This window comes from Geobacter sp. SVR (assembly GCF_016865365.1).
Lineage (GTDB): Bacteria > Desulfobacterota > Desulfuromonadia > Geobacterales > Pseudopelobacteraceae > Pelotalea.
In genome coordinates, this window is sequence record NZ_AP024469.1 from 1,136,367 (window position 1) to 1,194,037 (window position 57,671).

The following is a 57,671-nucleotide window of genomic DNA, read 5'->3' on the forward strand; positions in this document are numbered from 1 at the left end:
TATTGTCCAATTTTGGCTTGTTATATTTTTGAGCAATCTCTCGATTGTTATTAAATAAATATTTAAAGTATTCAACAGCATATTCTACAGATTTATTAGTCGCAGCCTTTGAAGCTTCTGATACTAACGCTGGAATAACTCTAGAAAGTACAGATGCATCAGCACTTGTAGCTAAAACGAAGGTACATAAGATCATAATTAATGTTTTGTTAAACATATAAGCTCCAAACTATGTTTATTCAACTACAAAACAACCAAAGATATCGAGTCATTACTACGTCACTTTGCGAACTCCAATCTGCCCAGCAGAAGACATGCCCTGACCTGAAAACACTCGTTCTGAATCAGCCATGGCAGCAAGCCTTCGAAACTCAATTAGTTGTCTGTCCCCTTATTGCTTCCCCGACCTGTTGTCAATGGCTACTTTCGTTTCCTTTAAGTAACTCGATCAACAGGAAACCCAAGCCAAAAATGGAAAACATTCCTCCACCTAGGTAATTCCGGGGACACCATACTTATTTACTTGAATTAAGTATGGTGTCCCCAGAACTCCACTGCCCTTCTGCAACGGGCATGGCTTTGACCCGTTTTAAGCCGTGTTGGGATTTCAGCTCTTTCCAGTTTTGAAATTTATAGTCACAGCCCCTATGGTTAGCTTGGTCCGACCCTAAAGTCCCATTGTTAACTTTAAAAGGGAATATTATTTAGCATTGATTCACGTATGTATAACAACTCTGGGAATTTATACAGTTTTTTTTCAAATACGTTAGATGGTTTTATTGGTTTGCTCACACGATGGTATGTGACAATATGATCAGTCCCTTCCTGGATCGGATATTTATGTCCAGAAGAATAATTTTTTGATATTAAATCAAAAGAAGTTTGTGGGACTGCGATTGCCATAAGATTATCATATTCTAAAATTATTGAATCATAATTAAATAGACTGAGTTGATGGTTGTAGATAATGTTGTTTTTTACATACAAGGTATAGAGATATATCAAAGCAAGCCCGAGGTCAGTAGAGTAGTTAAAGTCGGGTTTTTCGAGTATAAGCCGGCTAGTGAATGATTTTACATATTGCTCAGATAATTTAAGTTTCAATAATCGGTTTACAATCAGTTCGAAAAAATAGGCACTTGGTGTGGATGATATAGCTACGGCAATGGCAAGCTCGTTTGGAAGCTTCATAAGCGCCGACTCGGACTCAGGAATTTTAGGGAGCCGGATCAGGTGATCGGCGGCAAGATATTCTTGTATCGACTTATGCGCAAACTCGAAACTCTGATAGCCAGCCTGCAACAACAACCCTGTATGAGATTCTAGTTCAGCTACTACTTGAGTTCCTTCGTTATGTTTTAATCCGTAGTCTGGAGCTAATTCATTATACGCAATACTGATATCATTAGTAGAAAAGACAGATCCATATGAATTTAATGTCAAAAAATAGGATAAACCAGCCAAAAAATCGCATTTCCTATCTCTTTCAAAATTACCATATTTTGAAGTTCTTTTAACAGAACGTTGTTGATCCCACTCCTCTAATAGCAGATTAATTATCTTTTTATAGACAGTCTTTGGTTTCTCTGGAATGTTACCTTCTCGCTCATATATGGCACACAAATGTGCTAACGTTAGAGGTCGTATACTAGTGTCAACATATGGTGACAACCTTATCTGCGATAAGAAATCAAGTGCAATTATTTCATCAAGAAACCATTTTTCTGAAAAGGCCTGTATTTGATCATCAGACATAGGGCAAATCTCAAATACAGTGGCGCCATTGATTGAGTACCCAAAATCTGCGGTTCTAGAGGTTACAACCATAGTTGCAATTTGTAAGTGTTCCGACAGGTACCTTATATCTTCCACCACTTGGTCTCTAATATTGTTAGTTAACTCGTCAAAACCGTCAAGAATTAGTAGAACTTTAAGTGAATCTAGTACATTGACAAGATGCTTCCTATGATTCCATATGAGAGTGGATTTACTGCCTGTGAAGCTGTCATGGTCTACATGAAGGCCCAAGATCCGGTAAATGGCATCTATCACAGGGCCGCGTGACTCATCTTTGTATCCGTTAAGACTCCTAAGTTTTAGTAATACCGGGAAAGAAAAACGATCATACTGAAAATATTCATCGAAGAACATCTTATTACAGATCTGTTTCATTGATGTTGTTTTGCCAGCTCCAGGTTGCCCTAGAATCACAAAATGATGTTCAGTATCATTGAATATTTCGAGTAGTGGAATTTTGTCTATTTTAGTAGCAGCAGAGGTTATTAACCGACGTGGATACACAAACAGATCTAGTTCAATGAAAACCTGATCTGTTCTTTTTGCAGATTTTAAATCATTAAATATTATTTCTCTAGCCCATGTGCATACACCTGATAAATGTTGTGAAATTGATTGTTCAATATCTTCTGGTGATGAAAGTAGCTTAGCTCCAATTTCTTTCAAAATTTTTATGGATACTTTTAATGCGGAAGAAACCAAGTTCTTTATAAGCAATTCTTTAATCATGCATTCGCTCCCGGATAGGTTAGTTCGCAGGTGAATCTGCCTTCTGAGGGATGTAACAAAAAGAAAAGACGTCACCCAGACCGGCGTAGAGACTCAATGGGGTCAGGCCGTGATAGTTTGATAATTGGCTGCTCAAGTTATCAAGGCCTGACCCCGCTACCTCTCCAATACGTTACACGGCACTAAAAACCGGGCGTGAATACGGACTGCGAGCGGCCTGTGTTGTAATTAGTCTGGGAATAGGGATCGATATACGGACTTAATTTATTTCCGCCCGCATTCGCATTGTTGGCTGTCCCTCTACCACGCTTCTTTTTATCAGACTTGGGAGTTTTTGTTTTTTGAGCTGCTTGTTGGGATGCTTCCCGGGGCTTGTCCGTCTCTCCGGAGCTTGCCGCTGCTGTTCTGGCCCCGACAGGTTCCGCGGTTCTAGCCTTGACAGTCTCTGCTGTTCTGGCTTCGACAGTCTCTGCTGTCCTTGCCTTGACAGGCTCTGCTGTTCTGGCTTGGACAGGTTCTGCAGTTCTAGCCTTGACAGACTCTGTTGTCCTAGCTTTGACAGGCTCAGCTGTTCTGGGCTTGACCGCTTCTGCTGTTCTGGCTTCGATAGGCTCTGCGGTTCGGGCCTTGATAGGCTCGACCGGCCTGGAATAGATCGGTTCCACCTGTTTGGCGCTGTAAGGCTGAATCCCATCCGCTCCAGCCTTACCGGCAATCGTGAGCATGCCCGTTACCATAAGCGAGAGGATGATTGTTTCCTTGATCCAGCCTGTCGTTCTCTCAATCATCGCGTTCCTCCTCCTGTTTTTTTTTGCATGAGATCAATCCGGCTCAGCCCCCCTTGGGGCTCCCTCTCGCTTCAATTGCCCTAGAAACTCATCCACATCCTTTTCCCATTGAGCAGGGTCGGCTTTGGAGAAAAACGCATGACCGTCCTCGCCGAATGCCGGTTTAAGGATGTATTTCGAGTTCTTTGCATATTCTGTAAACTTTGAGTACATCTGTTTTGAAATGGCCGGAGGGAAGAATCGGTCATTTTCCGTGTAGATCCAGAGACTGGGAACTATAAAGCTTTCGCCGAAATATCCCATGGCGGCAATCAGCCCGTCCGAATCGCACAACGTCCTCTGGGGGGTGAAGCCCCGCCCGCCGGCAAAGTTGATTACCCCAACGATCCCCGGCAGGTTTTTTGCGCCAGTGGCGATTGATACGGTACCTCCGGTGGATTGCCCCATAACGATGATTCTGTCTTTCCGTATATACGACTGGAGTTTCATAAACTCGATGGTCTTTTCCACATCCAGGGAATCTTCCTGTATGGTCTGATACCAGTGGGCGTTTTGGCAGCCATCGCTATTGATCAACCGCCCTTCCGACTTTCCGTATCCCTTACGCATGGGAATCACGACGACATAGCCGCGATCGACAAAAAACTTACTCTGCTTGCTCCAGACATAGGTGGTTTTCCGGCCATCTACCCCAACTGCTGTCCCGTGGTTCAACACCACCAGCGGGAACGGTCCCTTACCTTCCGGCCGATGCACCGTAGCCTCCAGATAGACCGTCGAGTCGCTGAATATGCCTTTTTCGATAGTCGGGATTTTAACGGATTCATGTGCGTACAGGCATGAGCACCGCAGCAGTACACCTATTACTCCGAGCAGTATTCGGCTCATATGATCCTTTTACTCGTGAACTCAACTCGTTAATCACAGGTTAGACCGGGCCGACAGTGTCATACCGGCAGTGTGCGCCCGACCTGGAGTTCGGGAAAAATACCACGTATCGGATAAAAATTACATAGCGTTTATGAAGCGTGTCTATGACAGTAATTTTATGGCGGGGGGCAAAGAGAGAAGAAGGCTTCAGGTGGATCAGACTTCAGCGGAATGTAACAAAAGAAATGACGTCACTCAGACCGGTGCTGGGGAGAAAGGCCCTGCTCGCGGACCTGCGCGAGGATCAGGCTGCCGGCCCCCAGCAGTATCAGGATACTGAGTACCCCGTAGCGCGAATGCCCGAAGTGCTGGCCGATGGCGCCGACCAGAAACGGACCGGAGATGGCCGCGAACTTGCCGGAGATGTTGTAGAAGCCGAAGAATTCGGCCGAGCGTTCCGCCGGAATCAGCCGTCCGAAGAAGCTGCGGCTCAAGGCCTGGATGCCCCCCATGGAGCTGGCCTCCAGCACCGAGAGCAGCCAGAACACACTGGTTCGGGCCGACGCCGACGGCAGCGCCGGCAGCCAGAAGGCGATCAGAGTGATCAGGCCATAGATGGCGATGCCCCCCTGCAGGAGCGGCTTGACCGCGAAACAGGTCGTCAGTCTCCCCCATAACAGGGAGCAGGGAAAGGCGATGACCTGGATCAGTAGGATGGCCAGGATCAGCGTGGTGGTGCCCAGGCCGATATCGATCCCGTAGGCCACGGCCATGGTGGTGACGGTATCGACGCCGTCGATGAAAAAGAAGAAGGCCAGCAGGAACAGAAAGGCGTCGCGGCGCTCCCGCAGGCGGCGCAGGGTGGCGGCGAGACGTTGCAGACCCTCACGGAATGGACGGGGGGAGGGTGGGCAGAAGTGGATCTGCTTGACGTGGCGCAGCAGGGGCAGCGAGAACAGCAGCCACCACAGGGCCACGATGACGAAACCGAACCGGGCAGCCGCAACCGGGATGGCGGTCTGTTCGGCGGGTGACCGCAGCCCCAGATCAGGGCGATGACGGCCAGGAAGGGGAGCACGCTACCGATGTAGCCCCAGGCGAAGCCGGCGGTGGAGACCCGGTGCATATCGGCGGGTAGGGCGACGTCGGTCAGGAAGGCGTCGTAGAAGATATTGGCTCCGGCCCAGCCGGTGCGGGCGATGACGAACATGACCAGGCAGAAAAGCCAGGTTCCGGGGCCGCTGAAGCAGAGCCCTATCGTTGCCAGGAGGCCCAGCGACAGGAACAGGGCGAACAGCCGTTTCTTCCAGCCCCGGTAGTCTGCCAGCACTCCCATGGTGGGGGCCAGGATCACCAGCAGCAGCGAAGAGAGGGAGTTGGCATAGCCCCACCAGGCGGTGGAAACCTCCGGCGGCAGCCCGCGCCCGGCCACCTCCTTGAAAAAGATCGGCAGGACGGCGGTCACGACCACCAGCCCGAAGGCGGAATTGGCGACATCGTAGAGAATCCAGCTTTTCTCGGACCGTGTCACATGGGTCACCCTGGCTCAGGGAGTTGCACTAGTTTTGGCGGTGGCGGACTGTCAACCCTTTCAGGAAGTTTCGCAGCAACTGATCGCCGCAAACCTTGTAATTCTTGTGGCTCCGGTCCCGGAACAGAGCGCTCAGCTCTGACTTCGACACGTTGAAGCCCCCCTGTTTCAGGATGGCCAGCATGTCCTCGTCCTTCAGCTCCAAGGCGATGCGCAGCTTCCTCAAAATGAGGTTGTTCGTCAGGGCCCCGGTCGCTCTGGTTGTCTGCGAGGGTCCTGTTTCCCGGGGGCCTCGCCGGGAAACGATCAGGCCATCCAGAAACAGGCCCAGCACTTCCGGACTGCATGGCTGAAAGCCCGCTTCGTCATCTTTTTTCAGCAGGTCGAGCAGCGTCGGCTGGTCGATCTCGTGTCCGGCCAGTTCAAAGATCGCTTTCATGCCCGGATTGCTGATGTCCAAGGCATAGCGTATCCGGCGCAGGATGTCGTTATTGGTCACCGTTTACTCCTGAGAGTGATTGTACCATCTTCGGATGGAGGTGTTGCGGGGTAGGGCCTAATAGGCTGTTGAAATTCCTAGGTTGTTCAAAAATGGGTAGATCGTCGCACCCGCAGGAAGTCCCGCGGAGTCGTAGTACCCTCAGGGCATAAACAGCGCTACGACGCACAATTTCACGTGTGAAATTTGACCGCGAAGGCGCCCGAAGGGTGAGGCCGCAGGCCGAAGTCACAAGGTGGCTGACGAGGACGGCGGCGAGATGCCCGTTTTTCAACAACCTTCTACACTGCCTGCAGAACCAGGCATTTGAGGTACTCCGACTCCGGGAACGAGAGCAGCACCGGATGGTCGGCCGCCTGCGAGCGGGCCTCCACCAGGCGCACCTCGCGCCTGGCCTGACGCGCCGCCTGGGTCAGCACGTCACGGAAGGCTTCGCGCCCCATGTGGTGGGAGCAGGAGCAGGTGATCAGGTAGCCCCCCGGCTCCAGCAACTCCAGAGCGCGCCGATTGACCGTCAGGTAGCCCTTGGTGGCTTCGGCGATGTTCTTGCGGCTCTTGACAAAGGCGGGCGGGTCCATGACCACCACCCCGAAGCGGCGACCCTGCTGGTGCAGCGACCGCAGGCGCTCGAAGGCGTCGCACTCCTCGAACGACACACTACCGGACAGTCCGTTCAGCTCTGCGTTGCGTTCGGCCTGGGCCACGGCGCGGGCCGAGATGTCGATCCCCAGCACCGAGGCGGCACCGAAAGCGCCGGCATGCGTCGCCCAACTGCCGGCGTAGCAGAAGCAGTCCAGCACTTGTTTTCCTTTGCACAGTCCCCGCAGCAGCAGATGGTTTTCCTTCTGATCGAGGAAACCGCCGGTCTTCTGTCCGTGCCGCAGATCCACCAGGAACCGCAGCCCGTTCTCCTCCATCTCGACCAGCTCGGGAATCTCTCCTGCCAGCACCTCGATAGTTTCCGGCAGCCCCTCCAGGCTCCGCACGGATACGTCGTTGCGGGCGATGATGCCTTTGGGAGCGAATACCTCGGCCAGCGCCTCCAGCAGCAGGTCGCGGCGGCGTTCCATGCCGGCCGACAGGATCTGCAGCGAGAGATAGTCGCCGTACTTGTCCACCACTAGTCCGGGCAGGAAATCGCTTTCGCCGTACACGGCGCGGAAGGTGGCCAGGCCGGGATAGACGCCGCGGCGATGTTCCAGGGCGGCGGCGATGCGCTGGCGGTAGAAACCGGCGGTGTCGATATCCTCACGCTGCCGCGAGAGCAGGCGGAACGCGATCAGCGAGCGGGGATTGTAGTAGCCGCTGCCGATCAGGCCGCCGCCGGCATCGAACAGCTCGGCAGCCGCCCCCGCCTCGCGGGGACCGTCCAGAGTGGCGATCTCGTTGCTGAAGACCCAGGGATGGCCGAATTTGATGCGTTTATCTTCGTTCTTTTTGAGGGTGATTTTGAGCATGGTCGCAATTCTCGAAAAGTTTTTGCCACAGAGTACACAGGGGCCACAGAGAAAAACACTTGAACCCTGATGTTCAGCTGAACCCTTCGCCCTGAGGACCCAAAATCGGGCCTAAAGGAGAAGGTGGCCGCAGGCCGGATGAGGGGCGGCAATGCCTCTTTGCCACCACTTCCCCCTCACCCTAGCCCTCTCCCTCAGGGAGAGGGGACGATGTGTCACTGTGGCGGAAGATTGGCACTATCAGGCTGTTTTGGACGTCTCTGTGCTCTCGCCTAAAAGCTCCTACTTTAGGCCGTGTCCTCTGTGGCAGAAAAAGCCTTTATTCAGTTTGATGTTTGGCGTCCAGTACCGCCTGGGCGATGGTCAGCCGTTCCGGCAGGTCTTCGGGGAGATCGGCCTGGGAACGGTAAAGGGCATTGACCGCCACCAGCAGTTCATTCAGGCGGTCCAATTGGATTACGGTCGAGCCGGACAGGGAATCGCATCCCGACAGATTGCGGGGGCAGCAGTCCACCCGCTGCCCGCCATTTTCCGTGAAAAGGATCGGCAGGCCGTGGGTACGGCAGATCAGAGGGCGGGCGTCATATACCAGGCAACGGTCGTCGGACAGCAGCGGGCAGCGCTCGCCGCCGGCATGTTCCCGGACATGCTCCCGGATGGCGGCCGCTTGCGCTGTCGGCAATGCTTCCAGATAGGCCGCCAGCGCGGCCGTCTCCACCGGAAACAGGGTAATGGCGGTACAGCAGCTGCTGCAGCCCTCGGAGCAGTTGATCTTGTCCTGCAGGGCCTCTTCGATTCCCCGGCAGAGCGCGTCGACGCGGGCCACCAGCTGCCGGTAGTTGTTCAACGGATTTTCCATGGTTTTACAGGTAGCACATATCACCGGAAAACAAAAGGGCCTCGGGGGCCATCGTATCCCGAGGAGCTGAACCTGGTAAGGCCGTTGCGGTTGCACGATCGTCAAAAATGTAGTAGAAAGGATAATTCCGTAATATTCCTGACAATTGGATGCGTATGAGATTCCAGCCCATCAAGCCTAAGAAGGTTTCCACACAAATCGCCGAGCAGATCCGCGCCTCCATACTGAACGGGGAGTTCTCCCCTGGGGACAAGCTGCCCCCCGAGCGGGAACTGGCCGAGATGTTCGGCGTCTCGCGCCCTTCGGTACGGGAAGCGCTCAACATCCTGTCCTCCACCGGCATGGTCATGTCATACCAGGGGGGAGGCACGGTGGTCATGTCCCTGGTGGATCCTGCCATCGGACATCCCCTGTCGGAGTTGATCCGCGTGGAGCAGGAGCGTGCCCTGGATGTGATCGAAGTGCGCAAGGGCATGGAATCCTGGACCGCTTTCTACGCCGCCCAGCGGGCCCTGCCCGAGGACCTGCGCCGGCTGGAGGATATTGTTGGCGGCATGCATCGTAACCTGGACGACTTCAGGCCTTCCGAGGATCTGGATGCTAATTTTCATATCGTGATTGCCCGCGCCACCCACAATATCGTCTGGCTGCACCTGATGCAGAGCCTGTTTGATGTAATGAAGGAGTTCCAGCAGAGCGTCTGGCGCGCGGTCTATCTCACCATTGACGATCACCATCTGCTGTACAGCCACCACCGGCGCATATTCGAGGCCATCCGGGCCAAGGAGGCCGAGGAGGCGCGCGCCGCCATGATCGAGCATCTCAACTTCGCCGAACAGCGTAGCAGCGCCTATCTGGCGCAGCACCCCTGAAACGGAAATCGCCCGCACCGTCCAAGGACAGTGCGGGCGATTGTGTCTGAAGCCGGTCTTTCCTGCCTATACGCTATACATCCCCGTAATTGAACTTCTGCGCCATGCGCTGGCGGTATTCCACAATCTCTTTTCTGAGCGATGCCAGCTGCGCCATTTTCTCGTCCACCTTGTTGATGTGCAGGTCGAGAATTTCGATCAGGCGCGGAATCATCCTGACGGTTTCCTTTGCCTCGCCGTACGCGATGTACAGGTCCTGCATCTCCTTGATGGTGAGTCCCAGTTCCTTCAGTTTCATGATGAACCTTATCCGCCGCACGTAGTACGGCGTGTATCCCCGGGTTGCTCCGTCGGCGCGCTGGGCAGATTCGATGATGCCGACCTCTTCCCAGTAACGCAGCGTCCGGGTGGTCAGTCCCAGGGTCTTGGCCAACTCCCCGATCGAAGTCAGTTCTTCCCCTTCCAGCAGTTCGTTCATATGGTTTCCCTTTACGCTAGAGTAGCTTGCAATGTAGTGCAGGCATACAGCTTCTGTCAATCTGTTTAGCCGGCACGCGGAGGCGGGCTGTGTGCAGGGCGGAGAAGGATTTCCGCTGATCTGGTGGGGATATCGCGATGACGGGAAATAAGGGCAGGGGATAGGGGTAAACGAACATCAGTGGGAAAGCAGGACCGGGACGGTCATGTGGTTCATCAGGTGCCTGGCCACCGGTCCCATTACATAGGCCCCGCGGCGCGATGGGGCGTATCCCCCCACCACCAGCAGATCTACATTACGTTCGCAGGCGTGGTTCAGCAGAAGTCCGCCGACAGTGGTGCCCGAACCGGCACGTATCTGCTCGTGGCAGGCCTGTAGCCCGTGCCGCGACAGATGGGAACAGATCCTGGCGGCATTGTCCCTGTCGGTGTCGTCGGGGTTCCCGGCGGGACTGACCGTAACGACGCTGATCCGGTTCGATTTTTCCAGCAGCGGCAGAGCGTCGTTGGTGGCCCGCGCTGATTCCCGCCCCGATTTCCAGGCAATCATGACTCGTTCGCCTATGCTGGCGAATGTCCGGGAATGGGGCACCACCAGCAGGGGGCGCCCCGCTCCCAGGCCGAGGCGTTCCGGAAGGTCCGGAGGGGTATTCCTGTCAAGGGAGTCGTGCTCGGGCTGGCCGACGATCACCAGGTCGCTATAGTAGACATGGGCGTTCAGGATTTCCGTCAGGCTGACGCCGACCACATCCCCGTCCGCCACAACCCATTCCGCCGATACACCGGCCTGCCCGGTCAGGGCGGCAAACAGCGCCCCGGCCTTTTGGGCGGCTTCGACCGCCGGTATTTCATGCCGTGGCGCGTAATACTGGTGGGGCAGTACGTAAATGCCGGTAAGATGGGCATTGTGGGTGCGGGCAAGGCTGACGGCAAGTTCGAGCCGTGCCGGACAGCCGGCGGTATTGTCCAGATGAAGCAGGATATCCTTGAGGGGCATGAAAACCTCCGTGGGAGCTGCCGGTCAGGTCACGTGCTGACGAAAATATTCGATCATGCGGGCAGGAGGCGGAGAGATTCCCGCATCATGCGGTCAGGTAGCGACTGGCCAGCACCTTGTGCAGCGTTTCGACACCCCTCAGGGCAGTGCGAAGCTGTTCACGTTCCCACTCCGACAGGTCGAGCGGATCGACCGAGTCGTTCGGCTGCTTTCCCGATGCCAGGGCAGTCAGCTGCCGCTCCAGGCGCAGCCTTATCAGGAAAGAAAAGGCATCCCGGATGCTCTCCAGGTCCTGGCCCGAAATCAGCTGCAGGGGCTGGAGCCGTTCCAGTTTCGACCACGTCGTTCCTCCCATGATGCCCGCTTCCAGTGCGATCAGGCTGACTCCCCGTGCGAGCGCGAAAAGTCCCCCTTTTTTTAGGTCCAGTGTTCCGCGCCGCTCACCCTTTTTTTCTACCAGAAAGCGGCCGAACATGCCGATCGGAGGTGTGAAGCGCGCGATGTTGCGCGCCATGCAGGGGAAGAAGATAGAGCTGGCGCGGGCGCATGCGCCTATGTGGTCATGCAGTTCATCTTCGAAATATCGTTCGCCATGCAGGACCCGCAGATCCTGGAACACGCCGAAACGTACCGTTTCCTCTGCTCCTGATACCGCAAGCCATTTCTCGGTCAGCCCCTTCCACTCCGAAAGGCTGTGGCACCAGTCAGGGGCGTTGGCCATCATGTTGCCCGGGCAGAGCGGTACGCCGACATATTCGAGGGCCGCCACGATCCGGTCGGCAAAGCGTTGTGTTGCGAGCCGCTGTTCAGCAGTGAAGTCATCCCGATAGACAATGGCATTGTCCTGGTCGGTGCGCAGGGTCTGTTCTTCGCGCCCTTCGCTTCCCAATGCAAGGAACGCGGCTCCCGGTGGAAGGCGGACACCGTGGAAATCGAGGATAAAGATCAGCTGCCGGGTGAGGGTGTCATTGAAATGGGTGATGAGCTGCGTCAGGCTGTGTGCATCGGCATTGGTCTTGACCGCATAGTGCAGCATCCCGGACATTTTAGCGTTGATCAGGCGAAGATCGTCCATGGATGCTGCCGCTTCTATCTCCTGAACCAGATAGAGCGGGATGCGGGTCTGAATCCGCAGCAGATCGGTGTCGGTGATCACTCCCCACAGCCGGTCCGATTCGTCCATTACCACCAGGCGATGGATATTGTGTTTTGCCATCAGGAAAATGGCCTTGAAGAGCTGGTCACTGGTACGGATGGTTATCAGCCCGCTCTTCATGACATCGCCCGCGGTCAGCGCGTCGATCCTGCCGTCGGTATCGGCGATCAGGTTGCGTAGGTCGCGCAGCGTGACGATTCCCACCGGCTTGTTGTGCTCGACCACCACCATGCCCGAGATGTCGGCGCTCTTCATCTGCCGGGCCATTTCCACGAGCCCCAGGTGCGGGGAGCAGGTGATGGCCGGACTCCGGCACACTGTGCCTACCGGGATGAAGTGATAGTTGTCGTCGTTCAGGGAATTCTGCACACGATCCTCGCGCTCTTGACTGGCAAAAGCGGTAAAGAGACGATCTCCATACCGCTTTTGGTGGACGGTCAGATGCATGGCAGCCGGCGCTGGCGGGTGATCCCGCCGGCGCCGGAACTACCATCGCGTACTGTCAAGCCTCCGCTGCAGCAGCGGCGGGTTCGGGGACAGGCGTGTTGACGGGAGCTGCCTCCAGCCCTTTTACATCCGAGGAATGGATCTGTTTCATGAAGGCATTGACGTCAGCCGGCACCTTTCCGTCGATCCTTGAGACGACATAAACCGTCAGGAATGCCAGCGGAACCGTGATCAGTCCCGGGATCCTCCACTGCATCCACACCGGCAGGCTTTTCACGAAGAAAATCATGTAGCATGAGGAGGCGAGCCCCACTACCATTCCCCAGATGGCCCCTTTTTCGGTCATGCCGCGCCACCAGACCCCCAGCAGGAATATGGGGGCAAAGGTGCTGGCAGCCACGTTGAAGGCTAAGCCCACCAGATGGCCGATGGAGGCCTTCTCGACCATCAGGCCGAGTATCCCGTACAGCACCCCGATAATGACGACCGAGATCTTGCCTGCCACGACCTTCTGCTTTTCAGTGGCGGTTTTGTTGATGAAGTGGGTGTACAGGTCGTGCCCCAGCGCGCCGGAACAGGCCACGAACAGGCCGGACAGGTTCGAGAATACCGCGGCAAAGGCCCCGGCCACCACGAAGCCCAGCAGCCATTTTCCGCCGATGATGTTCGAAACGGTCGGCACGACCATGTTGGTGCCGCCAACCACAAAGGCCTTCATATTCTCCGGAGAAAGGCTGCCTGCCTTGGCCCCTTCGATGAACAGATACCTGCCAACGACGCCGAGGTACAGGGCAACGGCAAAGAAGACGCTGGCAATGACGATGGCGAACAGGGCCGAATACCTGGCCTCCTTGGCGGACGGGTTGGTGTAGAAGCGCAGCAGGATGTGAGGCAGTCCGATGGTGCCGAACGACAGGCCGATCACCATTGAGAGGCACTCCAGCGGGGACTTGAAGAAACCGCCGCCGATAAACGACCATTTGGCACCGTTTGCGACCAGGTCCTTACCATCCTTGGCATACGCTGCGGTCCCAGGGATGGCGCCCGACCAGTTTTGCACCACGTCCAGCACCTTGCCGTAATTGAGACCCATGTAGATGGCGCCCCCCAGGAGCACCAGAAATGCTCCGAAACGGATCCAGATCTCCAGGGCTTGGTTGATGGTTGTCCCCTTCATGCCCCCCACGCCGACATAAAAGATCATGACCGAGACGATCAGGAGCACGCCGAAGGTATAGGAGGTGCCGAAGAAGAGCTGCAGGATCTGTGCGCCGCCAAGTACCTGGGGCGCCGCATAGAACCCGGAAATCGACAGCACCACGATCACCGCGATCAGGCGGGCCTGGGGGCTGTGGAAGCGCTCCGCCAGAAAGTCCGGGACCGTGAACTTCCCGAATTTTCGCAGGGGGCCGGCCACGAACAGCGCCAGGACCGTCAGGCCGACCGAGAAGCAGAAGGTATAGAAGATCCCGTCGTAGCCCAGGGAGAATGTCAGCCCTGCCAGGCCGAGAAAGGTGGCCGCGCTCAGGTAGTCGCCGGCAATGGCCGAACCGTTCATCAGCCAGCCGAAGCTGCGGCCCCCTACATAGAAGTCGACCGTGCTGGTTGAGTATTTCTTGGTGGCAAAGGTGATGATGACGATGGTCGCAAGGAGTATCAAGGTGAAAAGATATTTAGGTTCCACGGATCGAGCCCCCTTCAGTCTTTATTGTATTTCGCTACCCTGCTCTGATAGTGCAGCACATGCAGCCAGGCGATCAGTGTTGCCATGAACATCGCGGCAATGGCTGTCGCAAACCAAGTAATGGTCATGCCTCCCCACAGGACGGTCTTCATGAATGCCGGAGAGGTCCAGTTCAGGACGGTCACGCCCAGGAGGAACACATAGTAGATGACCGCCAACACCACGCTGACCTTCACCTCTTCGGACATGCTGGCGGACGTTTCCGCGTCCAGCGGTGGTAAATTCCTGTAGTCGATGGTTCCAACCCGTTCACTCCCCATACTCTCCCCCTCCTTTGTCGTTGCTTGGGTATCCCGCGCTCCCTCACGGCATATGCCCTCATTCCCGGACCGCCCGGGCTGATCCCTGACGTAAAGGTATTGCGGTCCGGCATTCCCTTGCTATCATTAAAACATGAAACCATTTTGTGTTGAGTGGCGCGAAATATAACGCATGTAAAACATATATTACAAGCAAAAGTTTTTTGAAATTAAACAAATGTTTTATAAAATATTGACATGAACGTAAACGAGGGTTAGTGTGAGCGAAGATTGAAGGTTTGTTTGGTCAATATTCTGATTTTATGTTGCAAATATGTTTCGTATTAGATTGTTGCGATTTAGAACGTAAAAAAATAGTCAGTGACTCAGATGGTTATTGAAGGGCTGTAGATATAATTTGAATACAAATAATAACGATGGTTGATAGATATTTGATGATTACGAGTCGTCTTACATCTCACAGCAACAGTCCGGCAGATGACGGAATTGCGATGCCGGATCAGCAGAAGGAGCGGCGTAATGTATATGAACAATCCCCAGCCCTACCTGGCCAGCAACAAGGTGCGTTTCGTGACTGCCACCAGCCTGTTCGACGGTCACGACGCCTCGATCAACGTTATCCGGCGCATGCTGCAGACATCGGGCGCCGAGGTGATCCACCTGGGACACAACCGCTCGGTGGAGGAGATCGTAACCGCTGCCGTCCAGGAGGATGCCCAGGGGATAGCGGTCAGTTGCTATCAAGGGGGGCATGTCGAGTTCTTCAAGTACATCATTGATCTATTGCGGGAGCGCGGCGAGGAACACATCCGGGTGTTCGGCGGTGGCGGCGGCGTGATTGTGCCGGAGGAGATCAGCGCGATCGAAGGGTTTGGCGTCTGCAAGATTTTCTCGCCGGAAGATGGCCGCAGGATGGGATTGCAGGGGATGGTCAACCTGATGCTGCAGGCGTGCGATTTCGCTTTAGAGCGCGATACATCCGCGGAGATCGACCGTCTGGCGCAGCGGGATGTCCGGGCCGTGAACACCCTGATCACCCTGGCCGAACAGGCGGTGCACGATCATACCTCCGGTTATGGTCTGCTGCGTGAGCGCATCAGGGGCATGGCCGGAGATCTGCCGGTAATCGGCATCACCGGAACCGGCGGCGCCGGCAAGAGTTCCCTGACCGACGAACTGGTGTTGCGTTTTACCCGCGACTTTCCCGACAAGAGTGTTGCAATCCTGGCGGTGGACCCCTCCCGGCAGCGGACCGGCGGCGCCCTCTTGGGGGACAGGATCAGGATGAATGCCATCAATTCCAATCGGGTCTACATGCGTTCCCTGGCGACCCGCGACTCCCAGACCGAATTGTCCGCCGCCATTCAGGACGCCATCGACGTGGTGCGCGCGGCCGGGTATGACCTGGTGTTCGTCGAAACCAGCGGCATTGGCCAGGGCAATGCCGGGGTGGTGGGCATCTGCGACGTGTCCCTGTATGTGATGACCTGTGAGTTCGGCGCGCCGACCCAACTGGAGAAGATCGACATGCTCGATTTTGCCGACCTGGTGGCGATCAACAAGTTCGAGCGCAAGGGGGCCGAGGACGCCCTGAGAAATGTTCGCAAACAGTATCGCCGCAACCGCAATTTTTTCGACCTGACGGACGAGGATCTGCCGGTATTCGGCACGATCGCTTCCCAGTTTAATGATCCCGGCACCAACGTGCTCTACCGGGCGCTGCTGGATACGGTCAATGAGCGCACGCAGGTGGGCTGGCAGTCGCACCTCATGATCGACGAGCGGGAGAGCCTCAAAAGGTACATCATCCCTCCCGAGCGGGTGCACTACCTGGGGGAGGTCGTCCAGAGCGTGCGGGGCTACCATACGATGGTCAAGGAACAGGCCGAGGTAGCCCGGCGCCTGTTTCAGCTGAACGGCACCCGGGAGGTGGTGGCCGGTGTCGAAACGCTGGCCGAACTGGACCGGTGTATCGCATCGTACGAGTCCAGGCTGAGCGGCGAGGCCAGGCAGATTCTCAAGGACTGGCCGGAAATGAAGGCCTCCTACCGTCGTGACCAACTGGTGACCAAGGTCCGGGACAAGGAGATCAGAAGCGATCTCTACACGACGACACTTTCCGGCACCCGCATCCCCAAGGTCTGTCTGCCCGATTTCGCCGACTGGGGCGAGATCCTGCGCTGGAGCATGCTGGAGAACGCGCCTGGTTATTTTCCCTTTACCGCCGGCGTATTCCCTTTCAAGCGGGCCGAAGAAGACCCCAAGCGGCAGTTCGCCGGGGAAGGCACGCCGGAACGTACCAACCGGCGCTTCCACTACCTCTGCAAGGATGACGACGCCAAGCGGCTTTCCACGGCCTTCGACAGCGTCACGCTGTACGGCGAGGACCCGGACTACCCGCCTGACATCTACGGCAAGGTGGGGGAGAGTGGCGTTTCGATCTGCACCGTGGAAGACATGCGCAAGTTGTTTGCCGGCTTTGACCTGTGTGCTGCCAACACCAGCGTTTCGATCACTATCAACGGGCCGGCCCCGATGATGCTGGCCTTTTTCTTCAACTCCGCCATAGATCAGCAGATGGAGCGTTTCAAGGAGCGCCACGGCCGCGAGCCGAATGTCAGCGAGTACGGCGAGATCCGTTCCTGCACGCTGCAGACGGTGCGCGGCACGGTCCAGGCCGACATCCTCAAGGAGGACCAAGGGCAGAACACCTGCATCTTCTCGACCGAGTTCGCCCTGAAGATGATGGGGGACATTCAGGAGTACTTCATCGAGCAGAAGGTTCGTAATTACTATTCGGTTTCGATCAGCGGCTACCATATCGCCGAGGCAGGGGCCAATCCGATCAGTCAGCTGGCCTTCACGCTTTCCAACGGCTTCACCTTCGTGGAGTACTACTTGTCGCGCGGCATGCACATCGATGATTTCGCCCCCAATCTGTCCTATTTCTTCAGTAACGGGCTTGATCCCGAGTACACGGTGATTGGCCGGGTGGCGAGGCGGATCTGGGCAGTGACAATGCGCGAGAAGTACGGCGCCAACGACCGCAGCCAGAAGCTGAAGTACCACATCCAGACCTCGGGCCGTTCGCTGCATGCTCAGGAGATGCATTTCAACGATATCCGCACCACGCTGCAGGCGCTGATGGCCATCTACGACAACTGCAACTCTCTGCACACCAATGCCTACGACGAGGCGGTCACCACCCCCACCGAGGAGTCGGTCCGGCGGGCCATGGCGATCCAGATGATCATCACCAAGGAGTTTGGCCTGGTCAAAAACGAGAATCCGCTGCAGGGTTCATTCATCTTCGAGGAGCTGACCGATCTGGTGGAGGAGGCGGTGCTGGCCGAGTTCGAGCGGATCGATCAGCGCGGCGGCGTGCTGGGCGCCATGGAGACCCAGTACCAGCGTTCCCGGATACAGGACGAATCGATGCTGTACGAGCACAAGAAGCATAATGGCGATCTGCCGATCGTGGGGGTGAACACCTTCCGTAATCCGCGGGCCGACGAGGAGGGGGTTGCGGTGCCGGGTGAGCTGGCCCGCGCCACCAGGGAAGAGAAGGAACAGCAGATCCGGAATCTGCGCGACTTCCAGCAGACCAACCGCGACAAGGCCCCGGCTGCCTTGCGGCGGCTTCAGGAGACGGCCATGGCAGGGGGCAACACCTTTGCCGAGCTGATGGAGACCGTCAAGTACGCATCACTGGGACAAATCAGCCACGCATTGTACGAGGTGGGTGGAAAGTATCGGAGAAATATGTAGAATGCATCCATGAGCAAACTCAGCGGAAATGATGCACTTCATTCGCGCCAGGGGCGCCAGCTCTCGAGCCTGGCTGACATCAATGCCCTCGAACCGGCTGAAAAACAGCGCATTTACGCCAGCATCATTCCGGCGCGTATCTTCGAGCTTTTGCAGATTTCCCCCGCAACATTCCTGGATCCCGACGGAAACCGGCTGGTCACCCTGATCGCCCCGGAAGGGCTGGGGCTGGCCCGCATCGAAGTTAGGCGCGTTCCCCAAGACCGCCGCACGGTGTTCTTTCTCGATATAGCCGATACACAGTTCCGGCAGATGGAGCTCGCCTTCTGCATCATCAACGATCCTGCCGCCCCCCGCTTCGACGTCGATCTCGATCCCGACGGTAACGACAACTGTTTTGCCACCCTGGGGCGCAACATCCCGGAAGAGATCAGGGCCATGCGGGCCGGGCTCTTTCCCAACCAGACCAGCCGGGGGTTGAGAATGTTCGGCGAATTCTTCGCCCGCTTCGAGCGTTTCGTGGACAGTCTCGGCATGGACATGATCGTGGCCGAGCCGCTGACCTATGACAACGCCATCCGTTACGAAGGCTACGGCTTCGATTATCTCAACGGCCGGCGCATGATGGAGGAGATCAACCGGGAGTTCAGGCCGGGCGGGGTGCTGCACGCCAAGCTGGACGGCTCCAGCCCGTTCCGTATGCCGGGCATGGAGCGGACGGTTCTCGGCAGGAGTTGGGCGATTCATGACGGCATCCTGGACGAGCCGTGGGATGACCTGACGGTCGACAAAATCCTGGATGAGCCGTGGGAGGACATCAGGATCTATAAGCTGGTGGGGCAGAATGCCGGTTTGAATACTTTTCCCGAAAGAGTCGATTTATAGAACGTCGTGTTTGGTTTGATCAATGGCTATGTTTTTTGCGTAAACCGGCGGTACGGTGGTGCGGTAATTTTTGATGTAATGATTATAACCTTACGATAATTCTATTTGTTTTGTTTTGTAGAATAAATGTTTGATTTTCTCAAAAAGAAGTTGACTCTTGCGTAAGCTCATATTAGGGTGTCGCCAGAAAGGGATGTCAGATCCTGGTGCGAAGCCTGAGATGTAATAGTGTTTGGAGAATTCTATGGTCGTGCCGACGCTTAACGATGCAGCTTTGACGGTGGAGGGCAGGGTAGCACTGCTGACCTTTCAGCGGGACGATGTCCGTAATGCTCTGACAGGAACGGCCCTGATGGATGACCTTCTGGCGGTGCTCGATTGGGCCGACCGGGAAAAAGGGATCTCAGTGCTGGTCATCACCGGAGACGGAGCGGCCTTTTCCTCGGGGGGCAACATCAAGGAGATGCAGGAGAAAAAGGGGACCTTTGCCGGATCGGCCATGGAGATCCGGGAGAGCTACCGGCGCGGCATTCAGCAGATACCACTGGCAATGCACCGTGCAGAGATTCCGCTGATTGCCGCTGTCAACGGGCCGGCCATCGGTGCCGGTTTTGACCTGGCCTGCATGTGCGATCTGCGTATCGCCTCCAGCAGGGCCGTGGTGGGGGAAACCTTCATCAATCTCGGCATCATCCCGGGCGACGGCGGAGCATGGTTTCTGCAGCGCCTGGTCGGCTATCAGCGCGCCGCCGAACTGACCCTGACCGGCAGGCTGCTGAAGGCGGACGAGGCTTTGCAGATGGGGCTGTTCCTGGAGGTGGTCGAGCCCGAGGCATTGCTGGACCGGGCCCTGGAGCTGGCCAGGCAGATCGCTGCCAAGCCCCCCCAGGCCCTGCGTTTGACCAAGCGCCTGCTGAAGCTGGCCCAGCGCAGCGAACTGCCCGATTTTCTGGAGTTGTGCGCCTCCTTTCAGGCCATGGCGCACCATACAGCGGATCACCGGGAGGCGGTCGACGCCTTCCTGGAAAAACGGGCGCCCAGATTTAGCGGGAATTGACGAAGCACATGAAACCTTCATTCACAGGGATATACAGGATGGACAGGATGGGAAGCCGCTGCTTACACAAGCGTAACACCGGGTAACGTGCCGCAAGACTGGGCCCGAACCCGTAAGGCCTTCCAGCCTTCACTCGCTACCCGTGCCTCTGCTCCTGCGTTTCCGGCATGAGGCGCATCCCGGCGGAGGTGAGGCGGCAGTGCCGGCATGAAACGGAGCCGGCGACGATCGAGCCCCGGCACGACGCTCGCTGCGGCTTCCAGGCCTTACGGATTCACCTCTGATTGAGAGTCTTTTGAAGTTCTCCGTGTCTCTGTGTCTCTGTGGCAGATGTGTTTTCGTATAAATCACTTTCGCTTGCCGGAGGTTGAGCATGAATACGTATCCCACGCTGAATTTCGATCTGGGTGAAACAGCCGATCTGCTGCGGGAAACGGTCGAGGCCTTTGCGAGGGCCGAGATTGCGCCGCGTGCGGCGGATATCGATCGTGACAACCACTTCCCGATGGACCTCTGGCGCACGATGGGGGAACTGGGGCTGCACGGGATCACCGTACCCGAGGAGTACGGCGGGGCGGGCATGAGCTACCTGGAACATGTGGTGGCCATCGAGGAGATCAGCCGCGCCTCGGCCTCGGTGGCCCTGGCCTACGGCGCCCATTCCAACCTCTGCATCAACCAGATCTACCGCAATGCCAACGAGGAGCAGAAACGCCGCTACCTGCCCAAGTTGATCAGCGGCGAGCATGTGGGTGCCCTGGCCATGAGCGAGGCGGGCGCCGGTTCGGACGTGGTCGGCATGCGTCTGCGGGCCGACCGCAGGGGGGACCGCTACATCCTGAACGGCACCAAGATGTGGATCACCAATGGCCCCCATGCCGATACTCTGTTCGTGTATGCCAAGACCGACATCAATGCCGGGTCCAAGGGCATCACTGCCTTTCTGATCGAAAAGGGTTTCAAGGGCTTTTCCACGGCCCAGAAGCTGGACAAGCTCGGCATGCGTGGTTCTGATACCTGCGAGCTGGTATTCGAAGACTGCGAAGTACCGGCGGAAAATGTGGTCGGCACGGTGGGGGAAGGGGTCAAGGTGCTGATGAGCGGCCTGGACTACGAGCGGGCGGTGCTGGCGGCCGGGCCGCTGGGCATCATGCGGGCCTGCCTGGACGTGGTCATCCCCTATATCCACGAGCGTCGCCAGTTCGGCAAGGCCATCGGCGAATTTCAACTGATGCAGGGCAAGATCGCCGACATGTACAGCACCATGAACGCCTGCCGGGCCTATGTCTATGCCGTGGCCCGCGCCTGCAGCGGCCGGCATTCCATCCGCAAGGACGCGGCCGGTGCCATACTCTACGCGGCGGAAAAGGCCACCTGGATGGCCCTGGAGGCGATCCAGATCCTGGGGGGCAACGGGTACATCAACGAATATCCCACCGGGCGGCTGCTGCGCGATGCCAAGCTGTACGAGATCGGGGCCGGCACCAGCGAGATCCGGCGCATGCTGATCGGCCGGGAGCTGTTCAACGAGACCGGTCCGCATTGAAAGGTTGTTGAAAAACGGGCATCTCGCCGCCGTCCTCGTCAGCCCTCTTGTGCGGCGTAGCGCTGCTACGCCTCCGCGGGGCTTCCTGCGGGTGCGACGATCTACCCATTTTTGAACAACCTGGGAATTTCAACAACCTCTTAACGCTGCAATGGGCCGAGGATGACTTTGATTGGGCAGAACTACGCGGATTCAAAACACCGATCACGAAGATAGTATCTGCACACATCCGCTGAAATCCAGATATGATCCGTGTTCTTTAGGTCCTTGGGGCCATTGCCTTTGATTGTTTTCATGTTTTTTCCGGGAGAGTTGCATGACGATTCTCAAGACTTCCGTAAATACCTCCTCGGAGGATTTCCGGCGTAATGCCGAGGTGATGGCGACGCAGGTGGCCGACCTGCGGAGCAAGGTGGCTGCCATCGCCCTGGGGGGTGACGAAAAGGCCCGCAAAAAGCACATCGAGCGGGGCAAGCTTCTGCCGCGCGAACGCATCCGTCAGCTGCTCGATGTCGGTTCTCCCTTTCTGGAGCTGTCCCAGTTCGCCGCCTGGGGGCTGTACGGCGACGAGGTTCCGGCCGCCGGCATCATCACCGGCATCGGTCGCGTCCAGGGGCAGGAATGCATGATCGTGGTCAACGACGCCACGGTCAAGGGGGGCACCTACTATCCCGTCACCGTCAAAAAACACCTGCGGGCCCAGGAGATCGCCCGGGAAAACAACCTGCCCTGCATCTATCTGGTCGATTCCGGCGGCGCCTTTCTGCCGCGCCAGGACGACGTCTTCCCCGATCGGGATCATTTCGGCCGGATCTTCTACAACCAGGCCACCATGTCCGCTATGGGGATACCCCAGATCGCGGTGGTGATGGGCTCTTGCACCGCCGGGGGGGCATATGTTCCGGCCATGTCCGACGAGAGCGTCATCGTGCGCCGCCAGGGAACGATCTTTCTGGCCGGCCCGCCGCTGGTCAGGGCCGCCACCGGCGAGGTGGTCAGCGCCGAGGACCTGGGAGGCGCCGACGTGCATTGCCGCACCTCGGGGGTGACCGACCATTACGCTGCCGACGATTGCCACGCCCTGTCCATCGCCCGCCGGATCGTGGGCAACCTCAACCGGGTCAAGCGGCCGAACCTGGCGCTGCGCGAACCGCTGCCCCCGGCCTACGATCCTTCCGAGATCTACGGCGTGATACCGACCGACACCCGTAAGCCCTACGATGTGCGCGAAGTCATCGCTCGCATCACGGACGGCTCGGAGTTCGACGAATTCAAGCAGCTCTACGGCACCACCCTGGTGTGCGGCTTTGCCCACATCTGGGGCTATCCGGTCGGCATCGTGGCCAACAACGGGATATTGTTCTCCGAATCGGCCCTCAAGGGCACCCACTTCATCGAACTCTGCAGCCAGCGCGGCATTCCCCTGATCTTCCTGCAGAACATCTCCGGCTTCATGGTGGGCAGCAAGTACGAGGCAGGGGGCATTGCCCGGGATGGCGCCAAGATGGTCACGGCCGTGGCCTGCGCCCGGGTACCCAAGTTCACCATCCTGATCGGCGGCAGCTTCGGCGCCGGCAACTACGGCATGTGCGGCCGGGCCTACGGCCCCCGCTTTTTGTGGATGTGGCCCAATGCGCGTATCTCGGTCATGGGGGGGGAGCAGGCCGCCAGCGTGCTGGCACAGGTCAGACGCGACGGCATGGAGATGCGCGGGGAGAGCTGGAGCGCCGAGGAGGAGCAGGCCTTCAAGGCCCCGATCCGCGAACAGTACGAAACCCAGGGGCATCCCTACTATGCCAGTGCCCGGCTGTGGGACGACGGCATCATCGACCCGGCCGATACGCGCATGGTGCTGGGCCTGGCCATCTCCGCGGCCATGAATGCGCTGGCGGAAAGGACACAGTTCGGGGTGTTCCGGATGTAAGAATGTTAAAATAGAAAAGCAATGGGCCACAGATGACGCGGATTGACCGGATTTGCACGGATTTGTTAAAGACCGGCAGGCTTGGTTTGACTGGAGAACCACATGGTAATTAGGTTTAATCCGCCTTTATCCGTCTGATCTGCATCATCCGTGTTCCATTATGCTTTGTATTTATGAATAAGGTGCCTAACTCATGAACGAAGCGACCATTCTTACCAACATCGACCAGCGGGGCATCGCGACCCTGACCATGAACCGGCCCGAGCTGCACAATGCCTTCGACGACCTCCTTATAGCCGGTCTGACCGCGGAGCTGAAACGTCTGGAGGCCGACCAACGGGTGCGCATCGTGCGCTTGGCGGCCAGCGGCACAAGCTTTTCCGCCGGTGCCGACCTCACCTGGATGCGCCGCATGGCCGGCTACACCTACGAGCAGAACCTGGCCGATGCACAAGGGCTGGCGACCTTGATGCAGACCCTGAACGGGCTGGACAAGCCGACCATCGCCCTGGTCCAGGGGGCGGCATATGGCGGCGGGGTGGGGCTGGTGGCCTGCTGCGACATTGTCCTGGCCGTGAAGCAGGCCAGCTTTTGCCTGTCGGAAGTCAGGCTCGGGCTCATCCCGGCCGTCATTTCCCCCTATGTGATCGACGCCATCGGGGCCCGGGCCTGCCGGCGCTATTTCCTGAGCGCCGAAACGTTCAGCGCACAGGAGGCCTGCCGGCTGGGGTTGGTGCACGAGGTGGTGGAGGATGGCGATGCGCTCTGGGAGCGCAGCGCACAGCTGTGCGGCCAGCTCCTGAAGAACGGCCCCGGTGCCATGGCCGATGCCAAACGGCTGATCGCCGCAGTGGCCGGACGCCGGCCGGACGAGGCCCCGATCGATGAGACGGCCGCCCGGATTGCCGAACGGCGGGCCAGCAGAGAAGGACAGGAAGGGCTGGCTGCCTTCCTGGAGAAGCGCACACCGGATTGGCTCGCACATTGAGCATAGTGGAACACGGATGACGCGGATTGACCCAGAAGCGGGCCTAAACAGCGGATGGACACGGATTAAACAGCCTGAGTCTTCAGGTGTTACACCCAAAATCGGTTTATCCGCCTTTATCCGCCCAATCCGCGTCATCCGCGTTCCATTGCTTTTGTCGTCACCCACACTAAAGGAAACACCATGTTCGACAAGATCCTGATCGCCAACCGTGGCGAGATCGCCTGCCGCATCATCCGCACCGCCCGCCGTCTCGGCATCCGTACCGTGGCGGTCTACTCCGACGCCGATGCCCAAGCGCTGCACGTGTCCCTGGCGGACGAGGCTTTGCGGATCGGTCCGGCCCCGGCCCGGGAGAGCTACCTGCGGCCGGAGCTGATCCTGGAGGCGGCCCGCAGGAGCGGCGCCGGGGCCATTCATCCCGGCTACGGCTTCCTCTCCGAAAACGCCGAGTTCGCCGAGGCCTGTGCCGAAGCGGGGCTGATCTTCATCGGTCCGCCGGCCGGCGCCATCCGGGCCATGGGCTCCAAAAGCGCTGCCAAGCAGATCATGGAAGCGGCGGCAGTGCCTCTGGTGCCTGGCTACCACGGCGAACAACAGGACCCGGAGCTGCTGGCTCGGGCCGCCGCCGGGATCGGCTATCCGGTGCTGATCAAGGCCAGCGCCGGCGGCGGCGGCAAGGGCATGCGGGTGGTCGGGGAGGCGGCGGCCTTTGACGACGCCCTGGTCGCTGCGAAACGGGAAGCGCTGTCCGGGTTCGGCGATGACCGGGTGCTGCTGGAAAAATACCTGACCAGGCCACGCCACGTGGAGATCCAGGTCTTTGCCGACAGCCTGGGCAATGTCGTGCATTTGTTCGAGCGCGACTGCTCCATCCAGCGCCGGCACCAGAAGGTACTGGAGGAGGCGCCGGCGCCGGGCATGCCGGAGGAGCTGCGCCGCAGCATGGGGGCGGCTGCCGTGGCCGTGGCCCGGGCCATCGGCTATGTCGGGGCCGGTACGGTCGAATTCCTGCTGGATCAGGACGGTTCCTTCTATTTCATGGAGATGAACACCCGCCTCCAGGTGGAGCATCCGGTCACGGAGATGATCACCGGCCAGGACCTGGTGGAGTGGCAGTTCAGGGTGGCTGCCGGTGAGCCGCTCCCTCTGGGCCAGGAACAATTGACCATCAGCGGCCATGCAATCGAAGCGCGCATCTATGCCGAGGACCCCCAGCGCGATTTCCTCCCCTCCATCGGCATCCTCGGGCATCTGCGTACGCCGCAGGAGAATGCCCATGTCAGGATCGATACCGGCGTGCGGGCCGGGGACGAGGTCAGCATCCATTACGACCCGATGATCGCCAAGCTGATCGTCTGGGATACCGACCGCACCGGTGCCCTGCGCCGGTTGGCAACGGCCCTGGCCGAATACCAGGTGGTGGGCGTGACCACCAATGTGGCGTTCCTGGCCACCCTGGCCGGCCATCCCGCCTTTGCAGCCGGCGACCTCGACACCGGCTTCATCGAGCGCCACCGGACAGCGCTGTTCCCCAGGATCAGCCCGGCCACGGACCAGGTGCTGGCCCTGGCCTGCCTGGATGTGCTGCTGCGCCGCACACGCGAGGCGCAGCAGGCGGCAGCCGCATCGCCGGACCCCTGGTCCCCCTGGCACCTGACCAGCGGCTGGCGTATGAACGTGGATAACCACCATGTGCTGGTCTTCCGCGACAACGGGACCGATATCAGCATCATTGCCCACTACCGCCCTTCCGGGTACCTCCTGGAACTTCCCGGAGGGGAGCAGATGGCGTCCGGCAGCCTGGACCACAACGGCGACATCCTGGCCGACCTGAACGGAGCGCGCTGCAGGGCGACGGTGGTGCGCCACAACGACGATCTGGTGATCGTGATCCAGGGGCGCAGCCATCGCCTGACGCTGCACGACCCGCTGGCCCATGTGGGGGAACAAGAGGATCAGGGGGGACGGCTGACCGCCCCGATGCCGGGCAAGATCGTGGCAGTGCTGGTGGAACCGGGGGCGCGGGTCGCCAAGGGGACACCGCTGGTGATCCTGGAGGCCATGAAGATGGAGCACACCATTGCTGCGCCACGCGACGGCCTGGTGTCCGAGATCCACTTCAGCGTCGGCGCCGTGGTCAACGAGGGGGCGGAATTACTGGCCTTTGCCGCCGATGGGGAGCAGACGCCGTGAGAGTGCCGAAGCGGGTGAAAATGGTGGAAGTGGGGCCGCGGGACGGCCTGCAGAACGAGCAGGCGATCGTGCCGACCGAGGTCAAGGTGGAACTGATCAACCGCCTCTCGGCCACCGGCCTGAGCGTGATCGAGTCCACCAGTTTCGTCTCCCCCAAATGGGTGCCCCAGATGGCCGACAACGCCCAGGTGATGGCCGGCATCACCCGCCGCCCCGGTGTCAGCTATCCGGTGCTGGTGCCGGGCATGCAGGGCTTCGAGGCGGCCGTGGCGGCCGGAGCCCGGGAGCTAGCGGTCTTTACGGCCGCCTCCGAGGCTTTCTGCCAGCACAACATCAACTGCTCCATTGCCCAGAGCCTGGAACGCTTCGCACCGGTCATGGAGGCGGCCCACCAGCGCACCATCAAGGTGCGCGGCTATGTCTCCTGCGTGCTCGGCTGCCCCTACCAGGGGGAGGTGCCGCTGGAAACGGTGGCGGACGTGTCCCAGCGCCTGCTGGAGCTGGGCTGTTACGAGATCTCCCTGGGGGATACCATCGGCCGGGGCACCCCGGCCAAGGCCCAGGCCATGGTCAAGGCGGTTGCGGCGCGGGTGCCCCGCCGGCGGCTGGCCGTCCATTTCCACGATACCTACGGTCAGGCCCTGGCCAATATCCTGGCGGTGCTGGAACTGGGCATATCGGTGGTGGACAGCTCCGTGGCCGGACTGGGGGGCTGCCCCTATGCCAAGGGGGCTACCGGCAATGTTGCCAGCGAGGATCTGCTCTGCATGCTGAACGGCCTGGGCATCGAGACCGGCGTGGACCTGACGAGGCTGATCGCGGCCGGGCTGTATATCTCCAGCTACCTGGGACGTCCCACTGGTTCCAAGGTGGCGCGGGCCCTGGGCCAGGAGATGACGCTGGAAAACACGTAAACCAACTTCATGGAACACGGAAAAATCTGAAAAGGCGGGAATAGTCGGATTTTGAATCTGAATAAGATCCGGATGTATCCGTTGTTTCCGCCTATTCCGCGTTCCATCGTAGTAAGCTTTCTATCTTCATCCCGTTTCACAGGAGGTCTTGGCATGTCGCAACCGATTACTTTGACTGTCGGCGGACTTTTGGACGACATGGCCCGTCGTTATCCCGACAACGATGCGCTGGTCTACCCCGAGCGCGGCCTGCGCTACAGCTACCACCAGTTCAACGACCTCTGCCGCCAGGTGGCCAAAGGGCTCCTGGCCATGGGCATCAAAAAAGGGGACCACCTCTCGATCTGGGCCTACAACGTACCGGAATGGGTGATCCTGCAGTTTGCCACCGCCAAGATCGGCGCCGTACTGGTCACGGTCAACACCAGCTACAAGAGTGCTGAACTGGAATACATCCTCAACCAGTCCGACTCCACCACCCTCTTCATGGTGCGCAGTTTCAAAGACTCGGACTACGTCCAGACCGTCAACGACGTGATCCCCGAACTCACCACCAGTCAGCCGGGCCAGCTGAACACCCCCAAACTGCCCCACCTCAAACGGGTGATCTTCATCGGCGACAACACCCCGGCCGGCATGCTCAACTTCAACAGCATCATCGGCCAGGGAAAAGACATCAGCGACCAGCGCCTGGCCGCCGTGGAAGCCGGGCTGGACTGCCACGACACCATCAACATGCAGTACACCTCCGGCACCACCGGCTTTCCCAAAGGGGTCATGCTGACCCACTACAACGTCGTCAACAACGGCTACAACATCGGCGAATGCATGCGCCTGACCGAAAAGGACCGGCTCTGCATCCCGGTGCCCTTCTTCCACTGCTTCGGCTGCGTGCTGGGGGTCATGGCCTGCGTCACCCACGGCACCACCATGGTCCCGGTGGAAATCTTCGACCCGCTCAAAGTCCTGCAGACCATCGAAAAGGAAAAATGCACCGCCGTCCACGGCGTCCCCACCATGTTCATCGCCGAACTGGAACACCCCCAATTCAAAACCTTCGACCTCACCAGCCTCAGAACCGGCATCATGGCCGGCTCCAACTGCCCCATCGAAGTCATGAAAAAGGTCATAGCCGACATGCACGCCTCTGAAATCACCATCGCCTACGGCCAGACCGAATCCTCACCGGTCATCACCCAGACCCGCACGGACGACGCCATCGAACTGCGGGTGGCCACGGTAGGCCGGGCCCTGCCGGACGTGGAAGTCAAAATCGTCGACATCGAAACCGGAGCCACACTGCCCCCCGGCAAACAGGGGGAACTGTGCACCCGGGGCTATTTGGTCATGAAAGGCTACTACAAAATGCCTGACGAAACCGCCCGTGCCATTGACAGCGACAACTGGCTGCACACCGGGGACCTTGCCATCATGGACGAAAACGGCTACTGCAAAATCACCGGCCGGATCAAGAACATGATCATCCGCGGCGGGGAAAACATCTACCCCCGCGAAATCGAAGAATACCTCTACACCCACCCGAAAATCAGCGACGTCCAGGTCTACGGCGTGCCTGACCGTAAATACGGCGAGCAGGTCATGGCCTCGATCATCCTCAAAAAAGGCATGACAATGGATGAAGAGGAAGTGCGTGCCTTCTGCCGTGACAAAATCGCCAACTACAAAATCCCGAAGTATGTACGCTTCGTCGAGAACTACCCGATGACCGCCAGCGGCAAGATCCAGAAATTCAAGATGCGTGAGATGGCGATCAAGGAGATGCAGCTGGATGAGGCGGGGCCGACGGCGTGATTTCGGAGGCGCCCGAGAATGCCGTGCCGCTCTAAGATATTGGAATACAGAGGGACAGTGTGTATAGTGTCCCCAAAAAGCCGAGAGGCGCAGAAGGAGTAGCGACCATGATGACCACAGAACAGGCGCGTGAATTCACCGACCGCTGGCTGCCGAAGTGGACCGGAAACAAGCCGGAAGAGTTGCTGGCCTTCTATGCGGACGATGCCTTTTTCCTGGACCCCGGCCGCCCGCTCGGCATTCGCGGCAAGGAACAGCTCAGGATCTATTTCACCAAGGTGCTTGCCCATAATCCCGCTTGGGTCTGGACCCAGATCGAACCGATCCCGCTGGAAGGGGGCTTCATGAACAAACTGGCAGCCCGCATCCCGGTGGGAGACAAGGTTGTTGTGGAGTGCGTCGGGCTCTGCTTTCTGCAGTTCGACGATCAGGGGAAGATCAAACGCAATGAGATCTACTTCGATCGCACCGAGCTGATCAGGGAGATCAACAAGTTCCGCCAGTCGATCGCACACTGATATCCTGGCGTGCTGTTACATGGCCCCGCTTCTGTGCATGCAGAGGCGGGGCCGTTTTTGTGAGGGGGAAGACAAGAAAACGGGCCCGTCGGCCGGAGCGGGATATTGAGTGTCTTTTCCGCGGAGCTTGTGGTACATAGCTAGCAGTACCGGCTTGGACAGCCGACTTTTGTACTTACCTGCTGTCACCGGTACAGAGACAGGATGGGAAAACAGCATCAATCAGGAAAGGTGCCATTGCATGCAGAAGGACCTCCGTCGTAAAGATCGGGCCCTCGGCCCTGAGGAAAAACGTGAGCTGCTCGCCCGGGGAGAATACGGAGTGCTCTCGACGGTTGCCGCGGACGGGGCGCCATACGGTGTTCCGGTCAGTTACTGCCTCATGGATGAGGCCCTTTATTTCCACTGTGCAGTGGAAGGGCACAAGCTGGACAATATCGCCGCCAACAGCAGCGTATCATTTTGCGTGGTTGGGACAACCGAACTGCTGCCGGACCAGTTTGCCACCCGTTACGAAAGCGTGATCGTTTCCGGCAGGGGAGAAGAGGTGTTCGGCACCGAAAAACAGCGCGCTCTGGAGGAACTGGTCGTGAAGTATTCGCACAACTTCATGTCCGAGGGGCAGCGCTACATCGAGGCTCACTCCGGTCAGACCAGAGTGTTCAGGATCGGCATTGCGGATATTTCGGGAAAGGCGCGACGATAGTACATCCCCCCCTGTGATCGGCGAACCGTTGGCCCATTACAGCATGGTACCACATGCTATTGCGCCTCCGCCAGCTCTCTTGCCCGATTCGCTGCGGTTTCCCGAAAGGGTTTCTTTCCAAGGGGGCGTCTCCTCGACGCAAATGGCTTGACAGCGCCGGCGTAACAGACTTAACTGGAGAAACAGTCATTGGACCGAGAACTTACATCATGACACCCGGATCAGTACAATGGAGGTACAATGTCTGTCAGAGTTGTGATTTTCGAGGACGATGTCCTGACGCTGGAGATGCTCAGAAAGTGCCTGACCGCACGCGGGTACGAGGTAACGGGCTACACTGACCCACAGATGTGCCGGCTGAACGGCGACCCCGTGTGCCGATGTCCGCGGGAACTTTCCTGCGGCGATATCCTGATCACCGATAATTATATGCCGCACATGACCGGTCTGGAGTTGATCCGCCAGCAGAGCCTGCGGGGCTGCAAGGCAGTCAGGCACAGAGCGGTCATTTCGGGCAATTTGTCCCCATCCGATCGAGAGGCCGCCAGGGAGCTCGGATGCAAGGTCTTCCCCAAGCCGGTTGTTCTGCAGGAACTGTTTGCCTGGCTGCGGGAGTGCCAGGACAACCTGTAAGCCGTACCAGCCATTCCATATAACCTCTCTTCTTTTTGCCGTTCATGTCTTGGCAGACCCCGCTTCGCCGCATCATTTTGCCTGCCTGTCAGATTAATCAAATATTGTATAATCATGTTTTACTTTTGCTTGACATGCACGTAAAGATGTATACACTTCACCGGGTCAAATGACCTTGGTTTGATGTGGCCGCAACAATCTACCCGAACACGGTTGCTCTCTTCCGATCGGAAGGGAATTTATTCCAGGAATTTCAGGGAGGTGCATCATGTCCAGTGCCGAGCGAGCGGGAGACGAAGGGGTCGCCCTGCTGTACGACCTGAGCAAGGAAGAACTGGTGCGTATCATAGTCGATGACGCCAAAAACTGGCTGGCCCACGATGGGGTCTGGTTCCAGGCGATCGAGAAGCGCTACGGCATGGATGTGGCGGTGGATATCGACACCGATGCCTGGCGGTCGTTTACGGTGATCGAGGCCAAGCGGATCATGGAGCGGCGGGGAATCAGGCCCGGAGGGGGCATACTGGCCCTGGTGGAATGCCTGAAGCACCGCTTCTATGCCCGGCTGAACCTGCAGGAATGCATCGAGGTGACCGATACGCGGGCGGTGTTCAGGATGCTCGACTGCCGGGTCCAATCGGCACGCAAACGGAAAGGGCTTGCCGACCATCCCTGCAAATCGGTGGGAATTGTCGAGTACTCCGAATTTGCCAGGACAGTGGATCCTCGTATCGCCACCCGCTGCATCGCCTGCCCGCCGGACGAGCACCCTGATGATTTCTGGTGCGCCTGGGAATTCAAACTCGAAGTATAAAAAATTTGATGTATGGTGACGGACTCGGTTTCACATCTATGACAACTGAAAGCAGGGGTGCACATGGACATTTTTCAGGTAATCGGCAACAGGCGCAGCATCAGAAAATACAAGGATATCCCGGTTGAACGCCAGAAGATCGAGCAGATACTGGATGCGGCCCGCCTGGCGCCGTCGTGGAAGAATCAGCAATGCTGGCGTTTTCTCGTGCTGAGCGATGAGGGCAAGAGGCGGGCGATGCTGGATGCATTCCCGGACGACAATCCCGGCAAGAAGGCCCTGGCTCAGGCACCGGTGGTGATCGTCGTCTGCGCTGATCAGGAGGAGTCCGGCATCGAGAACGGCATCGAGTATTACGTCGCCGACACAGCCATCGCTTTCCAGCACCTCTGCCTAGCGGCTCATGCCCTGGGTCTGGGCAGTTGCTGGATGGGATGGTACGAGGAGGGGGCCATCAGGACTGCTCTGGGTATACCGGATCGTTTCAGGGTTGTGGGAGTGACGCCGCTCGGCTATCCCGACCAGGAGCCGAAGGCACGTCCGCGCAAAGAGCTCAGCGAAATCGCATTCTTCGAAGACTGGGGGAAACCGTATGATAACTGTTGAGGAATCGGGTCGGCGTATTGCACGCCTGCAGCAGGAGTTGCTGAACAAGGGGATCGATGGGGCGCTGATCCTCTTGCCTATCGATGTCTTCTACTTTTCAGGCACGCGGCAGAATTCGGTCCTGTGGGTGCCGGCCACAGGCAACCCGCTGCTGCTGGTGCGCAAGAGTTACCTGAGGGCCAGGGAAGAGGCGATGATTGCCGATATCCGCCCCTTCCCCTCCAGCAAGGAATTTCCGGCCCTGTTCGGGGAGGAGGTCAGGAAGGTCGGTCTCACCTTCGATGTCGTGCCGGTCCAGCAGTACAACCTGTACAACAAGCTGATGCCGGGGCGCGAGTTCGTCGACATTTCCGGTATCAACCGCGAGATCCGCTCGGTCAAGTCCGAGGGGGAGCTGGAACTGATGGGAAAGGCGGGCAGGGCTCTGTGCGGGATCTTCAGCCAGATTCCGGAATTTCTGAAGCCTGGCATGCGCGAGCTTGATCTGGCTGCGGAATTCGAATACCGCCTCAGGAAGGCCGGGGGTGAAGGGTTTGTCAGGATGCGCGCCTTCAACCAAGAACTGTTTCTGGGGATGGCCCTGACCGGAACCAATGCCGTAAAGCCCGGTTTCTTTGATGGTGCCGTCACCGGGCAGGGGCTGTCGGCCGCTTCCCCGCAGGGTTCATCCAACGAGGTCATAACTGCCAACTCGCCGGTATTCGTCGACTATACCGGCGTCTTCGACGGCTATATCGTCGATATGACCCGCATCTTCGTCATTGGATCGCTGGATGCGGAACTGGAGCGGGCTTTTGCAACCTCGTTGGCCATTCAACGGACTGTAGTCGCGGGGCTGGTCCCGGGGGCGATCTGCGAAGAGCTTTTCTTCAAGGCTGCGGAGATGGCCGAACAGGCCGGACTCGGCCGGCACTTCATGGGGGCTCCGGGCGAGAACGCACGTTTTGTAGGCCATGGAGTGGGCTTGGAACTGGACGAGTTCCCGGTCCTGGCCCAAGGCTTCAAAGTGCCGCTGCAGGCCGGGCAGACCATTGCCATCGAGCCCAAATTCGTCTTTCCCGGTCTCGGTGTGATCGGAATAGAAAATACTTTTGCGGTCAGTGCGGACGGCGGGATGAACCTGACTGACATTCCCGACGATATCGTCTACCTCTGAGATTTCCGAAACGCCCACTTCCGCATCCGCAACTCATGCAGCATCAAGCGGGGATGTCTCCGGCATCCCCGCTTCTTTCCGCTTTTCCTGTCCAACGTTCCAAACCTCTTTCTGGTAAAATAATTTAAACAAAACTTTGTTTGTCGATACCTGCCAGCGTGGCCTATGCAGGCGCTTTACCGGCATCGGCTCATGTCGTCCTGCATTTTGTGCCATGAACGCTGGTTGTGTCCGGCATCGGGGTTGCACGATTATCTTATTGGAATGAAGAGAAAGTTGTCATGCTATCTATGGGGAGAATAAATGACGAAACGGCTGTCTTTATTGGGGCGGAAACATTGTGCGATTCAGGCAGAATATTCGGAATCGCCACTTTTATCGTATCTGCGGAAGAGAAGTCAGTCTCCTTGAGATACGGTAAGACGTAGTGCTTTGTTTTGAATATAAACATGTTTTGTAATTGCTTGACATGTACGTAAACTGAGTTTATGCTCCCACCAAACCAAAGCTGGAGGATCTGACATGAGCGAGAGCGATGTCTTTGTAGTGGAAGCGCTGCGTACCCCCTTCGGTTCGTTCGGCGGCGTGCTGGGCGATGTGGATGCGCCGCAGCTGGCTGCAACGGTAATCAAAGGGCTGCTGGAGAAGACCGGATTGCCGGCCGAGACGGTAAACGAGGTGATCATCGGCCAGGTGCTCTCCGGCGGCTGCGGCCAGGCACCGGCGCGGCAGGCCATGCGGGCTGCCGGTATTCCCGATGCATGCCATGCCATGACCATCAACAAGGTCTGCGGCAGCGGCCTGAAAGCGATCATGCTGGGCAGCGACAGCATCCGGCTCGGCGAATCCGAGGTGGTGATCGCCGGAGGCATGGAAAATATGACCCTCGCCCCTTATATCCTCAAGAAAGGGCGCAGCGGCTACCGCATGGGGCATGGCGAACTGCTCGATCTGCTGATCTACGACGGCCTGCAAGACCCCTACAGCGGCCGCCACATGGGCGAAATCGGTGAGGACAGCGCCGCCCGTGCCGGACTGACCCGCACCGACCAGGACACCTTTGCAATCCGTTCCTATGAGCTGGCCCAGACTGCCGTCAACAGTGGCATTTTTGACGATGAGATCGTACCGGTGGTTAAAAAGGGCAAAAAGGGGGACGAGACCGTGGCCACGGACGAAGAACCCTTCAAGGGGGATATGAGCAAGCTGACCCAGCTGCGGGCGGTTTTTCGCAAGGACGGTACGATTACCGCCGGTAACGCCTCCACCATCAACGACGGAGCGGCCCTGGCCCTGCTGACCAATGCCGCCGGACTCAAGAAACATGGATTGGCGGCCAAGGCCCGCATCGTTGCCAGTGCCACTGCCAGCAGACACCCGGACTATTTCCCCGAGGCGCCGGTCGCCGCCGTCGAGGCGGTCTGCAAAAAGGCCGGACTGTCGCTGAGCGACATCGACCTGTTCGAGATCAACGAGGCCTTCGCCTCGGTAGCGCTGTTGGCCATCAAGGCGCTCAACCTGCCGGTGGACAAGGTCAACGTCAACGGTGGCGCCTGCGCCCTCGGCCATCCCATCGGTGCCAGCGGCGGACGGCTGGCCGCCACCCTGATCCGCGAACTGCACCGACGCAAGGCGCGCTACGGGCTGGCCACGCTGTGCATCGGCGGCGGCGAGGCGGTTGCGGTCATCTTCGAAAGGGTATGAGAGAGAACCAAGGTTGAGGTTAAGGTTGAGGTTGAGGTTGAGGAACAAACGCTGTTGAAGCAAAGAAACTCAACCAAACACAACCGTCACTCAGCGCCGCCTCAATCTTAACCTTAACCTGCTTCTTAGGAGGATCAGAATGGTCAAGACAGTAGGAGTTCTCGGGGCAGGGCAGATGGGCAACGGTATTGCCCATGTCTTTGCCCAGTTCGGCTACCGGGTCGTCATCTACGACATTGCCGAAGCGCAGTTGGAGAAGGCGCTGGCCACCATACAACAGAACCTGGAACGGCAGGCCAAGAAGGGTGCCATTCCGGAGGGCCTGGTGGGAGAAACCATCTCGCGCATCACCGCCACCAGAGAGATGAAAGACCTAGCCGGGGTCGATTTTGCGGTGGAGGCGGTTACCGAACACGAGCCGCTCAAGCTGGATATTTTCCGCAGATTGGATGAGATCGTGCAGCCCGGTGCCATTCTGGCCTCCAACACCTCCTCGATTCCGATCACCAAGATCGCGGCGGTCACCAGGCGGCCGGAACAGGTGATCGGCATGCATTTCATGAACCCCGTGCCGGTCATGAAGCTGGTGGAGGTAATCCGCGGCCATGCCACCAGCGATGCGACCTTTGCCCTGACAGCCGAATTGGTGGGCAAGCTGGAGAAGGAGATGGCGGTGTCCCAGGATTATCCCGGCTTCATCGTCAACCGCGTACTGATTCCGATGATCAACGAAGCAGTCTTCGCGTTGTACGAGGGCATCGCCTCGGCCGAGGACATCGACAAGGGCATGAAGCTCGGCACCAACCAGCCAATGGGGCCCCTGACCCTGGCGGATTTCATCGGCCTCGACACGGTACTGGCAATCGCCAACGTACTCTACGACGGCTTCAAGGATCCCAAGTACCGCCCCTGCCCGCTGCTGGTGAAGATGGTCAATGCGGGCTACCTGGGGCGCAAATCGGGACGCGGATTTTATACCTACTGATGAGGTGCCAGAAAGGGCGCGAAAAAAAGCAATGGAACACGGAAAAAGCGGAACAGACAGGAAAAGACGGATTTAATCATAAAACTGGTCTTTAAAAAATCCGAACTGATCCGATTTTTCCGTAGGTTCCGAGTTCCATAGTTTCTGGCTTTGTCCTCTGTGGCGAAAGGAGTTTTTCAATGGAATTCAGCAACCTACTGATCGAAACCGTGGATGGCATCGCCACCTTGACCGTTAACCGTCCCCAGAGCCTGAACGCCCTGACTGGCGAGGTGCTCAGGGAGTTGGAGTGCGCCCTGTACGGCTTGGAACTAGACCCGGAGGTTAAGGTGGTGATTGTGACCGGCGCTGGGGAGAAGGCCTTCGTGGCCGGGGCCGATATCAAGGAAATGGCTGCCATGGACGCCTGCCAGGCCCACGAATTCGCCTGTACCGGCCAGCGGGTGATGCAGCTGATCGGGCAGATGAAAAAGCCGGTCATCGCGGCGGTCAACGGCTTTGCCCTGGGGGGCGGGCTGGAGCTGGCCCTGGCCTGTGATTTCATCTACGCCTCGGAAAAGGCCAAATTCGGCCTGCCGGAAGTGACCCTGGGGGTGATTCCCGGCTTCGGAGGCACCCAGAACCTGGCGCGCCTGATCGGTCCCAACCGGGCCAAGGAACTGATCTTTACCGGCCGCATGATCAGCGCTGTCAAGGCCGGCGAGTGGGGCATCGTCAACGAGGTCTTCCCGCCGGAAGAACTGCTGGTCAAGGCCCGCGAGACCGCGGAGGCGATTGCCCGCAACGGGCTCAAGGCGGTGGCGAGCGCCAAGGATGCCGTGGCGAACGGGCTCAACATGGCCAAGGGGGACGGTTTCCGCTACGAGGCCTCCCTGTTCGGGGTACTGTTCGCCAGCGAGGACCAGAAAGAGGGCATGGCCGCCTTCGGAGAGAGGCGCAAGGCGGAATTCAAAGGCAGATAGAGAAAAAACAGGTTGAGGTTAAGGTTGAGAACACATTAAACCCACACTGAACTTACTCTGAAAGAACAGGCAGGCTCTTGGTTAAGGTTTTTCCTCGACCTTAACCTCAACCTTAACCTGAAAAAACCGGGAGGTTTTTCTTATGGATTTCGAACTGAGCCAGGACCACAAGGTTTTGCAGTCGGCTGTACGGGATTTTGTCGAGAAGGAGATCAAGCCGATCGCCAAACAGATCGATGAGGATCACATGATTCCCGACAGTCTGGTCCGGAAGATGGGAGAAATGGGCTTCATGGGCAGCTACTTCCCCGAGGAGTACGGCGGGGCCGGGCTCGACATGCTTTCCTACGCCATCGTGGTGGAAGAGGTCTCCAAGGCCTGCGGCTCCAGCGGCGTGCTGATTTCGGCCCACACCTCCCTGTGCAGCGGGCCGATCTATACCTTCGGCACCGAGGAGCAGAAGAAAAAGTGGCTGCCGGCACTCAACAGCGGCGAAAAAATCGGATGCTTCCTTCTCACCGAGCCCAATGCCGGCAGCGATGCCGGTGGCACCGCCACCATGTATCGCCGCGAAGGGGACGAATTCGTCATCAACGGCAGCAAGACCTTCATCACCAACGGCGGCTATCTGGGGACCGGCGTGTTGATGGCCTCCTTTGACCGCGGCCTCAAGCACAAAGGAATCAGTGCCTTTATCGTCGATCTGCAATCACCCGGCGTTACCATTCTCAAAAACGAGAACAAGATGGGTATTCGCGGCAGTTACACCACCGCCTTTGCCTTCGATAACCTGCGGGTACCGGTGGAAAACCTGCTTGGTCAGGAGGGCAAGGGATTCAATGTCGCCATGGACACCCTGAACGGCGGTCGCATCGGCATTGCCTCCCAGGCGCTGGGCATCGCTGCCGGCGCCTTCGAACGGTCCCTGGCCTACTCCAAGGAGCGCAAACAGTTCGATCAGCCGATCTGTGACTTTCAGGCCATACAGTTCAAACTGGCCGACATGTGGACCAGCATCGAAACCAGCAGGCTACTGACGTATCGGGCGGCCTGCCTCAAAGATGCCAAGAAGAACTACACCATGGAATCGGCCATGTGCAAGATGCACGCTTCTGAGACCGCCACCTATGTCACCAAGGAAGCAATGCAGATCCATGGCGGGTACGGCTACATTGCCGATTATGAAGTGGAGCGGATGTACCGTGATGCCAAGATTACTGAGATCTATGAGGGGACAAATGAGGTACAGCGGGTAGTCATCTCGAAGCTGCTATTGTCGTAGTTCCCGGGCTTTGCCCGGACCCACCTTCTTTCTTTTGCTCGCCCAAAAGAAAGGAGGCAAAGAAAACGGCGCCCCAAACGCCACAGGTCCCTGCGGGACTTCCCTCGCTCCGTCGGCAGTTGCGGCGCGCTCCGAAACTCGCTTCGCTCAGACAGTCGGAGCGCTTCTTCCGCAACCGCCTTACTCACTCAGCTGTGACGATGGGGAGAAAAGGCAAAATGAGAATCAGAAAAGGCAAACCAGGTAAACCGGAGAGTGTATGGAAGCAACCCGCGAGATCTACTGGAACGTCGGCCATGGGGTGGTCCTCCCCATGTACCTGTTGGCCATCGCCGCCTTCGCGGTCCTGGCGTGGGGCTTCTGGCAGCGCCTGCCGGTCTGGCGTCAGGGTAAGCCGCTCGACCGCCTCGGCCGCTATGACGAACGGGTCAAGCGCCTGATAGCCGATATCTTCAGTCAGCAGAGGGTTTTCCGGGTAAGGGACGGTGGCCTGCCCCACGCCCTGTTCTTCTGGAGCTTTCTGGTGCTGTTCGTTGGGACCATGCTGGTGATGCTCCAGGCCGATTTCTTCACGCCGCTGATGCAGGTCAACCTGTTGTCTGGCGAGTTCTACAAGGGCTTTTCGCTGGCCCTGGACCTGGCCGGCATCCTGGCGATCCTGATGCTGGCCGGCCTGTTCATCCGACGCTTCGTGATCCAGCCCAAGGGGCTGGAGATCGTGTGCGACGACTACATCGTGCTGCAGCTCCTGTTCGCCATCCTGGTGACCGGCTTCCTGATCGAGGGGGCCCGTATGGCTGCCACCGAAGTGCGTCAGAACCCCGCCCTGGCGCTGTATTCCCCCGGCGGCCTGCTGGCGGCCCGGCTGTTCATGACCGCCGGCCCGGACACGCTGTCAGTGGTCCACAAGCTGCTCTGGTGGCTACACTTCGTGCTGGTGCTCGGCTTATTCTGCGCCATCCCCTACACCAAGCTGCGCCACATCTTCACCACCAGCGCCAACGGCTTTCTGGTCCCCCTGGAACCCAAAGGCTTCATCCCCACCATCAATCTGGAAGACGAACAGGCCGAACAGTTCGGCGCCGCCACCGTCAAGGACCTGACCTGGAAGGACATCTTCGACGCGGATGCCTGCACCGCCTGCAAGCGCTGCCAGGACCGCTGCCCCGCTTCTGCCACCGATAAGCCGCTCTCCCCCATGAAGGTGGTCCAGCAGATCGGAGAGGTGGCTGTTAACACTCCCGAAGCCAACCTCTGCCAGGCCGTCAGCCAGGACGTGCTGTGGGCCTGCACCACCTGCCGCGCCTGCCAGGATATCTGCCCCGCCAATATCGAGCATGTCAACAAGATCCTGGAGATGAGGCGCAACCTGACCCTGATGGAAGGGGCCTTTCCCGGCGACGAGGTGCGCACTGCCATCGGCAACCTGGAGGTCAACGCCAATCCCTTCGGCCTGGCATATGCCGGCCGGGGCGACTGGACCCAGGGGCTTGACGTGCGGGTCATGGCCGAGGACCCGGAGGTGGATCTCCTCTACTTCGTCGGTTGCTATGCCTCCTTCGACAAGCGCAACCAGGAGATCGCCAGGAACTTCGTCAGGATCTGCAATGCGGCCGGCATCCGGGTCGGCATCCTCGGCAAGGAGGAGAAGTGCTGTGGTGAGCCGCCGCGCAAACTGGGCAACGAGTATCTCTACCAGATGATGGCCACCGAGAACATCGAGCTGATCAAAGGCTACGGCGTCAAGCGCGTCGTCACCACCTGCCCGCACTGCTTCAACACCTTGGCCAAGGACTACCGCGACCTGGGGCTGGATATCCCGGTCGAACACTACGCCACCTTCATCGCCGGACTGCTGGCGGACAACCGGCTGAAACTGACAGCAGCACCCTTCGACTGCACCTACCACGATTCCTGCTACCTGGGACGCTACATGGACATCATCGAACAGCCCCGGGGTATCATCCGCCAGGCTGGGGGGCACATCACCGAGATGGACAACAGCGGTTACGACAGCTTCTGTTGCGGCGCCGGCGGCGGCCGTATCCTGGCGGAGGAGAAAATCGGCAGCCGCATCAACGTTGCCCGGGTGAATATGGCCCACGACACCGGTGCACCGCTGCTGGTATCCAACTGCCCCTTCTGTCTGACCATGTTCGAGGACGGCATCAAGACCGGCGGCGTGGAGGGGGAGATCCGGGTCAGGGATCTGGCAGAGATCCTGGCGGAAAGAATCAGGGCTTAACGGCTATAGAACGCGGAAAAAGCGGGAAAAGCGGATAACGTCGGATTAAGGATCTGACATTGTTAGATCCGATGTTTCCTACCTTTTCAGATGTGATCCGTATTCCATGCCTTGTTTTACAGGACTATTAACAGGAGGTAACCATGAAGATACTGGTCTGCATCAAACAGGTCCCGGACCTGGAATCCCGCTTCAAGCCCGATGCCGCTGGGGTCTGGTTCGTTGACAACGATCTGGCCTTCCGCATGAACGAATATGATGAATTCGCCGTGGAGCAGGCGGTGCGCCTCAAGGAACAGCTGGGGGATACTCCCGAGGTGACGGTGCTTTCCATCGGTCCGGACCGCGTGGTGGAGGCCATCAAGAAGGCCCTGGCCATGGGCTGCGATCGGGCGGTGCATGTCCAGGACCCGGCCGTGCATCTGAAGGACCCCTGGCAGATTGCCTCGATCATCGCTGCCTATGCCAAGGAGCAGGGCTTCGACCTGATCTTCACCGGCATGCAGTCCCAGGACCGCGGCTCTGCCCAGGTGGGGGTCTACCTGGCGGAGCAGCTCGGCCTGGCCTGCGCCACCACTCTGGTCGGCTTCGAGTACGACAACGGCACCATCATTGCCAAGCGCGAGCTGGAAGGGGGCATCAAGGGGGTGGTCCGGCTCAGGACCCCGGCCCTGGTCACCTGCCAGCTGGGGCTGAATATCCCTCGCTATCCCACCCTGCCCAACATCATGAAGGCCAAGAAAAAGGAGATCGCCGCCATTCCGGTGACCGATCTGCTTACCTCAGAGGCGCGGACCAATACCCTGAGCTTCCATCATCCGGCCAAAAAGGGAGGGGGGCTGGTGCTGGAAGGGGAGGTCAACGACCTGGTGGACCGGGTGATCGGCATCCTCAAGGAAAAGACCGCAGTTCTGCGATGAGGCAGGTTGAGGTTAAGGGTAAGGTTGAGAAAGCTTCTTAACCTCAACCTTACCCTTAGCCTGTTTTCCAAAGGAGATAACCATGAAATTACTACTGATCGGCGAATACCGCGAAGGCAGGCTGCTCGACAGCACCTACGAACTGTTGGGCTTTGCCGTCCGGCTGCAGGCCGAGAGTGCACTGTTCCTGGTGGGGGACGGCGGCCGGCTGCCCGCCTGCGGCGGAAGGCTCTACCTGGCTGATGCCGGACTGTGCGGCGAATACAATCCCGACCTGCATAAACAGCTGGTCCTTGAGGCGGTCCGCCAGGAGAGCCCGGACTGCATCGTCTTCCTGCATTCCTCCTATGGCTGGGATCTGGCCCCGCGGGTGGCTGCCAGTCTGGGGGCTGCCCAGGTGTCGGAGGTGATCGGGCTGGCGGAGGGGGGCTACGAGGTCGGCTGCTGCAACGGCAAGATGCGGCGCACCGTCCAGCCGACTACGGCCAGGGCGGTGGTGACGATCCAGGCCGGCGCCTTTCCCGGGCTGCAGCCGGGGGGACAACCCCAGGTGATCCCGCTCAGCACGGCGGCCGCCGGTAAGGTAGAATTCGTCGGCTACGAGCCGGCCGAGGCCAAGGGGGTCGACCTGGCCCGGGCCGAGGTGATCGTCAGTGCCGGCCGCGGCATCGGCAAGAAGGACAATGTGCCCGTGATCGCTGCCCTGGCCAAGGCGCTGGGGGGGGAACTGGGGGCCAGCCGTCCGGTGGTGGACGCCGACTGGGTCGGCCACGACCACCAGGTCGGCACCACCGGCCAGACCGTCAGCCCCAAGCTCTACGTGGCCTGCGGCATCTCCGGCGCCATCCAGCATCTGGCCGGCATGAAGAAGTCCGATTTCATCGTGGCCATCAACAAGGACAAGGACGCCCCCATCGGCGAGGTGGCCGACGTACTGGTGGTGGCGGACGTGATGCAGTTCGTACCGGCCTTCACCACCAAGCTGGGGCGCTGAACTGAACCATGACACAGGGAGAGGGCATGCAACCGCTGAAGGGCCTGTGCATACTGAATCTGGCCGTCAATCTGCCTGGACCGGCCGCTGCATCGCGGCTGAAACGGATGGGGGCCGAGGTGATCAAGCTCGAGCCGCCGGCAGGCGATCCAATGGAGCGCTATCATGCCGGCTGGTACCGCGACATGGCTGCCGGCCAGACCGTGCTCCGGCTCGACCTTAAGGACCCCGAGGGGCGCCGGAAGCTGGACGAACTGCTGGCGGACACCGACCTGCTGATCACCGCCACCCGGCCCGTAGCCCTGAAGCGCATGGGACTGGATTGGGCAAGCCTGCACGAGCGCTTTCCAAGGCTGTGCCAGGTGGCCATAGTGGGGTTCCCGGCCCCGCGCCAGGATGAGGCTGGGCACGACTTGACCTACCAGGCTTCGCTGGGGCTCATTAATCCGCCCCATATGCCGCGCACCCTGCTGGCGGACATGGCCGGGACCGAGCTGACGGTCAGCAGTGCCCTGGCGCTGCTTTTGGGACGGGAACGCGGTCACGAAGCGGGCTATGCCGAGGTAGCCCTGTTCGAGGCCGCGGCAGCCATGGCCGAGCCGTTGCGCTACGGTTCCACCGCCCCCGGAGCCCTGCTGGGAGGCGGGCTGTCCGAGTACAACATCTATCCGACCAATGACGGATGGATCGCTCTGGCGGCACTTGAGCCGCATTTCAAAGAGCGCCTGGAGACGCTGCTTGCCATCTCCGGCCCGGATGACTACCGGCGCGTGTTTGCCTCCCGGAGCGCGGCAGACTGGCAGCAGTGGGGCCAGGATCAGGACGTCCCGGTGGTGGCCCTGGCACTGCAATGAATCCGTTTTGTCGTGACCGAACGGTATGCACGTGAGGAGGAAAGTATGAACTTCGAGTTGACCGAAGAGCAGAAGCTAATCCAGGAAACCGCCCGTTCCTTTGCCGCCTCCGAACTGGAGCCGCTGGCAGCCCGGCTGGACCGGGAGGATGACCGCCCGGCCTTTCTGGCCAACCTGAAGAAGCTGGCCGAGCTGGGCTTCATGGGGCTCAACGTCAAGGAGGCCTACGGCGGCTCTGAGGCGGGGGGGGTGGCCTTCAGCCTGGCCATGACCGAGATCGCCCGGGTCTGCGCCTCCACGGCGGTGACCGTGTCGGTCAACAACATGGTCTGCGAGGTGATCCAAGCGGTGGGGACCGAGGAACAGAAGCGGGCCTACATTCCCCGCATCTGCTCCGGCGAGTACGCGGCCGGCAGCTTCGCCCTGACCGAGACCGGTGCCGGCTCCGATCCCTCCGCCATGTGCACCCGTGCGGTGCAGGACGGGGACCACTTCGTGCTGGACGGCTCCAAGATCTTTATCACCAGCGCTCCCTATGCCGGCGTGTTCGTGGTGTGGGCCGTGACCGACAAGGATGCCCCCAAGGGCAAGGGGATCAGCTGCTTCCTGGTAGAGGCCGGCACTCCCGGCCTGATCATCGGCAAGCAGGAACACAAGATGGGGCAGCATGCCTCGGCCACCAACGAAGTCATCTTCGACAACTGCCGTGTGCCGGCCAGCTCCATGATGGGGCGGTTGAACGACGGCTTCCGCATTGCGGTGGCTGAGCTGACCGGTGGGCGGATCGGCATCGGATCACTGGGGCTGGGGATCGGGCTGGCGGCCATGGACTTTGCCACCCGCTACGCCACGGAGCGGACCCAGTTCGGCCAGAAGATCAGTTCTTTCCAAGCCCTGCAGTGGATGATGGCCGACGGCTACACCGAGCTGGAGGCGGCCCGCCTGCTGCTGATGAACGCCGCCTTCCGCAAGGAGACCGGCAGGAGCTTTGCCAAGGAGGCTTCCATGGCCAAGCTGTTCGCCACCGAGGCGGCCAACCGGGCCTGTTACAAGGCCATGCAGATGCTGGGGGGCTACGGCTACACCCAGGACTTCCCCATCGAGCGCTACACCCGCGACGCCCGCATCACCTCGATCTACGAGGGCACCAGCGAGATCCAGCGGGTGATCATCTCAAGGGAAATCCTGCGGAACTTCTCATAGTGTTGAGACGAGTGACGATACTATAGGTTGCTCAAAAATGGCCAGATCGTCGCACCCGCAGAAAGGCCCGCGGAGGCGTAGTACCCTCAGGGGTATAAACAGTGCTACGCCGCACAAGGTGACTTTCGAGGACGGCGGCGAGATGGCTGTTTTTCAGCAACCTTCCAGAACAAGGAGGGACGCATGAGTACTGGCAAACGCATTACCCTGCAGCAAGCGGCCGAGGTGGTGAAAAACGGCTCCAGCCTGACCTTTTCCGGCTTCACCATCTGGCGCCGCCCCTTTGCCCTGGTGTATGAGCTGATCCGTCAGCAGCGCAAGGGACTCCACCTGATTGAGGTCAACGGCGGACCCCAGACCGAGTTCCTGGTGGGGGCCGGGTGCGTCGATATCTGGGAATCGTGCTGGGTGGGGCACGAGCTGTACGGCAAGTACGGCGCCAACCTGTCACGCCGGGTGGGCAACAAGACCATCATCGTGGAGGATTACAGCCACGCCCAGATGATGTTCCGCTTTGCCGCCGCCGCTTCCGGCTCCGCCTACGCCGTGACCCAGACCTCGCTCGGCACCGACATCCATAATCCCGAATACGACATGCTCGGCAAGGCGGGCCTGCGCGACGGCAACAATCCCCGCATCGCCCGGCACAAGTATCAGTTCGTGGATGACCCCTTCTTCGGGGCCGGGCCCCAGGTGCTGGTGCCGGCCGTGAAGCTGGACGTGGCTATGCTGTGCGTTCAGCAGGTGGGGGAGGAGGGGACCGTGCGGGTGGCCGGCCAGTACTATTCCGATCCCGAGGCGGCCCGGGCGGCGGACATCACCATCGCCTTCGCCGAGGAGATCGTGCCGGAGGAGTACCTGCGGCGTGAGGCTGACCGCAATACCATCCCCAGCTTCGAGGTCGATTACGTGGTGGAGTGCCCCTTTGGTGCCCACCCCACCGGAATGTTCGGACGCTACGACGTGGACGGCTACTTCCTGAAGGATTTCTACAGCATGACCCGCACCCAGGAGGGCTTCGACGACTTCGCCAAGGAGTGGATCCACGGCCTCGACCACATGAGCTACCTGGAGAAGCTGGGCTGGCCGCGCATGCTGAAGCTGAAGGCCAACACGGCCCTGAATTACAGCCCACGCGAGAAGAAGGGGGGGAAGTGACATGAGTGACTACGCGAATCCGGAAGAATACGGGCTGGCGGACCTGATGTGCTGCGCAGCCTCCCGCGAGGTGGGTGACAACGAGATCGTTTTCGCCGGCACCGGTCTGCCGATGGTGGCCATCATGCTGGCCCAGAAGACCCATGCTCCCAACCTGAAGCTGATCTTCGAAGCGGGCACCCTGGATGGCCGCCCTCCTGAGCTGCCGACCTCGGTAGGTGATGCCCGCTGCGAGATGGGTGCCTCGCGCGCCTCGGGCCTGAACGACGCCTTCAGCATTGCCCAACGCGGGCTGGTGGATCTCGGTTTCCTGGGGGGAGCCGAAGTGGACCAGTACGGTAATGTCAACACCACCTGCATCGGTAATTACCTGGAGCCGGAGCTGCGCCTGACCGGCAGCGGCGGCAATCCGGACATCAACTCCTTTGCCCGGCGCACGGTCTTCATCATGGTGCACGAAAAGCGCCGCTTCGTGCCGCACGTCAGCTACATCACCAGCCCCGGCTGGCGGGTGAAGAAGTGGCCCGGCGGCGACTTCGTCCACCGTCGCGAGCTGTACGGCTCCGCCTACCGGGGCGGACCATCGGCGGTGATCAGCACGGCCGGCGTATTCCGCTTCGACGAGCAGAGCGGCCGGATGTACCTCGACACCTGTCATCCCGGCAAGACCCCGGCGGAAATCAGGGAGATGTGCCAGTTCGACCTGGATATCTCCCGCGTGGCGGGCGAGACCAAGCCCCCCACCCGGGAGGAGCTGCATTTCATCCACGATGTGCTCGACCCGGACGGGATCTTCATTCCGCCGGTGAAGAAGTAATAAGCCTCGATAAAACAGCAAATGGCCGATTCGCTGAGGGATCGGCCATTTGGCTTTTCTATGACAATTTTATCCAAGCTGGTTATGAGTTGCCTTGGTTGAAACAAGGTGAACTTCGAGCTTGCAACCCTACAGCCTGGGCGTATTTTTCAAGATCACAATGGTCGGTGAATGTCTCTGGTCCGACAAGGCTGTTCCCCGCCGAGTTACAGTCGGAGGTTTTGTCCCCGTCTTTTTCGCCACTTCCGTCTGGATTAAACCAGCCCGCTGCCGGGTAAGCAGCAGCTCACGCAGCAGGGCAAACTCCAATTCCAACTCGTCATAAGCCGCCTTGAATTCTGGCTCTAGTTTTCACTCAGCGACCGCTATTATTTTAATTGAAATAATAGCTACGTAGAAGCACATTTCGGTTCGGAATGATGTGTTGTCTAATTAATTAATTGACATGATATTTGTTGTAATGTACCTATCTTCATCAATTAATATTGGAGAAAATCCATTGATGGACATTGCACAGAACATTCCGAGGCATCAAGAGCAAGCATCAAGGTCGCTGGTCAGCGCCTGCTGATTGAGCGACTTTCTTGCTGCACTTGCAAATCGGACAAATAGCATACAAAAGGTTCAATTGACAAAAGGCTTGCGGAAAACTATTTTTATTTAGGAATTTCCCATGAAACCTCGTTTCACATTGGCCTTGTTCTTTGTTATTTTGACCGCCTCGCTCCCTGCATTAGCAACCACGGATGGTTTCTATGGGTTGAATAAGAACAGCCCCACCGCTTCATGGGATGGAACGACGGCAAGCCGTCTTGATGTTGCAACCACGGATTACGATTATGCTTACGGCGACGAATCGACCGTCACCTATGCCCTGCCGTGGCCATTTACATTTTATGGACAGCCTTACAGCCAGATCACAGCCGACACCAACGGCAATGTCTGGTTTGGCACAACCGGTTCTGCCAGCTCCTTCAACCTCGCCTCCAACGGCAAAGGTCCCGTGATCGCTGCTTGGAACAACGATCTTTCCTCATATTTCACAGGAGGGGTGTTTGTTCAACACAAAACCAATCCGGAGCGGATCGTAATCGAATGGCAAACGGAAACTTATTCCGATGAAGGTTTGGCTCTTTCGAACAACTTCGAGGTGGTTCTGTTTCAAAATGGCGACATCCACGTTGATTACAACTCGTTTACCACCGCCAATGCCAAGGATTTCGGAAGCGGCATCTCACGTAACGACGCTATCCATTACCTTTCCCTGACCAATGCATTCCTGCCGGTCCATCAGCTTGCGGGCAACTCTTACACATTCTCAACCCAAAATATTGTCCTCGGCGTTCCTGACGCCCCGACCGGAGTGACGGCCATCGCCGGCAATGGGCAGGCTACGGTGAACTTCAACGCCCCAGCCGCCAACAATGGCGGCACGGTAAGTTCCTACACCGTAACCTCCACTCTCGGCAACATCACCGCCACCGGCACGGCCGGACCGATTGTCGTTGCCGGGCTTACCAATGGTACCGCCTATACCTTCACGGTCATCGCGAGCAATACCCTTGGGACCGGTTCGCCTTCTGCTCCTTCAAACAGCGCCACACCCGCCAGCCCTCCCGATGCGCCGACTGGAGTAATAGCGACCGCCGGAAGCAATGGGCGGGCCACGGTGAGCTTCACCGCTCCAGCATCCGACGGCGGCGGCACTATCCTCTATTATACGGTGACCTCCGCTCCTGGCAACATCACCGCCACCGGTACTGCCGGGCCGATTGATGTCGCTGGGCTCACCAATGGCACCGCTTATACCTTCACGGCCACCGCCACTAACGCTGTTGGGGGCACTGGACCGGCATCGGCACCCTCAAACAGCGTTACCCCCTATGTACCTTATTCCCTCGCTTTAAGGGTGAGCGGCCCCGGCACGCTCCGCTCCACACCGCCTCCAGATATCAGTTGCACTGGAGTATGCAACCAGTCATACCCAAGCGGCACTGCCGTCACCCTTACCGCAATACCCGATAGCGGCGCCAGGCTCGTCGGCTGGACCGGGGCATGCAGAGGTGTCGGCAGCTGCAGCGTTACCATGACTCAGGCACAGAATGTTACTGCGATATTTGCCGCCAACGCCACACCGATCCAGACCACTCCTTCTCCAATAATGGGAACCTATGCCACCACCCAGAATGTGACATTGACATGCTCCAACATCTCCGGCAGTGGTTGCGCAACCACCTACTATTGCCTGGGAGATGGCTGTACCCCAACTACGGTCTATAGTGGCCCGATCAGCATTGCTTCTTCCACCTCGCTCAGATTCTACTCCCGCGACACATCCGGCAACAATGAGCAGGTAAGAACCTATGCGTACACCATCGACCCCACCCTTGCCTACAGTTTCGAACGACTTCAGCCCCAACTGACCCAGCCATGGTATTTTAATAGTCCGAAAGGTGTAGCAGTTGACGCCAGCGGCAACGTCTACGTTGTTGATACTGAAAACAACCGCGTTCAGAAATTCGACGCCAACGGAGGCTTTGTTACCTCCTGGGGATCCACATGCGGCTATAACACACTCTTTTGCAAGCCTTCCGGCATCACCGTAGACTTGGCCGGTTACGTCTATGTTGCCGACTCTGCAAACAACCGCATCCAGAAGTTTGACGCCAACGGAGGCTTTGTGGGCAGCTTAGGCTCGTATGGGGACGGCAACGGACAGTTCAGCAGTCCTCAAGGTATCACCGTGGACTCGGCCGGCTACATCTACGTTGCCGACTCCGGTAACCATCGTATCCAGAAGATCGACTCAACCGGTACATTTATAGCCACCTGGGGCTCGCAAGGCAGTGATAACGGGCAGTTCAGCTATCCTGAAGGCATTACCGTAGACTCGGGCGGCAACGTTTACGTCGCCGACACCCGTAACGACCGCATCCAGAAGTTCGACTCCAGTGGTGCCTTTGTTGCCGCCTGGGGTTCTTGGGGATACGGCGGTGCCGGGAAGTTTTCCAATCCTCAAGGTATCATCGTGGATTCGGAGGGTAATGTCTATGTAGCCGACGCCTACAATAACCGTATCCAGAAGTTCGACTCCAATGGAGGCTTTGTAACCGCCTGGGGGGCCTGGGGCAGAGGCCCCGGACAGTTTTACACCCCTCAAGGTGTCACCGTGGACTTGACCGGCAACGTCTACGTCGCGGATACCTACAATAACCGCATCCAGAAGTTCGACATCAGTGGTGGTTTTATGACCACCTGGGGTTCGCAAGGCAATGACAACGGGCTGTTCATCAATCCCCAAGATATCTCCGTGGACTCGGCCGGCAATGTCTACATCGTCGAGACCAATAACAACCGCATCCAGAAGTTCGACGCAACCGGAACCTTCGCAACTGCCTGGGGCTCGCAAGGTAGCGACAACGGGCAATTCACCTATCCTCAAGGTATCACTGCAGACTCGGCCGGTTACATCTACGTTGCTGATACTTGGAATAACCGCATCCAGAAATTCGACTCCAGTGGAGGCTTTGTGACCGCCTGGGGTTCTTATGGCAGCGATAATGGGCACTTTCGTTCGCCTTTCGGTATCTCCGTGGACTCGGCCGGCAATGTTTATGTTGCCGACATCGACACCAGTCGCATCCAGAAGTTCGATGCAACCGGAACCTTCATAACTGCCTGGGGCTCTTCCGGCAGCGGCAACGGTCAATTCAATCATCCTTACGGGATCGCCGTGGACTCGGCCGGTAATGTCTACGTCGCCGATACCTACAATAACCGCATTCAAAAGTTTAACTCAAACGGCGTTTTTGTGACCGCTTGGGGTTCATATGGCAACGACACAGGGCAGTTCACCTACCCTCGTAGCATCGCCGTGGACTCGGTTGGCAACGTCTACGTCAACGACTACGGAAACAATCGTATCCAGAAGTTCGACTCCAATGGAGTCTTTGTAACCTCCTGGGGCTCTTCTGGCAGCGGCAACGGTCAATTCAATCATCCTTACGGGATCGCCGTGGACTCGGCCGGTAATGTCTACGTCGCCGACACTTACAATAATCGCATCCAGAAGTTTACTATTCCGAAACTCAACCAGACCATCTCCAACTTTTCCCTTCCCATAACGGCCACCTACGGAGACGGGCCGATCACCCTGAACGCCACGGCCTCATCCGGCCTGGGGGTGGTATTCAGCGTTACCACCGGTCCCGGCAGCATCAGCGGCAACCAGTTGACCATCACCGGCACAGGAACTATCAGTATCCAGGCTTCGCAGGCGGGCAACGGCACCTACAGCAGCGCAAACGTCACCGCCAGCATCGTGGTAAACAAAGCCACAGGCGGTGTAACCATCGGCGACCTCAGCCAGGTCTACGACGGTACGGCAAAAGCCGCCACAGCCACCTCCGCCCCGGCAGGCCTGACCGTGAACCTGACCTACAACGGTAGCACCGCTCTCCCCACGACATTGGGCAGTTACGCGGTAGTCGCCACCATCAGTGATGCCAACTATCAAGGCACGGCCAGCGGCATGCTGGTAATCGGCAAAGGTACGGCCACCGTCACCCTCGGTAGCCTGAATGCGGTCTACGACGGCACGACGAAGAGCGCCAGCGCCATCACTATGCCGAGCGGCAAGACCGTCACCTTCACCTATAACGGCTCCGCCACGGCGCCGGCCAACGCCGGCAGTTATGCGGTCATCGGCACGATAAATGACAACAACTACACCGGCACTGCCAGCGGCACGCTGGTAATCAACAAGGCGCCCGCCACGGTCACCCTGACCCCGGCGAGCCTGAGCGCCACCTACGACAGTATGGTAAAAGCAGCGGCAGCAACCACCACTCCATCCGGGCTCACGGTGAGTTTCACCTATGACGGCTCCGCCGCCGCTCCCACGTCAGTCGGCAGCTACGCGGTTATCGCCACGGTCAGCGATACCAACTACCAGGGCACGGCCAGCGGCTCCCTGGTGATCGGCAAGGCTGGCCAGACCATCACCTTTGCCGCACCCGCCGCCAAGAGCTACGGCGACTCGGACTTCGGCCCCGGCGCCACGGTGGACACCGGCCTCCCCATCACCTACAGCAGCGACAACGACTCGGTCGCCACCATCACCAGCAACGGGTTGGTGCACATCGTGGGGGCGGGCACGGCCGTCATCACCGCCAGCCAAGCGGGCGACGCCATCTGTCTGCCGGCCACGGCCCAGCAGACCCTGACCGTGAACAAGGGGGTGATCACGGTCACGGCCGACAACACGAGCCGTGCCTACGGCGCCGCTGATCCGGCCTTCACAACCACCTACTCCGGTTTCGTCTACGGTGAGAACGCCTCGGTCATCACCGGCGCCCCCACCTTCACCACCAATGCCGACAGCAGCAGCCCGCAGGGGAGCTATACCATCACCCCGGTGGTGAGCGGCCTCTCCGCCGCCAACTACACCTTCACGACCGCCACCGGCACCCTGGCCGTCGGGCTTGCCAGCCAGACCATCACCTTCAACCCCCTGGCCGCCAAGGGCTACGGCGACGGCTCCTTTACGCTCACGGCCACGGGCGGCGCCTCCGGCAACCCGATCACCTACAGTAGCGGCGACACCACCGTGGCCACGGCGAACGGCGCCACGGTCACCATTGTGGGGGCCGGCACCACCACCATCATTGCCAGCCAGGCCGGCACCCCGGGAGCATACGCCTCGGCCACGGCCCAGCAGAGCCTGACCGTCACCAAGGCGCTCCTCGCGGTCACGGCCGACAACAAACAGCGTACCTACAACAGCGCCAACCCGACCTTCACGGCCACCTACATCGGTTTCGTCAATGGTGACGACAGCTCCGTGGTCACCGGGGTCCCCACCTTCACCACCGCCGCCGTCCAGGCCAGCCCCGCCGGGAGCTACCCCATCGTCCCGGTGGTGAGCGGCCTCTCGGCCACCAACTACACCTTTGTAGCCGCCAATGGCACCCTGGCCATCGACGTGGCCAGCCAGACCGTCACGTTTGCCGAATTAGCGGCCAGGATCTATGGCGACACGCCCTTCGACCTCTCCGCCACGGGGGGCGGCTCCAACAACCCGGTCACCTTCGCGAGCAGCAACCCGGCGGTGGCCACGGTCAACGGCGCCACGGTCACCATCCTGGGCTCGGGCAGCAGCACCATCATTGCCAGCCAGGCCGGGGACGGCAACTTCGCCGCGGCCTCGGCCCAGCAGACTCTGACGGTCAACCGGGCCGTCCTCACCGTCACGGCCGAGAACAAGACCAGGAGCTTCGGCACGGCCAATCCCTTGTTGAGCGTTACCTACGGCGGATTCGTAAACAACGAGAACGCCTCGGTCCTGGTCGGCTCGCCCTCTCTGGTCTGCACCGCCGACAGCTCCAGCACGGTGGGGAGCTACCCGATCACTGTGGGAGCGGGCAACCTCTCCTCGAACAACTACAGCTTCACCTATGCCGGCGGCACACTGACCATAGCCGCGGCCACCGCAACGGTAACCCTGGGCAACTTGGAGGCGGTCTACGACGGCACGCCCAAGGCCGTGACCGCCACCACCACTCCGGCCGGCCTCCCGGTGGAGGTCAGCTACAATGGGGTTCCCACACCGCCCAGCGCAGTGGGGAGCTATCCGGTTGCCGCCACAATCAACACCGTCAACTACACCGGAACGGCCAGCGGAACCCTGGTGATCGCCTTCGCCAGCACCCCGCCCGTCCTGACCGTCTCCACCCTGGCGAACAACAGTGTCACCAATAACGCCGTCCTCAACATCAGCGGCACGGCCACCGCCATCAACGGCATCAGGTCGCTCACCGTCAACGGCACGGCGGTGACCCTGGCCGCCAACGGCAGTTTCTCTCTGGCCCTCACCCTGCAACAGGGCATGAACACCGTCACCACAATCGCAACCGACAACGCTGGCACGACCACCACCGACAGCCGCAACATCACCCTGGATACCACCGCACCGGCGATCATCGTCGCCTTACCTGCCGACAACAGCGTCCTGGCTGTTTCCTTTGTAACGGTAACCGGAACCGTGGACAAAACCGCCACGGTCCAGGCGACCGTCAACGGTGGCACCGCCCAATCCGCCGCCATGAACGGCAACACTTTCAGCGTCACCCTCAACCTGGCTGCCGGGACGAACACCATAACCGTCAGTGCCGTTGACCTGGCCGGTAACCACGCCACGGTCAAGCGAACCGTGGTTTCCGACACCACCATGCCGACCCTGTCAATCACCGATCCTGCCCAGGACATCACCACCAGCCAGGCATCCCTGACCATCTCCGGCACAGCCAGCGATAGCGTAACCGACGTGAGCGTCACCATCACCTGTGACGGCCAAATCTATACGCCGCCTGTGGCAAACGGTGCCTTCCAGCAGTTGATCAGCTTTGCATCGGCGAAGCAGTACGCCATAACCGTAACCGCAACGAACCAGGCCGGCAACAGCGTCACGACGCAGCGGAACGTGATCTATGTCTTGTCTGCGCTTCCTTCCGGCGACATCAACGGGGACGGCAAGGTGGACATTGCCGATGCCTTGTTGGCGTTGCAGATGGCCGTGGGGCTGTCCACCCCCACGTCAGCCCAACTGGCGGCCGGCGACGTGGCCCCGCTGGTGAACGGCAAGCCGGCGCCGGACGGAACCATCGACATAGCCGACGCCATGCTGATACTCGAAAAGGCGGTTGGACTGCTGACGTGGTGATAGTAATACGTGGTGATAGTAATAGATAGAACTTGAAAGATAGTTCGAGGATATCACATGAAGAAATTCGCAATCATTGCGTTGTCACTGCTGGTAATACTCACCCTTGCCGCCTGCGGCGAAGACGGCAGTTCCGGCACCACCAAAACCGTAGTCAGCGGCATCGCCTCCAAGGGGCCGATCATCAACGGCACCGTTATTATTTATGCCGTCACCGATGGAGCCAAAGGCGACCTGCTGGCCGCCGTCACCACCGATGCCGGTGGCAATTATTCCGCAGATCTTGGTAGTTATACCGGTCCGGTCATGGTCGAGGCGAGCGGCTCCTATCTGGACGAGGCCACCGGCGAGTTCAAGACCGTTCCGGCCGACTCTCCCCTCCGTGCCGCGCTGCCCGCGGCCCAAGGCATGGTCAGCCTGCCGGTGACCCCCATCACTGAACTTGCCTATATCAAGACGGGGGGCACTCTGACCCCGGATTCAATAAGCGCCGCCAACTCCCTGGTCTCCAGCCTCTTCAAGGTTAACATTGTCGCCACGCTGCCGGTGGCGCCGACCGCCGGTGCACTGGCCGGCGCCACCCAAGCCCAGCAGGACTATACCCTGGCCCTGGCCACCATCTCCCAAGTGGTCAAGGATGCGGGGGGCAACCTTACCGACACCCTGAACACCCTGGCCCAAAGCATCACCACCACGGGCATGTCATCCGATGCTGCTGCAACGGTCCAAGCTGCCTTGACTACTTTCGTCACCACTAACACCAACAACCAGACCGGCGTGACCAACACCTCCAGCACCGGCCTGACGAACATCGGCACCCTGTCAAAGAGTTATAAGCTGAGCCTCCAGGGAGGTTTCAGCCCAGGCAGCGTAACCGGACTTCAGTTCAACCTGTCTCTCCCGGCAGGCGTCACCCTCGATGTCAACAATTCCACCTCGGCAGTCCTGGCCAGCAGCCTTGTACTCTCCGGTAATGCACCGACCGATGCCCTGCTCGCCACTAGATATGCGAACGGGACCGTAACCATCGGCATTCTCACCACGAGCGGCTTTAGCGTGGGCGAGATAGCCACGCTGACTTGCAACATCCCGGCCGGAGTGAGCACGCCTAGCGCCTCCTCGTTCTCCGCTACCAACCTCAGGAGCATCGATAAAAACGGTGTAACCGTGGCAGGAGCGTCGATAAGCATCCAGTAGTGGAACAGTTGAAGTGGGGTCTATTTTTTAATAAAACCGGTTTCGTTGTTCATTACCATTATTCATCCAAGACAAGGCAATGTTCCAAATCAGAGATTTGGGGTAAACACTCAACGGATTCTGGGGTTAACTCGATGCAATCCTTCTTTCAGGTGGTCATTATTATGAAATGGATCAGGATTTTTTTTTGCTGCTGTTTACTGCTAACATTAATGTTATTAAGTGGGTTGCGTGAAGCCATTGCTGATGCTGACTACACGCCGTCGAATTGTTTTATTGATGTATATTATAAGGTTGATTTTAATTCTTTGCATCCAGGTGATATATTTTCTTGTGGTAATATTCAGTACACTGTTGGAAAATTTGAATATTATTCATATTATGAAAAATTTGTGTATGATGAAAACTGTAATACGTATATTAGCGAAGGAGATAATAATGGTCGCATTAGTTTTGAGAATGGTTATATAAATTTAGAAACAGTATATTGGAGAATACCTGTTGGTGGATATTGTCATTACTCTCTTGACTACGTGCGTTATTCTAGTTCAATGGCTTGTAAAGATATTTTAGGCATTTCTGACTTTTCTATAAACAGAAATATGCCAGTCCCAACCTCTGTAGGCGACGTCGGCATCAATGGCACAATCTCCAATTCAACAGGGCAGGCAATAAACTGGACTATCGACGTACTCGACAAGACTTACACTGGCACCGGCACATCAGTCGAGACCACCTGGGACGGCAATTACGCCAATGGCACCGCGGTAGAACCTGGCACTTACTCAGCCATACTTACTGTCACAACCGCCGATGGCATTTGCAACGATAGTAAAACCATCAACTTCACCGTTGTCCCCACATCTATAGACAAAAATAAAGCTTGTCGTAGTGCAAATACCGGTTCTTCGGCAGACACGGCCACTGGCAGTCTTTCCCACTCACAAGACCTGTTCTCATCCAACGGCGGTGCTTTGCCGATTGAAATGTCTCTGTACTACAACAGCCTTGATCCGCACAACGACTCTCTGGGGCGAGGCTGGAGCCATAATTACGACTATACGCTCACTGTGAACAATATCAAAGGTACAGTGCTTATTACAGAACCAAACTATAATTACGAATTTTTCACCCCCTCAAATGGCAGCTACGCCGCATTACCCGGCAACCTATCGACCCTGGTAAAGAATGCGGACGGCACCTTCCGCCTGACCCATCCTGATGGGCAAGTATATACCTTTACCGATGGCGACATTACCAGTATTGCAGACCGCAATGGCAACACAACCACTTTTGTTTACAGTGGCGACAATCTAGCCACTGTCACAGATCCATTAGGGCGGGTAATATCCTTTGCCTACGATAGCTCTGGCAATCTGACATTGGTTACCGATCCCACCGGCAATGCCTATTCCTTCTCCGTGGGGGACACTCTCTCTTCGGTCACGCAGCCAGACGGGGGCATATGGCGGTACACCTATGACACCGGCAATTATATGCTCACCAAAACCGACCCGTTAGGGAACGTCACGACCTACATCTATGATGACAAGCACCGGTTAATTTCTTCCATTGATCCCCTGGGTCAGTCTAGGGGCATAACTTATCCTACGACAACAGGCAA

43 protein-coding genes and 1 pseudogene (2 of these 44 cut by a window edge) are annotated in these 57,671 nt (G+C 58.5%); 30 read left to right on the plus strand and 14 right to left on the minus strand.

What is annotated here, in order from left to right:
- The 9 genes and pseudogenes from GSVR_RS05285 to GSVR_RS05325 all read right to left on the minus strand — a co-directional run.
- Positions 1-217: the 5' portion of a hypothetical protein gene (locus GSVR_RS05285; RefSeq protein WP_173201449.1), read on the minus strand. The gene continues 533 nt to the left of window position 1, outside the view; 217 of the gene's 750 nt are visible here — the first part of the coding sequence; it begins with the start codon at positions 215-217; its stop codon lies beyond the left edge, outside the window.
- 470 nt (positions 218-687) lie between these two features.
- Positions 688-2,526, minus strand: coding sequence for an NACHT domain-containing NTPase (locus GSVR_RS05290; protein ID WP_173201447.1), 1,839 nt, complete (start codon positions 2,524-2,526; stop codon positions 688-690).
- A 182-nt stretch (positions 2,527-2,708) separates the two neighbouring features.
- Positions 2,709-3,314, minus strand: coding sequence for a hypothetical protein (locus tag GSVR_RS05295; RefSeq protein WP_173201445.1), 606 nt, complete (start codon positions 3,312-3,314; stop codon positions 2,709-2,711).
- 33 nt (positions 3,315-3,347) lie between these two features.
- Positions 3,348-4,202 carry a S9 family peptidase gene (locus GSVR_RS05300; protein WP_173201443.1) on the minus strand — a complete coding sequence of 285 codons (855 nt, stop codon included), beginning with the start codon at positions 4,200-4,202 and terminating at the stop codon, positions 3,348-3,350.
- A 233-nt stretch (positions 4,203-4,435) separates the two neighbouring features.
- The gene (locus GSVR_RS05305; RefSeq protein ID WP_239077463.1) at positions 4,436-5,161 is read right to left on the minus strand and encodes an MFS transporter; all 726 of its coding nucleotides are present in this window, start codon (positions 5,159-5,161) and stop codon (positions 4,436-4,438) included.
- A 92-nt stretch (positions 5,162-5,253) separates the two neighbouring features.
- Positions 5,254-5,520 (minus strand): annotated as a pseudogene (locus GSVR_RS22345) (MFS transporter); the annotation flags it as partial.
- A 223-nt stretch (positions 5,521-5,743) separates the two neighbouring features.
- Positions 5,744-6,214 (minus strand): DUF1456 family protein, encoded by a 471-nt coding sequence (locus tag GSVR_RS05315; protein ID WP_173201437.1) that lies wholly within the window; start codon positions 6,212-6,214, stop codon positions 5,744-5,746.
- A gap of 281 nt (positions 6,215-6,495) precedes the next feature.
- Positions 6,496-7,671 (minus strand): class I SAM-dependent rRNA methyltransferase, encoded by a 1,176-nt coding sequence (locus GSVR_RS05320; RefSeq protein ID WP_173201435.1) that lies wholly within the window; start codon positions 7,669-7,671, stop codon positions 6,496-6,498.
- Positions 7,672-7,990: 319 nt separating this feature from the next.
- Positions 7,991-8,530 (minus strand): YkgJ family cysteine cluster protein, encoded by a 540-nt coding sequence (locus GSVR_RS05325; protein ID WP_173201433.1) that lies wholly within the window; start codon positions 8,528-8,530, stop codon positions 7,991-7,993.
- 155 nt (positions 8,531-8,685) lie between these two features.
- Between GSVR_RS05325 and GSVR_RS05330 the strand changes: the two genes are divergently transcribed.
- Positions 8,686-9,402: a FadR/GntR family transcriptional regulator gene (locus tag GSVR_RS05330; RefSeq protein WP_173201431.1), complete on the plus strand. Its 717-nt coding sequence runs from the start codon at positions 8,686-8,688 to the stop codon at positions 9,400-9,402.
- A gap of 73 nt (positions 9,403-9,475) precedes the next feature.
- On the opposite strand, the gene GSVR_RS05335 is transcribed toward GSVR_RS05330, so the two are convergent.
- The 5 genes from GSVR_RS05335 to GSVR_RS05355 all read right to left on the minus strand — a co-directional run bounded on the left by GSVR_RS05335 (position 9,476) and on the right by GSVR_RS05355 (position 14,483).
- Positions 9,476-9,880, minus strand: a complete 405-nt coding sequence (locus GSVR_RS05335; protein WP_173201429.1) for a MerR family transcriptional regulator — start codon at positions 9,878-9,880, stop codon at positions 9,476-9,478.
- Positions 9,881-10,057: 177 nt separating this feature from the next.
- A complete protein-coding gene (locus GSVR_RS05340) occupies positions 10,058-10,876 on the minus strand; it encodes a universal stress protein (protein WP_173201427.1) in 819 nt (272 codons plus the stop codon).
- 85 nt (positions 10,877-10,961) lie between these two features.
- The gene (locus tag GSVR_RS05345; protein WP_173201425.1) at positions 10,962-12,401 is read right to left on the minus strand and encodes a putative nucleotidyltransferase substrate binding domain-containing protein; all 1,440 of its coding nucleotides are present in this window, start codon (positions 12,399-12,401) and stop codon (positions 10,962-10,964) included.
- A gap of 133 nt (positions 12,402-12,534) precedes the next feature.
- The gene (locus GSVR_RS05350) at positions 12,535-14,163 is read right to left on the minus strand and encodes a cation acetate symporter (protein ID WP_203978801.1); all 1,629 of its coding nucleotides are present in this window, start codon (positions 14,161-14,163) and stop codon (positions 12,535-12,537) included.
- 14 nt (positions 14,164-14,177) lie between these two features.
- Positions 14,178-14,483 (minus strand): hypothetical protein, encoded by a 306-nt coding sequence (locus GSVR_RS05355; RefSeq protein WP_173201424.1) that lies wholly within the window; start codon positions 14,481-14,483, stop codon positions 14,178-14,180.
- A gap of 519 nt (positions 14,484-15,002) precedes the next feature.
- Between GSVR_RS05355 and icmF the strand changes: the two genes are divergently transcribed.
- From icmF to GSVR_RS05500, 29 genes are all read left to right on the plus strand, one after another.
- Positions 15,003-18,251 (plus strand): fused isobutyryl-CoA mutase/GTPase IcmF, encoded by a 3,249-nt coding sequence (gene icmF, locus GSVR_RS05360; protein WP_173201422.1) that lies wholly within the window; start codon positions 15,003-15,005, stop codon positions 18,249-18,251.
- A 9-nt stretch (positions 18,252-18,260) separates the two neighbouring features.
- The gene (locus GSVR_RS05365; protein ID WP_173201420.1) at positions 18,261-19,136 is read left to right on the plus strand and encodes a hypothetical protein; all 876 of its coding nucleotides are present in this window, start codon (positions 18,261-18,263) and stop codon (positions 19,134-19,136) included.
- 244 nt (positions 19,137-19,380) lie between these two features.
- Positions 19,381-20,193: a crotonase/enoyl-CoA hydratase family protein gene (locus GSVR_RS05370; protein WP_173201418.1), complete on the plus strand. Its 813-nt coding sequence runs from the start codon at positions 19,381-19,383 to the stop codon at positions 20,191-20,193.
- 373 nt (positions 20,194-20,566) lie between these two features.
- Complete coding sequence (locus GSVR_RS05375) at positions 20,567-21,739, plus strand: isovaleryl-CoA dehydrogenase (RefSeq protein WP_173201416.1); 1,173 nt, start codon at positions 20,567-20,569, stop codon at positions 21,737-21,739.
- 316 nt (positions 21,740-22,055) lie between these two features.
- Positions 22,056-23,663 (plus strand): carboxyl transferase domain-containing protein, encoded by a 1,608-nt coding sequence (locus GSVR_RS05380; RefSeq protein ID WP_173201414.1) that lies wholly within the window; start codon positions 22,056-22,058, stop codon positions 23,661-23,663.
- Positions 23,664-23,856: 193 nt separating this feature from the next.
- Complete coding sequence (locus GSVR_RS05385; protein WP_173201412.1) at positions 23,857-24,651, plus strand: enoyl-CoA hydratase/isomerase family protein; 795 nt, start codon at positions 23,857-23,859, stop codon at positions 24,649-24,651.
- Between the two features lie 183 nt (positions 24,652-24,834).
- Positions 24,835-26,847 carry an acetyl/propionyl/methylcrotonyl-CoA carboxylase subunit alpha gene (locus GSVR_RS05390; protein WP_173201410.1) on the plus strand — a complete coding sequence of 671 codons (2,013 nt, stop codon included), beginning with the start codon at positions 24,835-24,837 and terminating at the stop codon, positions 26,845-26,847.
- Positions 26,844-27,761 (plus strand): hydroxymethylglutaryl-CoA lyase, encoded by a 918-nt coding sequence (locus tag GSVR_RS05395; RefSeq protein ID WP_173201408.1) that lies wholly within the window; start codon positions 26,844-26,846, stop codon positions 27,759-27,761. The genes GSVR_RS05390 and GSVR_RS05395 overlap by 4 nt, the downstream gene beginning before the upstream one ends.
- Before the next feature lie 153 nt (positions 27,762-27,914).
- On the plus strand, positions 27,915-29,573 hold the full coding sequence (locus GSVR_RS05400) for an AMP-binding protein (RefSeq protein WP_203978803.1): 1,659 nt from the start codon (positions 27,915-27,917) through the stop codon (positions 29,571-29,573).
- 107 nt (positions 29,574-29,680) lie between these two features.
- Positions 29,681-30,091, plus strand: a complete 411-nt coding sequence (locus GSVR_RS05405) for a nuclear transport factor 2 family protein (RefSeq protein ID WP_173201216.1) — start codon at positions 29,681-29,683, stop codon at positions 30,089-30,091.
- A 241-nt stretch (positions 30,092-30,332) separates the two neighbouring features.
- Positions 30,333-30,797: a pyridoxamine 5'-phosphate oxidase family protein gene (locus tag GSVR_RS05410; protein ID WP_173201218.1), complete on the plus strand. Its 465-nt coding sequence runs from the start codon at positions 30,333-30,335 to the stop codon at positions 30,795-30,797.
- 240 nt (positions 30,798-31,037) lie between these two features.
- Positions 31,038-31,430: a response regulator gene (locus GSVR_RS05415; RefSeq protein ID WP_173201220.1), complete on the plus strand. Its 393-nt coding sequence runs from the start codon at positions 31,038-31,040 to the stop codon at positions 31,428-31,430.
- A gap of 268 nt (positions 31,431-31,698) precedes the next feature.
- Positions 31,699-32,244: a DUF6125 family protein gene (locus GSVR_RS05420; RefSeq protein WP_173201222.1), complete on the plus strand. Its 546-nt coding sequence runs from the start codon at positions 31,699-31,701 to the stop codon at positions 32,242-32,244.
- 63 nt (positions 32,245-32,307) lie between these two features.
- Positions 32,308-32,850, plus strand: a complete 543-nt coding sequence (locus GSVR_RS05425) for a nitroreductase family protein (RefSeq protein ID WP_173201224.1) — start codon at positions 32,308-32,310, stop codon at positions 32,848-32,850.
- Positions 32,837-34,006 (plus strand): Xaa-Pro peptidase family protein, encoded by a 1,170-nt coding sequence (locus GSVR_RS05430; RefSeq protein ID WP_173201226.1) that lies wholly within the window; start codon positions 32,837-32,839, stop codon positions 34,004-34,006. Before GSVR_RS05425 ends, GSVR_RS05430 begins: the two co-directional genes overlap by 14 nt.
- Positions 34,007-34,528: 522 nt before the next feature.
- A complete protein-coding gene (locus GSVR_RS05435) occupies positions 34,529-35,710 on the plus strand; it encodes a thiolase family protein (RefSeq protein ID WP_173201228.1) in 1,182 nt (393 codons plus the stop codon).
- Between the two features lie 139 nt (positions 35,711-35,849).
- A complete protein-coding gene (locus GSVR_RS05440) occupies positions 35,850-36,695 on the plus strand; it encodes a 3-hydroxybutyryl-CoA dehydrogenase (protein ID WP_173201230.1) in 846 nt (281 codons plus the stop codon).
- 179 nt (positions 36,696-36,874) lie between these two features.
- Positions 36,875-37,657, plus strand: coding sequence for an enoyl-CoA hydratase/isomerase family protein (locus tag GSVR_RS05445; RefSeq protein ID WP_173201232.1), 783 nt, complete (start codon positions 36,875-36,877; stop codon positions 37,655-37,657).
- A gap of 142 nt (positions 37,658-37,799) precedes the next feature.
- Complete coding sequence (locus GSVR_RS05450; RefSeq protein WP_173201234.1) at positions 37,800-38,939, plus strand: acyl-CoA dehydrogenase; 1,140 nt, start codon at positions 37,800-37,802, stop codon at positions 38,937-38,939.
- 259 nt (positions 38,940-39,198) lie between these two features.
- Complete coding sequence (locus GSVR_RS05455; protein WP_173201236.1) at positions 39,199-41,184, plus strand: heterodisulfide reductase-related iron-sulfur binding cluster; 1,986 nt, start codon at positions 39,199-39,201, stop codon at positions 41,182-41,184.
- 143 nt (positions 41,185-41,327) lie between these two features.
- Positions 41,328-42,104: an electron transfer flavoprotein subunit beta/FixA family protein gene (locus tag GSVR_RS05460; RefSeq protein WP_173201238.1), complete on the plus strand. Its 777-nt coding sequence runs from the start codon at positions 41,328-41,330 to the stop codon at positions 42,102-42,104.
- An 82-nt stretch (positions 42,105-42,186) separates the two neighbouring features.
- Positions 42,187-43,098, plus strand: coding sequence for an electron transfer flavoprotein subunit alpha/FixB family protein (locus GSVR_RS05465; protein ID WP_173201240.1), 912 nt, complete (start codon positions 42,187-42,189; stop codon positions 43,096-43,098).
- 26 nt (positions 43,099-43,124) lie between these two features.
- The gene (locus GSVR_RS05470) at positions 43,125-43,952 is read left to right on the plus strand and encodes a CoA transferase (RefSeq protein WP_173201242.1); all 828 of its coding nucleotides are present in this window, start codon (positions 43,125-43,127) and stop codon (positions 43,950-43,952) included.
- Positions 43,953-43,997: 45 nt separating this feature from the next.
- Positions 43,998-45,155, plus strand: coding sequence for an acyl-CoA dehydrogenase family protein (locus GSVR_RS05475; protein ID WP_173201244.1), 1,158 nt, complete (start codon positions 43,998-44,000; stop codon positions 45,153-45,155).
- 183 nt (positions 45,156-45,338) lie between these two features.
- Positions 45,339-46,313 (plus strand): CoA transferase subunit A, encoded by a 975-nt coding sequence (locus GSVR_RS05480; protein WP_173201246.1) that lies wholly within the window; start codon positions 45,339-45,341, stop codon positions 46,311-46,313.
- 1 nt (position 46,314) lies between these two features.
- On the plus strand, positions 46,315-47,130 hold the full coding sequence (locus tag GSVR_RS05485) for a CoA-transferase subunit beta (protein ID WP_173201248.1): 816 nt from the start codon (positions 46,315-46,317) through the stop codon (positions 47,128-47,130).
- Positions 47,131-47,803: 673 nt separating this feature from the next.
- Positions 47,804-54,850 carry an MBG domain-containing protein gene (locus GSVR_RS05490; RefSeq protein WP_173201250.1) on the plus strand — a complete coding sequence of 2,349 codons (7,047 nt, stop codon included), beginning with the start codon at positions 47,804-47,806 and terminating at the stop codon, positions 54,848-54,850.
- Between the two features lie 57 nt (positions 54,851-54,907).
- Positions 54,908-56,047: a hypothetical protein gene (locus tag GSVR_RS05495; RefSeq protein ID WP_173201251.1), complete on the plus strand. Its 1,140-nt coding sequence runs from the start codon at positions 54,908-54,910 to the stop codon at positions 56,045-56,047.
- Between the two features lie 164 nt (positions 56,048-56,211).
- On the plus strand, positions 56,212-57,671 hold the 5' portion of the coding sequence (locus tag GSVR_RS05500; protein ID WP_173201253.1) for an RHS repeat-associated core domain-containing protein. It continues 2,584 nt past the right edge of the window; only the first 1,460 of its 4,044 coding nucleotides appear in the window; the start codon lies at positions 56,212-56,214; its stop codon lies beyond the right edge, outside the window.

Bases quoted from the DNA above. Each gene is read 5' to 3' on its own strand.
- GSVR_RS05290 (WP_173201447.1), bottom strand. From the start codon at position 2,526: ATGATTAAAGAATTGCTTATAAAGAACTTGGTTTCTTCCGCATTAAAA.
- GSVR_RS05295 (WP_173201445.1), bottom strand. From the start codon at position 3,314: ATGATTGAGAGAACGACAGGCTGGATCAAGGAAACAATCATCCTCTCG.
- GSVR_RS05300 (WP_173201443.1), bottom strand. From the start codon at position 4,202: ATGAGCCGAATACTGCTCGGAGTAATAGGTGTACTGCTGCGGTGCTCA.
- GSVR_RS05320 (WP_173201435.1), bottom strand. From the start codon at position 7,671: ATGCTCAAAATCACCCTCAAAAAGAACGAAGATAAACGCATCAAATTC.
- GSVR_RS05325 (WP_173201433.1), bottom strand. From the start codon at position 8,530: ATGGAAAATCCGTTGAACAACTACCGGCAGCTGGTGGCCCGCGTCGAC.
- GSVR_RS05330 (WP_173201431.1), top strand. From the start codon at position 8,686: ATGAGATTCCAGCCCATCAAGCCTAAGAAGGTTTCCACACAAATCGCC.
- GSVR_RS05335 (WP_173201429.1), bottom strand. From the start codon at position 9,880: ATGAACGAACTGCTGGAAGGGGAAGAACTGACTTCGATCGGGGAGTTG.
- GSVR_RS05340 (WP_173201427.1), bottom strand. From the start codon at position 10,876: ATGCCCCTCAAGGATATCCTGCTTCATCTGGACAATACCGCCGGCTGT.
- GSVR_RS05355 (WP_173201424.1), bottom strand. From the start codon at position 14,483: ATGGGGAGTGAACGGGTTGGAACCATCGACTACAGGAATTTACCACCG.
- icmF (WP_173201422.1), top strand. From the start codon at position 15,003: ATGTATATGAACAATCCCCAGCCCTACCTGGCCAGCAACAAGGTGCGT.
- GSVR_RS05365 (WP_173201420.1), top strand. From the start codon at position 18,261: ATGAGCAAACTCAGCGGAAATGATGCACTTCATTCGCGCCAGGGGCGC.
- GSVR_RS05370 (WP_173201418.1), top strand. From the start codon at position 19,381: ATGGTCGTGCCGACGCTTAACGATGCAGCTTTGACGGTGGAGGGCAGG.
- GSVR_RS05375 (WP_173201416.1), top strand. From the start codon at position 20,567: ATGAATACGTATCCCACGCTGAATTTCGATCTGGGTGAAACAGCCGAT.
- GSVR_RS05380 (WP_173201414.1), top strand. From the start codon at position 22,056: ATGACGATTCTCAAGACTTCCGTAAATACCTCCTCGGAGGATTTCCGG.
- GSVR_RS05385 (WP_173201412.1), top strand. From the start codon at position 23,857: ATGAACGAAGCGACCATTCTTACCAACATCGACCAGCGGGGCATCGCG.
- GSVR_RS05390 (WP_173201410.1), top strand. From the start codon at position 24,835: ATGTTCGACAAGATCCTGATCGCCAACCGTGGCGAGATCGCCTGCCGC.
- GSVR_RS05400 (WP_203978803.1), top strand. From the start codon at position 27,915: ATGTCGCAACCGATTACTTTGACTGTCGGCGGACTTTTGGACGACATG.
- GSVR_RS05405 (WP_173201216.1), top strand. From the start codon at position 29,681: ATGATGACCACAGAACAGGCGCGTGAATTCACCGACCGCTGGCTGCCG.
- GSVR_RS05410 (WP_173201218.1), top strand. From the start codon at position 30,333: ATGCAGAAGGACCTCCGTCGTAAAGATCGGGCCCTCGGCCCTGAGGAA.
- GSVR_RS05415 (WP_173201220.1), top strand. From the start codon at position 31,038: ATGTCTGTCAGAGTTGTGATTTTCGAGGACGATGTCCTGACGCTGGAG.
- GSVR_RS05420 (WP_173201222.1), top strand. From the start codon at position 31,699: ATGTCCAGTGCCGAGCGAGCGGGAGACGAAGGGGTCGCCCTGCTGTAC.
- GSVR_RS05425 (WP_173201224.1), top strand. From the start codon at position 32,308: ATGGACATTTTTCAGGTAATCGGCAACAGGCGCAGCATCAGAAAATAC.
- GSVR_RS05430 (WP_173201226.1), top strand. From the start codon at position 32,837: ATGATAACTGTTGAGGAATCGGGTCGGCGTATTGCACGCCTGCAGCAG.
- GSVR_RS05435 (WP_173201228.1), top strand. From the start codon at position 34,529: ATGAGCGAGAGCGATGTCTTTGTAGTGGAAGCGCTGCGTACCCCCTTC.
- GSVR_RS05440 (WP_173201230.1), top strand. From the start codon at position 35,850: ATGGTCAAGACAGTAGGAGTTCTCGGGGCAGGGCAGATGGGCAACGGT.
- GSVR_RS05445 (WP_173201232.1), top strand. From the start codon at position 36,875: ATGGAATTCAGCAACCTACTGATCGAAACCGTGGATGGCATCGCCACC.
- GSVR_RS05450 (WP_173201234.1), top strand. From the start codon at position 37,800: ATGGATTTCGAACTGAGCCAGGACCACAAGGTTTTGCAGTCGGCTGTA.
- GSVR_RS05455 (WP_173201236.1), top strand. From the start codon at position 39,199: ATGGAAGCAACCCGCGAGATCTACTGGAACGTCGGCCATGGGGTGGTC.
- GSVR_RS05460 (WP_173201238.1), top strand. From the start codon at position 41,328: ATGAAGATACTGGTCTGCATCAAACAGGTCCCGGACCTGGAATCCCGC.
- GSVR_RS05465 (WP_173201240.1), top strand. From the start codon at position 42,187: ATGAAATTACTACTGATCGGCGAATACCGCGAAGGCAGGCTGCTCGAC.
- GSVR_RS05470 (WP_173201242.1), top strand. From the start codon at position 43,125: ATGCAACCGCTGAAGGGCCTGTGCATACTGAATCTGGCCGTCAATCTG.
- GSVR_RS05475 (WP_173201244.1), top strand. From the start codon at position 43,998: ATGAACTTCGAGTTGACCGAAGAGCAGAAGCTAATCCAGGAAACCGCC.
- GSVR_RS05480 (WP_173201246.1), top strand. From the start codon at position 45,339: ATGAGTACTGGCAAACGCATTACCCTGCAGCAAGCGGCCGAGGTGGTG.
- GSVR_RS05485 (WP_173201248.1), top strand. From the start codon at position 46,315: ATGAGTGACTACGCGAATCCGGAAGAATACGGGCTGGCGGACCTGATG.
- GSVR_RS05490 (WP_173201250.1), top strand. From the start codon at position 47,804: ATGAAACCTCGTTTCACATTGGCCTTGTTCTTTGTTATTTTGACCGCC.
- GSVR_RS05495 (WP_173201251.1), top strand. From the start codon at position 54,908: ATGAAGAAATTCGCAATCATTGCGTTGTCACTGCTGGTAATACTCACC.